The sequence below is a fragment of the Carboxylicivirga longa genome (assembly GCF_050589825.1).
Classification (GTDB): Bacteria; Bacteroidota; Bacteroidia; order Bacteroidales; family Marinilabiliaceae; genus Carboxylicivirga; species Carboxylicivirga longa.
In genome coordinates, this window is record NZ_JBNGOZ010000002.1 from 230686 (window position 1) to 288356 (window position 57671).

Annotated in this window: 45 protein-coding genes (1 of these 45 running past the window's edge); 21 read left to right on the forward strand and 24 right to left on the reverse strand. The window is 44.1% G+C overall.

What is annotated here, in order from left to right; all coding sequences use genetic code 11:
• Positions 1-32: 32 nt before the first annotated feature.
• The 8 genes from ACRD7A_RS02665 to ACRD7A_RS02700 all read right to left on the reverse strand — a co-directional run bounded on the left by ACRD7A_RS02665 (position 33) and on the right by ACRD7A_RS02700 (position 8636).
• Positions 33-1310, reverse strand: coding sequence for a sulfate adenylyltransferase subunit 1 (locus ACRD7A_RS02665; protein WP_430809803.1), 1278 nt, complete (start codon positions 1308-1310; stop codon positions 33-35).
• Positions 1311-1338: 28 nt separating this feature from the next.
• Entirely contained in the window at positions 1339-2244 is a 906-nt protein-coding gene (gene cysD / locus ACRD7A_RS02670) for a sulfate adenylyltransferase subunit CysD (protein WP_430809804.1), read from the reverse strand.
• Between the two features lie 177 nt (positions 2245-2421).
• On the reverse strand, positions 2422-3267 hold the full coding sequence (locus tag ACRD7A_RS02675; protein ID WP_430809805.1) for an enoyl-ACP reductase FabI: 846 nt from the start codon (positions 3265-3267) through the stop codon (positions 2422-2424).
• Between the two features lie 189 nt (positions 3268-3456).
• Complete coding sequence (gene recN / locus ACRD7A_RS02680) at positions 3457-5112, reverse strand: DNA repair protein RecN (RefSeq protein ID WP_430809806.1); 1656 nt, start codon at positions 5110-5112, stop codon at positions 3457-3459.
• A gap of 117 nt (positions 5113-5229) precedes the next feature.
• Positions 5230-6126, reverse strand: coding sequence for a type IX secretion system protein PorD (gene porD / locus ACRD7A_RS02685; RefSeq protein ID WP_430809807.1), 897 nt, complete (start codon positions 6124-6126; stop codon positions 5230-5232).
• Between the two features lie 10 nt (positions 6127-6136).
• A complete protein-coding gene (gene coaBC / locus ACRD7A_RS02690; protein ID WP_430809808.1) occupies positions 6137-7357 on the reverse strand; it encodes a bifunctional phosphopantothenoylcysteine decarboxylase/phosphopantothenate--cysteine ligase CoaBC in 1221 nt (406 codons plus the stop codon).
• Between the two features lie 96 nt (positions 7358-7453).
• The gene (locus ACRD7A_RS02695) at positions 7454-7792 is read right to left on the reverse strand and encodes a DNA-directed RNA polymerase subunit omega (protein ID WP_430809809.1); all 339 of its coding nucleotides are present in this window, start codon (positions 7790-7792) and stop codon (positions 7454-7456) included.
• Between the two features lie 10 nt (positions 7793-7802).
• Entirely contained in the window at positions 7803-8636 is an 834-nt protein-coding gene (locus tag ACRD7A_RS02700; protein ID WP_430809810.1) for an outer membrane protein assembly factor BamD, read from the reverse strand.
• Between the two features lie 362 nt (positions 8637-8998).
• Here ACRD7A_RS02700 and ACRD7A_RS02705 point away from each other — a divergent pair, with 362 nt between their 5' ends.
• Positions 8999-10252, forward strand: coding sequence for an aminotransferase class I/II-fold pyridoxal phosphate-dependent enzyme (locus tag ACRD7A_RS02705; RefSeq protein WP_430809811.1), 1254 nt, complete (start codon positions 8999-9001; stop codon positions 10250-10252).
• An 82-nt stretch (positions 10253-10334) separates the two neighbouring features.
• Here the strand turns inward: ACRD7A_RS02705 and ACRD7A_RS02710 are convergent, their stop codons facing one another.
• From ACRD7A_RS02710 to ACRD7A_RS02740, 7 genes are all read right to left on the reverse strand, one after another.
• A complete protein-coding gene (locus ACRD7A_RS02710; protein ID WP_430809812.1) occupies positions 10335-11192 on the reverse strand; it encodes a hypothetical protein in 858 nt (285 codons plus the stop codon).
• Positions 11179-11796 (reverse strand): cytochrome b/b6 domain-containing protein, encoded by a 618-nt coding sequence (locus tag ACRD7A_RS02715; protein ID WP_430809813.1) that lies wholly within the window; start codon positions 11794-11796, stop codon positions 11179-11181. Before ACRD7A_RS02715 ends, ACRD7A_RS02710 begins: the two co-directional genes overlap by 14 nt.
• Before the next feature lies 1 nt (position 11797).
• A complete protein-coding gene (locus ACRD7A_RS02720) occupies positions 11798-12739 on the reverse strand; it encodes a hypothetical protein (RefSeq protein ID WP_430809814.1) in 942 nt (313 codons plus the stop codon).
• Positions 12740-12825: 86 nt separating this feature from the next.
• Positions 12826-13239, reverse strand: coding sequence for a c-type cytochrome (locus ACRD7A_RS02725; RefSeq protein ID WP_430809815.1), 414 nt, complete (start codon positions 13237-13239; stop codon positions 12826-12828).
• A 26-nt stretch (positions 13240-13265) separates the two neighbouring features.
• Entirely contained in the window at positions 13266-14141 is an 876-nt protein-coding gene (locus tag ACRD7A_RS02730) for a DUF5777 family beta-barrel protein (protein WP_430809816.1), read from the reverse strand.
• Positions 14142-14153: 12 nt separating this feature from the next.
• Positions 14154-14534 carry a hypothetical protein gene (locus ACRD7A_RS02735; protein ID WP_430809817.1) on the reverse strand — a complete coding sequence of 127 codons (381 nt, stop codon included), beginning with the start codon at positions 14532-14534 and terminating at the stop codon, positions 14154-14156.
• Between the two features lie 68 nt (positions 14535-14602).
• Entirely contained in the window at positions 14603-15718 is a 1116-nt protein-coding gene (locus ACRD7A_RS02740) for a collagen-like triple helix repeat-containing protein (RefSeq protein WP_430809818.1), read from the reverse strand.
• 329 nt (positions 15719-16047) lie between these two features.
• Here ACRD7A_RS02740 and ACRD7A_RS02745 point away from each other — a divergent pair, with 329 nt between their 5' ends.
• Entirely contained in the window at positions 16048-16743 is a 696-nt protein-coding gene (locus ACRD7A_RS02745; protein ID WP_430809819.1) for a Crp/Fnr family transcriptional regulator, read from the forward strand.
• A 56-nt stretch (positions 16744-16799) separates the two neighbouring features.
• Here ACRD7A_RS02745 and ACRD7A_RS02750 read toward each other — a convergent pair whose 3' ends face one another.
• Together ACRD7A_RS02750 and ACRD7A_RS02755 are read right to left on the reverse strand one after the other, a co-directional pair.
• Positions 16800-19169: a DUF5686 family protein gene (locus ACRD7A_RS02750; RefSeq protein ID WP_430809820.1), complete on the reverse strand. Its 2370-nt coding sequence runs from the start codon at positions 19167-19169 to the stop codon at positions 16800-16802.
• Between the two features lie 114 nt (positions 19170-19283).
• A complete protein-coding gene (locus tag ACRD7A_RS02755; protein WP_430809821.1) occupies positions 19284-20165 on the reverse strand; it encodes a pseudouridine synthase in 882 nt (293 codons plus the stop codon).
• A 272-nt stretch (positions 20166-20437) separates the two neighbouring features.
• Between ACRD7A_RS02755 and glmM the strand changes: the two genes are divergently transcribed.
• From glmM to ACRD7A_RS02815, 12 genes are all read left to right on the forward strand, one after another.
• On the forward strand, positions 20438-21817 hold the full coding sequence (glmM, locus tag ACRD7A_RS02760; RefSeq protein WP_430809822.1) for a phosphoglucosamine mutase: 1380 nt from the start codon (positions 20438-20440) through the stop codon (positions 21815-21817).
• Positions 21818-21933: 116 nt separating this feature from the next.
• Positions 21934-23238: an efflux RND transporter periplasmic adaptor subunit gene (locus ACRD7A_RS02765; RefSeq protein WP_430809823.1), complete on the forward strand. Its 1305-nt coding sequence runs from the start codon at positions 21934-21936 to the stop codon at positions 23236-23238.
• 9 nt (positions 23239-23247) lie between these two features.
• A complete protein-coding gene (locus ACRD7A_RS02770; protein ID WP_430809824.1) occupies positions 23248-24624 on the forward strand; it encodes an ABC transporter permease in 1377 nt (458 codons plus the stop codon).
• Positions 24625-24627: 3 nt separating this feature from the next.
• Positions 24628-26127, forward strand: coding sequence for a TolC family protein (locus ACRD7A_RS02775; RefSeq protein WP_430809825.1), 1500 nt, complete (start codon positions 24628-24630; stop codon positions 26125-26127).
• A 3-nt stretch (positions 26128-26130) separates the two neighbouring features.
• Positions 26131-27381, forward strand: a complete 1251-nt coding sequence (locus ACRD7A_RS02780) for an efflux RND transporter periplasmic adaptor subunit (RefSeq protein ID WP_430809826.1) — start codon at positions 26131-26133, stop codon at positions 27379-27381.
• A 176-nt stretch (positions 27382-27557) separates the two neighbouring features.
• Positions 27558-29474 (forward strand): molecular chaperone DnaK, encoded by a 1917-nt coding sequence (gene dnaK / locus ACRD7A_RS02785; protein ID WP_430809827.1) that lies wholly within the window; start codon positions 27558-27560, stop codon positions 29472-29474.
• Between the two features lie 127 nt (positions 29475-29601).
• Complete coding sequence (locus tag ACRD7A_RS02790; RefSeq protein ID WP_430809828.1) at positions 29602-30459, forward strand: toxin-antitoxin system YwqK family antitoxin; 858 nt, start codon at positions 29602-29604, stop codon at positions 30457-30459.
• A gap of 2 nt (positions 30460-30461) precedes the next feature.
• Positions 30462-32075, forward strand: a complete 1614-nt coding sequence (locus ACRD7A_RS02795) for a S8 family serine peptidase (protein ID WP_430809829.1) — start codon at positions 30462-30464, stop codon at positions 32073-32075.
• 1 nt (position 32076) lies between these two features.
• Positions 32077-33459 carry an exodeoxyribonuclease VII large subunit gene (gene xseA, locus ACRD7A_RS02800; protein WP_430809830.1) on the forward strand — a complete coding sequence of 461 codons (1383 nt, stop codon included), beginning with the start codon at positions 32077-32079 and terminating at the stop codon, positions 33457-33459.
• Positions 33460-33529: 70 nt separating this feature from the next.
• Positions 33530-35779 carry a tetratricopeptide repeat-containing sensor histidine kinase gene (locus ACRD7A_RS02805; RefSeq protein WP_430809831.1) on the forward strand — a complete coding sequence of 750 codons (2250 nt, stop codon included), beginning with the start codon at positions 33530-33532 and terminating at the stop codon, positions 35777-35779.
• Positions 35780-35781: 2 nt separating this feature from the next.
• Positions 35782-35982, forward strand: coding sequence for an exodeoxyribonuclease VII small subunit (gene xseB, locus ACRD7A_RS02810; protein ID WP_430809832.1), 201 nt, complete (start codon positions 35782-35784; stop codon positions 35980-35982).
• Positions 35983-36115: 133 nt separating this feature from the next.
• Positions 36116-37156: a GMP reductase gene (locus ACRD7A_RS02815; RefSeq protein ID WP_430809833.1), complete on the forward strand. Its 1041-nt coding sequence runs from the start codon at positions 36116-36118 to the stop codon at positions 37154-37156.
• A 162-nt stretch (positions 37157-37318) separates the two neighbouring features.
• Here ACRD7A_RS02815 and ACRD7A_RS02820 read toward each other — a convergent pair whose 3' ends face one another.
• Positions 37319-38437, reverse strand: a complete 1119-nt coding sequence (locus ACRD7A_RS02820; RefSeq protein WP_430809834.1) for an acyltransferase — start codon at positions 38435-38437, stop codon at positions 37319-37321.
• Between the two features lie 293 nt (positions 38438-38730).
• On the opposite strand from ACRD7A_RS02820, the gene ACRD7A_RS02825 reads away from it, so the two are divergent.
• Together ACRD7A_RS02825 and ACRD7A_RS02830 are read left to right on the forward strand one after the other, a co-directional pair.
• Positions 38731-39309 (forward strand): glutamine amidotransferase-related protein, encoded by a 579-nt coding sequence (locus tag ACRD7A_RS02825; RefSeq protein WP_430809835.1) that lies wholly within the window; start codon positions 38731-38733, stop codon positions 39307-39309.
• Positions 39310-39408: 99 nt separating this feature from the next.
• Positions 39409-41556: an ATP-grasp domain-containing protein gene (locus ACRD7A_RS02830; protein ID WP_430809836.1), complete on the forward strand. Its 2148-nt coding sequence runs from the start codon at positions 39409-39411 to the stop codon at positions 41554-41556.
• A gap of 64 nt (positions 41557-41620) precedes the next feature.
• Here the strand turns inward: ACRD7A_RS02830 and ACRD7A_RS02835 are convergent, their stop codons facing one another.
• Positions 41621-42493: an MliC family protein gene (locus ACRD7A_RS02835; RefSeq protein WP_430809837.1), complete on the reverse strand. Its 873-nt coding sequence runs from the start codon at positions 42491-42493 to the stop codon at positions 41621-41623.
• A 253-nt stretch (positions 42494-42746) separates the two neighbouring features.
• On the opposite strand from ACRD7A_RS02835, the gene ACRD7A_RS02840 reads away from it, so the two are divergent.
• Positions 42747-44093: a T9SS type A sorting domain-containing protein gene (locus ACRD7A_RS02840; protein WP_430809838.1), complete on the forward strand. Its 1347-nt coding sequence runs from the start codon at positions 42747-42749 to the stop codon at positions 44091-44093.
• Between the two features lie 112 nt (positions 44094-44205).
• Here the strand turns inward: ACRD7A_RS02840 and ACRD7A_RS02845 are convergent, their stop codons facing one another.
• Entirely contained in the window at positions 44206-45147 is a 942-nt protein-coding gene (locus tag ACRD7A_RS02845; RefSeq protein WP_430809839.1) for a mechanosensitive ion channel family protein, read from the reverse strand.
• A gap of 135 nt (positions 45148-45282) precedes the next feature.
• On the opposite strand from ACRD7A_RS02845, the gene mnmH reads away from it, so the two are divergent.
• The 4 genes from mnmH to ACRD7A_RS02865 all read left to right on the forward strand — a co-directional run bounded on the left by mnmH (position 45283) and on the right by ACRD7A_RS02865 (position 51908).
• A complete protein-coding gene (gene mnmH, locus ACRD7A_RS02850) occupies positions 45283-46314 on the forward strand; it encodes a tRNA 2-selenouridine(34) synthase MnmH (RefSeq protein WP_430809840.1) in 1032 nt (343 codons plus the stop codon).
• Complete coding sequence (gene selD / locus ACRD7A_RS02855; RefSeq protein WP_430809841.1) at positions 46307-47338, forward strand: selenide, water dikinase SelD; 1032 nt, start codon at positions 46307-46309, stop codon at positions 47336-47338. The genes mnmH and selD overlap by 8 nt, the downstream gene beginning before the upstream one ends.
• Before the next feature lie 246 nt (positions 47339-47584).
• The gene (locus ACRD7A_RS02860; protein ID WP_430809842.1) at positions 47585-49429 is read left to right on the forward strand and encodes a sulfatase-like hydrolase/transferase; all 1845 of its coding nucleotides are present in this window, start codon (positions 47585-47587) and stop codon (positions 49427-49429) included.
• Positions 49430-49475: 46 nt separating this feature from the next.
• Positions 49476-51908 (forward strand): ABC transporter substrate-binding protein, encoded by a 2433-nt coding sequence (locus tag ACRD7A_RS02865; RefSeq protein ID WP_430809843.1) that lies wholly within the window; start codon positions 49476-49478, stop codon positions 51906-51908.
• A gap of 91 nt (positions 51909-51999) precedes the next feature.
• On the opposite strand, the gene trkA is transcribed toward ACRD7A_RS02865, so the two are convergent.
• The 4 genes from trkA to ACRD7A_RS02885 all read right to left on the reverse strand — a co-directional run.
• A complete protein-coding gene (trkA, locus tag ACRD7A_RS02870; RefSeq protein ID WP_430809844.1) occupies positions 52000-53340 on the reverse strand; it encodes a Trk system potassium transporter TrkA in 1341 nt (446 codons plus the stop codon).
• 96 nt (positions 53341-53436) lie between these two features.
• Positions 53437-55515 carry a ComEC/Rec2 family competence protein gene (locus tag ACRD7A_RS02875; protein WP_430809845.1) on the reverse strand — a complete coding sequence of 693 codons (2079 nt, stop codon included), beginning with the start codon at positions 55513-55515 and terminating at the stop codon, positions 53437-53439.
• A gap of 85 nt (positions 55516-55600) precedes the next feature.
• Positions 55601-56614, reverse strand: coding sequence for a sugar transferase (locus ACRD7A_RS02880; RefSeq protein ID WP_430809846.1), 1014 nt, complete (start codon positions 56612-56614; stop codon positions 55601-55603).
• Between the two features lie 96 nt (positions 56615-56710).
• Positions 56711-57671, reverse strand: partial view of a class I adenylate-forming enzyme family protein gene (locus ACRD7A_RS02885; protein WP_430809847.1) — the 3' portion only. 503 nt of this gene lie beyond the right edge of the window; only the last 961 of its 1464 coding nucleotides appear in the window; its start codon lies beyond the right edge, outside the window; the stop codon is at positions 56711-56713.

Genomic DNA, 57671 nt, shown 5'->3' on the forward strand with positions numbered 1-57671 from the left:
ATTCATCGGAAGTTATCCGGCGAATTCAATTTTTAGATAATCATACCGGCAGCTACCGTTTCATTGGTTGCCTCATCCACAAGGATTAAACTACCTGTAATGCGGTTACGGCTGTATGAATCGAAGAACAATGGCTTGGTAGAGCGAATTTTAATGCGTGCAATATCGTTCATGCCCACTTCTTTATCCTCTTCATTCTTCTCAAGTGTATTAATATTCATCTTATACTGAATATCGGTTACCATACAGCGTGCATCGGCCGATGTGTGTTTGATCACATACTTACCCCGAGGCATTAATTTACGATCGTTGAACCAACATACCATAGCCTCAATATCCTGACTGTTTTTCGGCTCGGCACCGTTATTCTTTTTCACCAACATATCGCCACGGCTAATGTCAATATCATCCTCCAGGGTAATGGATACCGACTGCGGTGCAAAGCCTTCTTCGAGGGACTCTTCCATCATGTCAATGGTCTTAACTTTAGACGAAAAGCCACTGGGTAAAACGCTCACCTCATCGCCCAACTTAATAACACCACTGGCTATGCGACCCGCATAACCACGGTAATCAGGCCACTCGGCCGACTGAGGACGAATAACATATTGTACCGGGAAACGGAAATCATCATGGTTAACATCGCTGCTGATGTGTATATTTTCCAAGAGGTACATGAGGGTGGGACCATCATACCAATCCATACTACCTGATCGCTCCACTACATTATCACCTTTCAGGGCACTAATGGGTACAAAACGGATATCCTTAACCGATAACTTGGAGGCTACGGCATCAATATCACTCTTAATCTTATCAAAAACCTCCTGTTTATAATCTACCAAATCCATCTTGTTGATGCAGAAGATTACGTGGGGTATCTGCAACAAAGAAGCGATGTAAGCATGACGCAGCGTCTGTTCTAACACGCCATGGCGGGCATCCACCAATATCAATGCCACATTGGCCGTACTGGCACCTGTAACCATGTTACGTGTGTACTGTATGTGACCCGGTGTGTCGGCGATAATAAACTTACGCTTCGGCGTTGCAAAATAACGATAGGCCACATCAATGGTGATTCCCTGCTCACGCTCCGATCGCAAACCATCGGTCAGTAGGGCGAGATTCACCTCCTCATGGCCCGAACGCTCACTCACGCGCTCAATGGCTTCCATCTGATCTTCAAAGATGGCTTTACTATCGTATAGCAAGCGACCAATTAAAGTACTTTTACCATCATCCACGCTACCGGCAGTGGTGAAGCGCAAAAGCTCCATATCGAGATATCCTGATTCTTTTCCGGACATATTATTGATTTTTCAGATTTAACAAAGTTTAGAAATAACCTTCACGCTTACGATCTTCCATGGCCGATTCAGAACGTTTATCATCGGCGCGCCCACCTCGCTCAGTAGTGCGTGTAGAGGCCACCTCGTGGATAATATCCTCCAGGCTATTGGCCGTTGAAAGCGTAAGGCCGGTGCAGGTCACATCTCCAATGGTACGACAACGCACATCTTTGGTCTCCACCACTTCATTGTCTTTCAGCTGCATAAAAGGCAACTTTGCCAGCCACACGCCATCACGGTTAAACACTTCGCGCTTATGCGTAAAATAAAGGCTGGGTAACTCAATCTTTTCCATGTAGATGTATTGCCACACATCCATCTCGGTCCAGTTACTGATAGGGAACACGCGGAAGTGCTCACCCATATTCTTACGCCCGTTGAAGATATTCCACAACTCAGGACGCTGATTTTTTGGATCCCACTGACCAAATTCATCACGGTGAGAGAAGAAACGCTCTTTAGCACGCGCTTTTTCTTCGTCGCGACGACCGCCGCCCATGGCCGCATCGAACTTATTACCTTCTATGGCATCCAGCAAGGTGGTAGTCTGCAATTTATTACGACTGGCATTCACGCCTCTTTCCTCCACTACTCGCCCCTGATCGATCGAGTCCTGCACCAATGCTACTATGCATTTCGTACCTGTCTCTTCCATCAGGCGATCGCGATATTCCAATGCCTCGGGGAAATTATGCCCCGTATCGATGTGCATCAAAGGGAAAGGCACCTTGGCGGGCCAAAAAGCCTTACGGGCCAAATGAAACATGACGATAGAGTCCTTTCCTCCGGAGAATAACATCACAGGATTTTCAAATTGAGCCGCTACCTCACGAATAACATAGATAGACTCTGCTTCTAATTCCTTAAGGTGATTTATTCGGTATTGATCCATGATTAGTTGATTAGTCCTACAATTTAACTCGGCAGCAACAAAACATCTGCCATTTTTTTGATAAAAACACCGCCAAATTTAGCGATTAATAAAAGACTTTAAAAATTTTAAGGGCGATGCTTTTTCTCAAACCCCGCCCCTATAAAAAAGGGTGCTTAGCGCACCCCTTAGAATCTCTTAGTATTTGGTATCTAAATCACCAATTTCAAAACTCTTATTGTATTGTGTCATGGCCCTGAGACTCATGCCCACGTTGGAGAAACCACCATCGTGATACAGGTTTTGCATGGTTACCTTCTTGGTAAGATCCGAGAACATGGTAATACAATAATCGGCACAATCGGCCGCATCAGCATTACCCAGTGGCGACATACGGTCTGAGAAGTCAATTAAACCATCGATTCCTTTCACGCCGCTACCTGCTGTTGTTACAGTAGGTGACTGCGAAATGGTATTAACACGCACCTTGCGCTCGCGTCCGTAGATGTAACCGAAGCTACGACCAATGGATTCAAGCAAGGCTTTGGCATCGGCCATATCGTTGTAGCCATAAAATACACGTTGTGCTGCTACGTAGCTTAATCCCAGCATAGATCCCCATTCGTTAACGGCATCCATTTTAAAGGCTACCTGTAACATTTTGTGGAATGAAATGGCCGAAATATCTAAGGTTTTATTTAGATAGTTATAGTCTAAATCGTGATAAACCCTCTTTTTGCGAACGTTTAATGACATACCAATGGAGTGTAGTACGAAATCTACTTTTCCACCAAGCACCTCCATCGACTTCTCAAAAACATTCTCAAGGTCTGCTACATTGGTAGCATCAGCAGGAATAATTTCCGCCTCACATTTCTTACCCAACTCAACCACTTCACCCATACGACAGGCTACAGGGGTGTTGGATAAGGTAAAACGTGCTCCTTCTTCGTAGGCTCTTTCAGCCACCTTCCATGCGATAGACATGTCGTTAAGGGCACCAAAAATAATCCCTCTTTTTCCTTTTAAAAGATCAAATCCCATATCAATTTAATTTTGAGCGCACAAATATACTGCATAAGTTGCACAACACAAGTTTCAACGTTAATATTCTGTCCTTAACTTCATAAATCAAGTTAACACCCCACTTCAACGAGCTAAAGGACAAAAAGTTTTAAATATTCATCATTATCAAACCTGCCCACTGACAGTGTGCAAGTTATGAATACCATATCAGTTATTCAACAGGGTACGGGCGTTGGCCATGGCAGCCTCCGATAAACTTGAACCACTTAACATTTTAGCTACCTCCACCACACGGTCTTCGTGCGAGAGCTTTCGTATGTTAGAAATGGTTTTATCGGCACTGTCGGTTTTAAACACTTTAAAATGATGATCACCTTTAACGGTAATTTGGGGCAAATGCGTGATACTAATAACCTGCATACCAACACTCATATCACTCATAATGCTTCCCATCTGATCGGCCACCTCCCCGGAAACACCCGTATCAATTTCATCAAAAATAATAGTAGGCAAGCCCTTGGATGTTGAGAGCAGTGATTTTATGGAGAGCATCACCCGCGATATTTCTCCGCCGGATGCCACCTTATTAATTGGTGCCGGCTGTCCGCCTTTATTACCGGCAAACAGAAATTCAATCACGTCTTTACCATCGGCCATGTAATCGGCACTTACAGTATGATGAATCACAAAATTGGCATGTGGAATTCCCAGGACACGCAATTGCTGTTCAATGCCCTCCTTTACTTTTGCAAACACTTTTTGGCGGGATGCTGTAAGGGCATCACAAAGCTTATCAAGCACCTTACGCTGTTTTTCCAGTTGCTCCTGACGGGCCTTTAGGTCTTCATCAAAGAAATTTACTTTCTCAATCTTGTGCTGCAAATCCTCCTTTATACTCAACAACTCCTCAATGCTATCTACACGATGTTTCTGCTGTAAACCATATATCAAGTCGAGCCGTTGCTGCGTTTGCTGCGTTTGTTCAGGATTAAAATCCATATCCTCCGAACGCGCCTCCAGATCATCTGCCACATCTTTCAGATCAATACGGGCCGACTCAATCCGCTGCATCAAGGCTTCTCCGTCGGGCAGGTAATTGCTGATGCGTGACAATTTAGTAATCGAATCAGCCAACAGATCAAGCACCGGCGACGGCTCATTGCTGATATTATTCACCACCTCAACAAGATTGGTTTTGATCTCTTCGGCATGAACCAACTGCTCCAGCTGCTGCTCCAGTTCTGCTTGTTCACCCGACTTTAGCTTGGCTTTGTCAAGCTGCTCAAACTGAAACTGCATATAGTCCAAATCGGCTCGTTGCCGCTCGTTTTCCTCCACCATCTTATCAATGGCACGTTGAAGATCTTTATAATTACTGTATTGCTTACGATAATCGACCAGCAAGTCCTGACTAGCAGCCAGGGTATCTACCACCATCATCTGGAATCCACTGTCATCTAACAACAGGTTTTGATGCTGCGAATGCACATCGACGAGCTGATCACTGATGCTCTTCAAAAAACTAAGGTTAACAGGAGTGTCATTCACAAAGGCACGTGACTTTCCTGAAGGTAGCAACTCACGGCGTATAATGGTGAGCTCCTCGTAATCGAGGTCGTAATCCTTGAACAACTCAACCAAACCATGATGACCAAGGTAAAACTCTGCTTCCACCACACATTTCTGCTCTTTATTCAGCAAGGCATTCACATCGCTGCGCTGACCCAACACCAATGAAAGGGCACCCAGCAATACCGATTTACCCGCCCCCGTTTCACCGGTGATTACAGTTAAACCATTGTCAAATTGCACCTCAACCTTATCAATTAATGCATAGTTAGAAATAGATAATGACTTAAGCATGAATAGTCTATTAGTTATATTATAAAAAAGATAAGTAGTTAGGCTTGAGCAGTAGTTTCAACATCCACAGCAGAGCCACTTGCTAAAACGAATCGGATTTTTAATAAGTATATCGGCTTATTTTGAAGACAATATCTTTTCGTATTTTTTATTGTTACCCGGATCCACCTCTTGCAGCAACTCCACTACCCTTCCTTTTTCCATGGAAAAAGATTCTGAAAAGATATTGACTAACTCATCGGATTTAGCCGTGAAGAATACTTGTGCAAAAAATGAACCGGGACGTTGCCGGTGCACTTTGCGCGTTAACTCCAGCGACTTGACAATTTCAGCCCGAGCCTCTTCGGGCTTATCACTCATCCGATCGAGCCCCTTACGATGATACTCATACATACACTGTCGCAAAGGACGATGATACTCATTAAGTATATTTTCAACCAGCCAATAGCGATTACGTTGTCCCTCAAAGGATTTCCAACCTGTCTCTCGCGCGCCTTGTGCACGGTTAACGATCCGCTCGGCCTCCTGAAAATAAGGCGTTCCCCCGTTATTTTGAAAAGAATCGTAATCCAGTCCCAGCACAATATTAGCATAATAGGCCAAGACCGCCACCAGGTTGGATTCAAAATTATTAGGATTATAAATCAAAGGCTGAAACTCGACGTACTTAAAATGAAAATCCTGGTCCTGATGATTGAGCAACACCGTATAGTAATTGGAGTCATACACGGGTCTGCGCGCCTGTATCTGAAAAGAACCCTTGAACTCATCAATAGAAATCATCTCAGATATATTGATCATGATATTACAATCAATACGCTCCTCGGGTGCAAACTTATCGTTGGTCCATTTTTGGTTATTCATAAATTCCATAATGGCTGTCTGCATGGTTTCAAACACCTTTTTATTAGTGCTTTGAACTTGTGGCGAAACCACTTGAACGCGACACTGGAACTCTTGTGCCACTAAATTAACCCCCAACAATAGGCATAGTACAACAATTACATATCTCATAGCTTAATAGTTACAACAGCCCTTTATCAGATAAATAGCTTACTAATTTATCAACAATATCGCGAGCCACCTCGGTTTTAGTTTTTAACGGATATTCTTGTTGCTTATTATCTTTATCGATAATGCTTATTTTATTGGTGTCGCCATTAAAGCCGGCTCCTGTATCTTCAAGGCTGTTAAGAACAATAAAATCCAGGTTCTTTTTACCAAGCTTTTTCGTGGCATTGGCCAAAGCATCCTGTGTTTCCAAAGCAAAACCCACTACGATCTGCTCAGCTTTTTTTGCCTTACCTAAGGCCGCCGCAATATCCTCGGTTGGCGAGAGCTGTATGCTCATATTATCAGAAGTACGCTTTATTTTCTCATTGGCCTTAACAGTGGGCGTGTAATCAGCAACTGCAGCAGACATAATCGCCACATCAGCCCCCTTAAAGTGCTGCTTAGCCACCGTACTCATTTCTTGCGCTGATATAACATCGATGCGCTCAATACCAGGGTGTGATACCTGCAGCTGCGAAGGACCACTGATAAGCGTTACCCGGGCACCTCTTTGAGCCAGTTCTTCAGCAAGCGCATAACCCATTTTCCCGGAAGAATGATTACCAATAAAACGAACCGGATCGATCTTTTCATGTGTTGGTCCCGCTGTTACCAACACTTTTTTACCGGCCAGGTCAGTCGTATTTTTCCCTTCGAAATATGTTTTCAGGGCCGCCACTATCTCTTCAGGCTCCGCCATGCGACCCTTGCCCACCAGACCACTGGCAAGCTCCCCCGCATTGGGCTCGATTAAATGATTGCCATAGGATTGAAGTGTAGCCATATTTTTTTGGGTAGAAGGATGCTGATACATATCCAGATCCATCGTTGGTGCCACAAACACAGGACATCGTGCCGACAAATAAGTTGTAATCAATAGATTATCAGCAATTCCATTCGCCATCTTTCCCATAGTATTGGCAGTCGCAGGTGCCACAATCATGGCGTCGGCCCACAAGCCACTATCCACATGACTGTTCCAATCACCATTTTCGGGATTAAAAAAATCCACCAAAATGGGGCGTTTGGATAGCGTAGCCATCGTTAAAGGTGTGATGAACTGCTTTGCCAGACGCGTCATAATAACCTGCACTTCAGCCCCCTCTTTTACCAAGAGTCGTGTCAATGCCGCACATTTATAGGCAGCAATACCTCCTGATATTCCTAAAATAAACTTCTTACCTTTTAGCATACTCCAAAACTAAAAAAAGATAAAAGAGAACACGTAAGCCTCCTTTACCTTTTATATTTTTAATATCGTCAATTACCCGAAATAATCAAAAGCGGCTTACTCCTCTGCTTCTTCACGATCGGGATTACGATGATACACATTACCTTCCAAAAACTCCTGGGTAGCAATACAAACAGGCTTTGGCAGACGCTCGTAGAAACGTGAGATCTCAATCTGCTCACGGTTTTCAAAAACCTCTTCCAAATTATCAGTGTAAGAAGCAAACTCCTGCAATTTCTTATTCAGCTCTTCTTTCATTTCAGTGCTGATTTGGTTGGCTCGCTTACCAAGTACTACGATTGATTCGTAGATGTTACCGGTGGGCTCGGATAATTCGTTTTTATCCCATGTTACGGTTGATGCCGGTGCATTTGATTTTTTGTAGTCGATTGACATATTATAAAATTTAATTTACTGCAACTTCCTTGTTATAACTCTTGAGCATTTGATCGGTATCTTCAAAGATACGATCCGCTTTTTTACGGTACTTACCCTCTGGAAATTCATTTACAAATGAGTAATATTCATCCATGGTATCTCGCACGCGCTCCTCTTTCTTTTCCTCCACACTATTGACTGCCTGAATATATTTCGACTCCAGAATTAAAAAGGACAACTCCTCGCGATACTTGGTGTCCGGAAAGTCTTTCAGGCTATTTTGGGCTGCAATTACTGCCGACTGATAATTGTTACCGAGGTAATCGCCTAAATTGTAATATAGTTTTGCACTTAGGTATGACTTAAACACAAGCTTATCGCGCAATTCATCCATCAAACGAGTAGCCTCATCAACACGAGCACTATTGGGATACATGTTAATGAATAACTGAAACTCTTGAATAGCATCTTCAGTAGGCGTTTGATCGAGGCGCGGCTTAGGTGACTGCATGTAATAACAATATGCACTCATGTACTGACACTCCTCGGCATAATCACCCGCCGGAAAATCTTTAACATACTGACGAAAATAATGCCCTGATGTTAAATAATCATTAAGACCATACAGACAACTTGCGTAAACATAGTTCACTTCCTCGGCCTTATCAGTACCCCGATAAATAGTTACCAACTGCCCCAATAGAGTGGCAGCCCGCGTATAATCTTCCTTCTCATAATACTTTATCGCCTCCTCATACCAAAGCTCATAATCCTGACTCTTAAGCAGTTTCTGATATTTACTACAGCCGGTACCCACAAGCCCTAAAAAGGTACAAATGATCACTAAGTATTTCAATTTCATAGATTTGAAATTCATGAGGTTCTATTGTTTAGATATTACACTGCCGAAAAAGACAACAGTTTTTACAACGTGCAAAGATAATCTTTCGTATTAAACCACGCAACATCGCCACCGATATATTCAACAAGCACAAGAGTTTGCACCCATTAACAAGCACTTACTCTCAATCATCATCTTTTAGCATCATAAAAGACACAAAACAACCCACTAACCCCATAAGCCTCATTAACAGTGTGATATGTCCATTGCGACCTCAAGCCACAAGCGCCATTTGTTGACCTGATTCTTTTTTAAGATTGTTTCCTTCAAAAACATAAGTAAAAACATTACATTTGCAGCGAAAATTTTAAAAATTCAGTATAGTGGATATTTTCGATAAAATAAAAGTACACATGGGCCCGCTTGGGCAATATGGTAAGGAAGCACACGGTTATTTTATGTTTCCAAAATTGGAAGGCGAAATAAGCCCAAAGATGAAATTCCGTGGTAAAGAAGTACTAACATGGAGTTTAAATAACTATTTAGGCTTAGCTAATCATCCTGCCGTGCGTAAAGCCGATGCTGATGCAGCAGCTGAATATGGTATGGCCTACCCAATGGGAGCACGCATGATGTCGGGCCAAACCAGCAAGCACGAAGAACTGGAAGCTAAACTTGCTGAATTTGTAGGTAAAGAAGATTCTTACCTGCTCAACTACGGCTATCAGGGAATGGTGTCGATTATTGATACACTGGTAGGGCGTAACGATGTTATAGTATACGACTCGGAGTCGCATGCCTGCATCATGGACGGTGTATTCCTGCACAAAGCCAAAGGTGGTAAAAGCTTTGTTTTTGCCCACAACGAAATGGATAAGTGCGAAAAAATGCTTCAGTTTGCTACCAAGCGTGTTGAAGAAACTGGTGGTGGCATCCTATTAATTACAGAAGGTGTGTTCGGTATGGCCGGCGACCTGGGTGATTTGAAAGGCATTGTTAAGCTAAAAGAAAAATATAACTTCCGCATCTTAGTAGACGATGCACACGGATTTGGTACTATGGGTAAGACAGGTGCCGGTGTAGCTGAGCACTTCGACGTAGTTGACCAGATTGATGTACACTTCAGTACCTTTGCTAAATCAATGGCCGGCATTGGTGGTTTTGTGGCCGGTACCGAGGAAGTAGTCAACTACCTTCGCTACAACCTACGTTCACAAATTTTTGCCAAGTCATTACCAATGCCAATGGTAATTGGAGCACTTAAACGCCTTGAAATGCTGCGTGATGAACCAGAGCACAAAGCTAACCTATGGAAAGTAGTTGACAAGTTACAGTCTGGACTGAAAGATGTAGGATTTAACCTGGGTGACACAGCATCGCCGGTTACACCTGTGTTCCTGGAAGGTAACGTGGCAGAAGCTACTCAGCTGACCATGGATCTGCGCGAGAATTACAACATCTTCTGTTCCATTGTGGTTTACCCCGTAATCCCAAAAGATCAGATTATGCTGCGTATAATCCCTACTGCCTCACATACTATGGAAGATGTAGAATATACCATTAAAGCCTTCCGTGAAGTACAGGAAAAACTGAAAGAGGGTAAATATAAGAGCGATAAGATTGCTAGCGTAATCTAAAACGCAAAGCATCAATTAACAAGAAAGAGGGTAGTCTGATCAGGCTACCCTCTTCTGTTGGAAGTCATCCTGTCTCCTGTCCTTAATATTTTACGCGCAACAACAACGCTACTAATAGCACCAGCAAACTGATGTACTTTAACTCCATCCACCGATCAAAAACCAGATCTAAATCCACCAACTTTTTCTCCTGAAGTACTCCCGGTTGATCACTGCTTATTTTCACTTTCCATCCTTTAAGACGATACTCATCATTCGCTGCCATGCGCACATCCTCATAATCACTTACCGTTTTAAAAAACCGAATCACTTGCTCTTCTGTATTTTTCGACGTCACTTCCTCGTCAGCCAACAGCTTAATAGCAAAAGGTAACCTGTAATAACTACCGTAGGCATCATCGGCCTCAAACAGCGCCCGCTCACTGCCAATGCGCATATTTAGGCTGTAATAATCGCGTTGCGATGCCACGGTAGAATAGGAAAAACCCAACAAAGCAATAAGCATTAGCAGACGTGTCCATCTGTGCTTAATCTGTACAATATTTCGTGCGAAGTAAATACCTCCAATAAAATACACGATAACCAGCAATAAAAAAAATGGTGTCATCAACAGCTCCTGAACTACGCTATTTGTTACACCTGAGGGCCATATAAATACAGTCAGTGCACCCAACCCCAGGATACCCGAAAGGGTAGTGACAAAATAACCCCGGGCCATCCAATTTAATAATGGCGAACGATAGACAAATCCAACGATAAGGCCGATTGCAACCATTAAAATCAGCAAATACAAATTATTGGGCCACGACAAGCGCGCCAGTCCCACTGCCCCAAAAAATGGATTTAAAACATAACCTAGTACTAAAATACAAAGGGCTACTATAATTCCTTGCCCCATCGCTCGCAAACCTGAACCTTGCTCCATATCAATGTCTTTCATGATATCCATTTATAATACTCTTAAAATTTGAAGTTGGGGTGCTGCCAATCGTAGCAAAATAAATATGAATAACTAAAAATAAACTTGACAAAAAACCGACTGCAGAATGCAAAAGAGCGGTTAATAGAGTTCCTCCGATGCCAAAGAAATTATCAATAATAATCTCGGGAAACATAAGCGGAAAACCTGTTAGGATCAACATTGGATATAAAACAAACAAAACAGCCACATAAGTCGTCTGCTGCAAAGGGTTAAACTTCGACTCAGCAGTAACCGGAAACGGGCTACCTTCCCCTTTAAAGATACCAAATAAATAATACTGCATTTGCCTGATGAGACGACCACACAGTCCCTTTACTTCAATTTTATAATGTCGCTTATTATCACTTAACACAAAGCCAACAAGAAAAAACAAATAAGCTAATGTTATACCAACACCCGATATATTATGACTCAATACGGCCCAGTCAAAGGGTAAAAAGGAATACTTAAGATCGGCATATTGCATACTAATGCCGGATATTAACAGCACCAGGAAAAACAGGGCGTTAAAACCATGCCATATTCGAACCCATAATGGATATAAATACATTTTATCACTCATACTACTTATTTTTAGAGAATATCATGCGTAACACAGCATGCACCAACAAGCCCACCAATAACATTCCAAACAAAATAACACTGATCGTATTTAAAGTTTTATTACGATTAGCACCGATAATATACCCCTCATTGAGCACCACCGCATTGAAAAATCCGGACTTCGCCCTGCTTTCCTTAGCACGATGTGCATAGAGTGACTCCATAAGCACAGAGTTAGCACTATGGCAATCCACGCAATTACGTAAGGCCTGCTCCTTAGGTAGAATATTATGAGAAATCAATAAATCAGCATCCACCTTAGTATGACAATCGATGCAGCGTACCTTATTGAAGTGTTGCTCACGATTGGGCAACCATGCATGCGTGGCGGCTATATCAACCGGATCATCATGGCTTAACAGGCCATATTTGAATTTATTGTCATGACAACTTGTACACATTTTATTACTGAGCGTCACCACTTCAACAATGGGCTTATCCTGCCGAAGCGCCAACTCATACCCATGCGGGTCGTGACACATCCAGCAATTAAAGCGTTCGTCGCTGGATTTATAATGCACACTCTCCTGAAAAGCCGATTCAATACCTTCGAAGTTAAAATGGGCATAGGTCTCGTCTCCACCATGACAATCCATACACTGATACTTCTCCTCGAGTCGCAATTCTCCCGAATGAGGAAAAGTCTGATAGTCCATCGAATGACAATCAATACAGGCAAACATTTTATGAACAGAGGACTTCATCTTTACACTATCGATATAATGAAAAGGATTAAGCGGCTTTCGATCAACCTGATCGGTCCACTCATTATGGTACTCATAAAATACCTGTCCATGACATTGTAAACACTGACTATTATCAGCTCCATCTGTAGCCCGGGCATGAACGATAAGAACACTAAGGAGCAATAAGCAGACAAGGCTTTTTGTTAATTTCACCATCGTATTGACCTTTTAATAAACAAAAAAACTGTCAGCACAAAGCCTTATAAAGTTTATGCAGACAGTTTATAACAATAATGAACTTCTTATTTTTTAAGTGTGCGAATGTAAGTTACGATAGCCCAACGGTCTTCTTCATCCGGAATCTTCTTCTCGAAATTGGGCATTTCGTCGCGCCCTACAAAGGACTGATAATAGATGACACCATCTTTTTGCGCCTGAAAAGTGGCCGACGAAAAGTCACCCAGGTCGGCATCAATACTGCGGGCTTTCGGACCATCTCCTTTACCCAGGTTACCATGGCACGATTTACAATGACGAGAATAATTCATCTTTCCCACTTTAAGCATATCCGCATCATCGGCGGCCTGAGGATTCTTCATACTTTGGTACTCGGCCGGAATGTCCCAAGGTTTCTTTTCTGGTATAAACGACATTAAAACAAAACTTAACGCAAGACAAACAGCACTTGCCACGAAAGACATCTTTACTTTTTTCATGTTATCTATTTTTATCAATTATTCCATTAAAAATTCCATAATCGCGTGATATTAAATCCAAATCGGATACTTTCACTGTCAAATTCACTAAGATTATACATGTATAGTTCCTGCGGCAAAATTCCCATGCCATTGGTCAGAAAAATTTGGAAGGCATGAGTACTTGTTGACACCTCGTAACCAATGGAAAAATGAGGTTTTGGGTGATCGGTGAATGATGTATATTGGGCAATACTTTCAATTTTAAGCGGAACACCAAGCTCAACCGTCAATGAAGATTGCGGACTAAATTTAATACGCCCGCCAAAACCCAAACCAATCTTATCATTATCCAACAAGCTGTCAACCGCATTATAGTGCGTAAAATTAACGCTTGCCTGCACTGATAACCAATCATTGATCTTTCGCCCAACAATGGCTTCAGAAAAGTAGGATAAACGATCGGAGAATTCATAATCCAGTCCGAAAACAGCTTCTTCACGCCCATCAATGGCAGCATTGGCATACAGGGTTAAGCTTACCGGCATTGTATTCTCGCGTGTTTGCTCAAAAGGCGTATACTTCACCTGAAAATCCTGATATTTCTTTTGACTATTGGTACCAAAACCCACCAGTAAATCGTCCAAAATTGAATAGTTAAAGCCAATTCGTATATTGGCTCCGGGTGCCATCACACCAAACACATCACTAATACCATTTTCAACAGTACCGAAACGGTGGCTGATCACCATTTCCAAGGTGTTTTTGTATTGTGTAACACTGGTCTGATGATTTATCAGGGTACCCGACTCCCAGGGCGATCGAACGGGCTTATCCACTTTTTTCTCGGTCGTCGTTTCCTGCGCACTAACAAGGTGACCGGAAAGCAACACCAAAACAATCAGATATATAACATTTTTCATTGTAATCGTTTTTTAGTTATCCTCGCCTCCTTGCTCAATCCACGTTATGATCAGCTGCTTCTGATTACCCGAGTAGGTGTAATTGGAATGTATACCGCCAGAGCCCGGTGTGCTTACTATTTTACTGTTATTGGCATCTTCTAAATCCAACAAGTTGTTATTAATCAGTGATTGATAAGCCTCACCTTCCTGCAAGCTAAACAAGCCACTCCCATTATGACAATTTGTACAGCTCTGCGCAGCCCAGATGGGCTCTACTTCCTCTGAAAAACTAATGGGTACCTCAGGATCAACAGGCTCACCTTCATCTGGTTTGATAAATTTATAATCGCAACCAGCCATGAATACAGCTAACAGTAATACGGCCGTGAATATTATTTGAAATGCTTTCATATTGCCTATTTAGCGGGTTAAACAAAAACTCAGGTGGCTATGCAGCCATAGCCCCTTGAGTGTTTTTATTAATTGGTTCCTAAATAAGTCTTAGCCGCCATAATTAAATCCTGCGTATACTCGCTGTTGTGAATTCCGTAACTATGATCATTCTTAATCAATGCGAAATTCCAGTAGGCTGCCAATTGCTGATGGGTCCATGTACCGGCAAGCAAATGTCCTTCCTCATCAATCATAGGAATCGTCAGCAAATCCTCTTTTAAATCCTCAAGCAATACTTTATTAGCGGCCATTATACCCGGCAGGTCGATGTTTGCATCGCGTCCGCTGTGGCATTCGTCGCAAGATGTGAATACAGGATCACCCCCTTCGGTGGCAGCCATTTTCATAGAATGGCCTCCCACGTATTCTCCGTAATTACCCGTCAGAGAATTGAACGACATGTGGCAACTCTTACAGCTGTGATGTCCTTTGGTTCCGGATGGTACTGTTGGGTCGTTAAGACCAACATAACCTCCAACACCGCCGAAAATTGCACCTTGCGCACCATAATGAGGTCCCCAATGAGAAGCGGTACGTTCATCAATTGTCATCGTACCCTCCTTTGTTGGATCAGGCTGCCCATCGCCACGATGACGCGGTTGGTGGCACTTAATACAGGTATTGCTCATACCCTCCGGATCGCTGTATTGGTTGGTAGCATCAACCATAAGGCCTGTAAAAACACTATTTTCATTCAAAAACAAATCAACCTCATCGGTATAATGCATGGCATAATCTTCACGCGTGTAACTCGTGTGAACCTGATGACAAGTGTAGCACGACATGGCTGCAGCTTCGGGGTGCAAGCCACCATGATTAGTTCCTTGCTCCACAGCTTGCATAAAACCATTATGCGAATGACACATGGAGCATGAGCCTCCGGCATAGTTGGCATAGCCAACATGTTCCATACCGCCAGTAAAGTGCACAGAATGCTCAAATTGAGCCGTTTTAATGGCCAATTCGCTATCATTGGTGTGGCAACTAATACAACCTGCAGTACCATCAATACCATTAGTACCATCAGCACCATTGGTGCCGTCAGCTCCCGGAGGTCCTTGAGGCCCTTCTTTCGTACAACTTGTAAATACGGCTCCCAAAGCCATAACTGTCAGTAATAAGATTTGCTTCAACTTTTTCATAATATATCGACTTAATGAAGGATATGAGTCATTACTTTTTAACAATTTTAAACAAATCCCCTGAATGTTATGCAATGTAAGTTCTACAGACTCAGATTGATATAAATCAATAGATCAAGACCATAACACTACCTACCAATTAGTTACAAGTGCATTTCTGAATTAATAAACGTCTCGCTATTTAGAATTAATCCAACTCAACATAAATACATCCTATTGATTTACTGATCTTTAATCGTTTTCGTTTAAAATAGTTAACGGATAACATTTGCATCAATAAAAAAAAATCTATACATTCATATCTACTAATTCACCATTCTAGTTCCTAAATGACTAATAGCATAATTGACATAACCGGCTGTGAAAAATGTCACGTCAAGTTCAGTGGTTTCGATGCCTTAAATGAAAGTGAACTGTATAATTTTAAGCAATCACATTGTAAGGTGGTATATCAGCAGGGCGAAACCATTATTAAGGAAGGTACACGATGTGCCAATATAATATGCATTAAAAAGGGATATGCTAAGCTTTTTATTAAAGGTCTTGAAAATAAGAATATTGTTATTAAAGTTTTAAAAGAGGGTGATTTTATTGTTAGTCCAGGCCTTTTTACCGATAATCTCAATCATTTTTCGGTAAGCGCGCTTACCAACCTTAGCACTTGCATGATTAGTATTGAGGCTTTTACGAGGGCCTTCAGAAACAATAACCGTTTTGCTGAAAATGTTCTTAAACTAAATCATGAAATAACCAATGAACTCTATAATCAATTAATCAACCTATCGCACAAAAAAATGACCGGCCGTGTAGCCAGCACCATCATTTACCTATCTCAAATATATAATTCGAAAGGCTTTCATACTACGCTTAGCAGACAGGATTTAGCGGATTTATCCAGCGTATCAAAAGAAAGCCTAATCAGGGTTTTGAAGGATTTTAAGGAAAACGGCATTATCACAATCGCAGGCAATCATATTAAAATAAATTCATTCGCAACCCTTAGTAATATCAGCCGCATTGGTTAGCACCAAAATAACCTAACCTGCTTCCTATCCCATATCAATAAGAAACACCCGCGTCGCTAAAAAGAAAACTCAAGCCCCAGCTTAATAGCCCAATTATCCATCCCATCGGGCAAGCGATAAGGTCCATATCGGTAATGCACTGAAAGCCCATACTGAAATACAAAGTTTGAAAACAGATTTTTAAGGTACAGACCCGACTCATAATACCCCTTATTCAGGGAAGTAACCCCATCGGGTGCTTCACCAAAGGCCACGTTGGTACTAACAACAATCTCGGGCTTAATACGCCGGTTAGTATTCAAACCCATCGGAAAGCCATGCGAGAAATAAAGTGCTGCAAACCGATCAGCACCAAACTCATTTAAGCGCATGGTACCAAATGTATAAGGCACCCTTACGGTAAACGACTTATAACTTCCCAATGAGCTATAAAGTAAGGTACTGGGGTAATCCCCATTCATCAACCCACCTTCAACCCGCAGCACGGTGTACATGGCATTGGGGTAATTGAATTGTTTATGAGCACGGGCTTCGTAACGCCGATATTCATAACTTTCAGCAGCCTCCCACTTTCCGGAAGCCGCATTCAGCCAGATGATCGGCCAGTTGGTTCCATTGGACATTTTACCAAAGGCCGTACGGGCAAAAGTTTCTCTCTGCGCCCACTTAAGCTTTACCGCCAGTTCATCCATTGTAAAATCCGCTGCCACATCACCCGCTTCGGCAAAACGATAAGGCATTTGCGGTGCTATATCAAAATGAGTAAAGTAAAGACCTCCTTTCCAATACTTGAGAAAACGAAACTCAGCACCACTGCGCCATCCCTTACTCAGATCCATGGTCTCAGTAAGGAAACGACTAAAACGCTCGCTCGACATTGCCTTCACCCCATCCAAAAAGGCGTATGAACCCGTAGCATGTACATCATCCTGATAGCTCACAAAAAAACGATTTTCCTTATTCTCAAAGGGCGTAAGCGATAAGCTAAGACCATACTTCTCGTCCTTATCGCCAAAACCGTAGGTAAAATATCCGCCGGTGGAAAAATAAGGCGACACCTCGGGGCTGGTATAGAGGCCCAACCCCAACTTAAAGCCCTCAAAATTATTATAATCAATCAGCTTGGATAGATTCAGCTGTAATTTACCAATTGGCAGATACCCCTTGATCATGGACACCTGCGTTTTTATCAGCGCATCCAGGTGATTTCGGCGACCGATACTGTCTAGGAATTGATAGGTTAACGAATCGCGCGCCGTGAGGGGTGAATATCGGAAACGTTCCAGATCCGGAGCATCCCGATCGCCCGAAAGATCTTCGAGCACAATATTATCAAACTCACTCGGCGAAAAGCTGGCCTGTGTATTAATGGCTGTTACATAACTCTTTCCCTTACCTACAATAGGAAAAGGAAGACGCCGTGCAAGCCCGAGCCCTCCAAGCTGAAGGCTACTCTCCAGCTGCTTGGGAAACCATTTGCCATTGTTGGCAGGCTGATATTTTTGCCGAATAAACAGACGCATTCCATTTTCGGTACCGGTAGTAGTCGCAGACACCGTCTTGATAGCCATTGTGCGCCCGTCAATATGAAAAGCACCTGTTAAGCCTCTGAAATTGCGATCTCTTTGGGGACGATAAGTGATGTAAAACACTGTATCCCCCTGCTCGCTGTACGTCTCCTGCAATATAAACTGATAGGCTCCCAAACCTGCCCGTGAGGCCGGGTTAAGATACGAATAACCCAAGAGCTTAATTGTCGGGTCGTAAAACGAAAAAGGTTGTAGCATAGCGGGAAAAGACGCCAGCAGGGGATCTTTCAAACCGCTCACTCGTCCCGAGATTACTCTCTCCTTACCCACCCCCTTTTTCAGGTGTTTCTTTTCTGATACAGACTCAAACAAAAATAAATAACTGTCGTTTTGAATGCCCAGAGAATCCTTTAATTCAGCACGCTCCTCTTCGTTGAGTACTGCAGGCCACTCAAAATCAAGGGTCATCTTATGGTACAGGATACAGCTGAAAGGCGCGTAATTATCGGGATTATGCAGATCCTTTTTCTCCACCACACCGCGCATAATAGCCAATGCGGGATTTTCTGAAGGCAGTACATCGACAGCTGCCAGACTGTATTTTTGAGGTTTCAGATAAATTACACCATCAGGCTGCAATTCATCTATGGGAAGTACAAGAGGCGCATAACCAAGGCAGCTGAGCTTGAGTTCTTGCACATTTCGCCAGGTTCGTATTTCAAAGCGCCCATCGATATCAGTAACAGTGCCGGCACCATCACCATACACAATATTCACAAAGGCGATCGGACTTTCCGTTTGTGCGTCTTCCACGCGCCCCCTAAGGTACTGCTCCTGCCCCCAAGTGATTAAATGGACATAGAAAAACACGAATAAGATCAGATAACGATGCATCATGGACAAGACAACTCAGTTTGGTTTAATTCCCGAATTTACAAAAAACAGAATTGTAAATAAAAAAATATCCCTTGCTCTCTTCACGAAAACAAGGGACGATATCATGCAAATATTTTATTTTAACATACCGGCCTTTAGGCGGGTAATTTCTTTTGCAGTGAGGTAACGCCACTTACCACGCGGTATACGCTGCTTAGTTAATCCGGCAAAGTAAACACGATCAAGCTTCATTACCTTATAACCCAAGTGTTCGAACATGCGGCGCACAATACGATTACGTCCAGAATGAATTTCTATGCCCACCTGAGTTTTGTCTTCTTTCTCCACAAAACTGATGGCATCCGCGTGAATAGGCCCGTCATCAAGCGTAATACCGGCCGCCAATTGATCGAGATGACTGGCAAATACAGGCTTATCGGTAAATACGTGATAAATCTTTTTGGCATTGTACTTGGGATGGGTCAGCATTTTTGTCAGATCACCATCATTGGTAAGAAGCAATAATCCAGTGGTTTGCTTATCCAATCGCCCAACAGGATAAATACGCTGCTCACAGGCATCTTCCACCAAGTCCATTACCGTAAGCTTGGCGTGCTTATCTTCCACCGTTGTTACGTACCCTTTGGGTTTATTAAGAAGTACATAAATTTTTTCCTCAGGATTCAGCCTGTTACCCTTATAGCGAACGTCGTCTTTAGGGCTAACACTCACCCCTAACTGGGTAATCACCTTACCATTAACAGTTATCTCCCCTTTAGCGATCAGCTCATCAGCATCGCGACGACTACAGATACCCGCATTGGCAATGTATTTATTCAAGCGCATTGTCTCCTTAACTACAGGCTCATCCTCTTTTTTTTGTCGAACCGGCTTGCCTTCCGATCGTCCTGTACCAGTAAAACCGCCCTTCTTTATATGAGGCTTTTTATCACGACGCTCTTCGCGACTGCCTTCAAAGCGTTTTCCGGGGCCTCTCCTATTTTGTTCTTTCTTCATTCTGTTTCTTCACATTGTTCACACACAAGATATTGCATGCGACTTCAATTAAAAATGCAAAGTTGATAAAAAAGCAATTAATAACAGCAGTTTAAGGAGAAAATAAATCCAATAAGCTCCATAAACTATGAACAAATGGAATAAAATTACTTCGAAAGCATTTGAAAGACCATTATAATCAATTCGGCACTTTATAAAATGATTCGTAAGAGCACTTGGCTTTTAAAAAAATAACTAGCAAATTTGCATACTTATACAAAAGCACTTGATTTATGACACTGATTAAATCCATATCAGGAATTAGAGGCACAATAGGCGGTAGATCCGGCGATGGCCTCTCTCCACTAGATGTTGTTAAATTTACATCGGCCTATGGTCAATGGGCCAAGCAACGCCATAATGGCAAACTAAAAGTTGTAGTAGGACGCGACGCTCGCATCTCCGGAGAAATGGTTAAGAACCTGGTAATAGGCAGTCTTCAGGGATTGGGCATTGACGTGATTAACATTGGCCTGGCCACGACTCCTACCACTGAACTGGCGGTAACCGAAGAGAAGGCACAAGGCGGTATTATACTAACAGCCAGCCACAACCCAAAGCAATGGAACGCCCTAAAGCTTTTGAATGAGAATGGCGAATTTCTGACGGCAGCCGATGGTGCTGAGGTACTAAAGATAGCCGAAGATGAGAGTTTTGAATTTGCGCAGGTCGATGACTTAGGCCAGGTATGTGAGAAGGATAATTACACCGATTACCATGTTCAGCACGTCCTGGATTTGAAAATGGTGGATGTTGAAGCCATTAAAAAAGCCAAGTTTACAGTCGCCATCGACTGTGTGAACAGCGTAGGAGGCGTAGCACTACCTCCACTACTAAAAGCCCTGGGAGTAAATGTTATTGAACTATACTGTACACCCAATGGTCAGTTCCCGCACAATCCGGAGCCCCTACCCGAAAACCTCACTGAAATTTCAGCCCTTATAAAGGATAAAAAAGCAGATCTCGGATTTGTGGTTGACCCCGATGTGGATCGTTTGGCCATCGTTAACGAAGACGGCACTATGTTTGGCGAAGAATACACTTTGGTGGCCGTTGCCGACTACCTTTTATCAAAGCAGGTAGGCAATACGGTTTCTAACCTGTCCTCGTCGCGCGCCCTGGCCGATGTAACACGCAGCTATGGCGGGCAATATGAACCGGCTGCCGTGGGCGAAGTAAACGTAGTGGCCAAAATGAAAGCAAGCAATGCCATTATTGGCGGCGAAGGCAATGGCGGTGTCATCTACCCCGAGAGTCACTATGGCCGCGATGCCCTGGTGGGTATCGGACTATTCCTGACTCACCTTGCCAAATCAGGCATGAAATGTTCCGAACTGAGAGCTAAATATCCTGCCTACTATATTTCAAAAAATAAAATTGAGTTAACACCCGAAATTGATGTGGATGGCATTCTCAAAAGTATTGAAGAAAAATACAAACAGGAAGAAATCAACACCATCGATGGTTTAAAAATTGATTTTCCTGATAAATGGGTTCAACTGCGTAAATCAAATACTGAACCCATCATTCGCATTTATGCAGAAGGGAAAAGCACAGAAGCCGCTGAGCAGCTGGCAGAAACCATTATCAGCGACATAAAATCTTTAATATAATTTTAGATGTTAACATATTTTAACGTCACGCCCGTATAAAAGCGGGCTTTTTTATGCTCAAAAGTCTAATGTTTTAACTAAAATCGTAGTTGCTATAATCCGCAGTAAATAAACTTATGAAGAAAAAAAACATCATCATCCTTCTTGCCGCGATAATAACAGTGCTTGCCATTGCGCTGATACCGGGCAACAGCGATACAGACAACTACCTTTACACCAAGGTGCAAAAAGGCGATTTCATTGCTCAGGTCTACAGTACCGGTCAGCTGCAAACAGAGAATTCGGAACTGATTGTTCTGCCCAAAGAGATGTCGAGCCGTAACATTGACCTATACGAAATAAAAGTATCCAGCATTGTTGAAGAAGGCACTGTGGTAGATTCGGGTGGTTATGTGGCTACGCTTGACCATGCTGCCGTGGAGGAATTACGCACCAAGGCCGAAGACGAACTGGAGACCGCATTAAATGCTTATGAAGATGCCAAGATAGACACTAACCTAAATCTGAGTACGCTGCGCGATGAACTACTGAATGCCGATGTGGATCTGGAAGAGAAGAAACTGATTCTGGAACAGTCTATTTATGAGTCACCCGCAGTAAAACGACAGGCCAGCCTCAATGTGGAGCGCGCCCAACGCGATTTGGAGCAGAAAAAACGCAACTATAAGCTGAAACAGAAACAGGATGAATTCAAAGTCTTTCGTGCCTGGGAAAATGTAAAACGAAGACAGGACAAGGTGGATGACATTGAGAAATTGTTTAACGTACTGGATGTAAAAGCTCCCAAGCCGGGAATGGTTATATACAGCTACGACCGCTTTGGCAAAAAAATAAAAGCAGGTTCCAGCATTATTAGATGGAGGCCTCAGATAGCTGAACTACCCGACCTTAGCACGATGCTCTCCAAAACCTTTATCAACGAAATTGATATCTCCAGGATAAAAGTGGGCCAAAGGGCACAGATAGGCATTGACGCCTTTCCCGAGAAAAGCTTTCAGGGCGTGGTAACCAGTGTGGCCAACATCGGTCAGGTAATTCCCAACGGTGATGCCAAGGTATTTGAAGTTTCCATCAAAATTGAAGGCACTGATCCGGATTTGCGGCCGGCCATGACCACGAGTAACATCATTCAAACAGCGCAGCTCACCAATGTGCTTTATGCACCCCTGGAATGCATCTTCAGCAACGACACCCTGAGCTATGTTTTTATAAAAGAAGGCAACGACTACCGAAAACAAATTATACAGCCTGGCATCAGTAACGAAAATCAGATTCAGTTGCTCAATGGCGTGATGGAGGATGAGATATTGCTAATGAACCAACCCGTTGATGCCGATAAAAAACCCTTTGAAGGCATGGCTATTTATGAGCGTATAAAAAATGCCGAAACAGATACACTGAACACTGAATCAAACAACTAAATTCATACGATGAGAAAATCTCCCCATCAGCTTTATCGGCGTTACTCGCACAATGTGCTGATCGCCTTTGAAGCCATCCTCTCTAATAAAGTAAAGTCCTTCCTAACGGCACTGGGCATTATGTTTGGTGTGGCAGCCGTAATTAGTATGCTCGCCATTGGTAAAGGAGCGCAACAAGAGGTGCTTGAACAAATTAAACTAGTGGGTGTCAACAATATAATAATAACACCCAACGACCAATCTATTGAGGCCAATGGACAAACCGGTGAGGACAGCGATCAGAAAAAGAAATTTTCACGCGGTCTGCATCAGATGGATGCCCGCGCCATATTGGAAAATATCCCCACGGTAAAAACCGTTAGCCCGGTGGTTTCGCTCAGCTACCATGCCATTAAGGAAGGTAAGAGCTACCCGGTGACGCTGGAAGGAGTATCCACCGATTATTTTAGCATGCTTAATATTACCCTCGACAAGGGTAAACATTTTAGTCACCAGCACAGCGACAAAGGCCTGCCGGTATGTATTATTGGTGATAATATCCGCCGACGTTTTTTTAATCAGCGTAATCCCGTAGGGCAATACATCAAGTGCGGACAGGTATGGCTACAGGTGATTGGCACCATTGCTAAGCGCGACTTTACCACATCTGCTTCAGACGAGATGGGTATCAGCAGCAGCGATAACACCATCATCATTCCCATTAAAACCATGCTCATGCGTTTTAAAGACCGAGGCACCATCAATCCTGAATTAATGGATAATATGGCCGGAGGAGGTGCCCGGTTTTTCATGGGTGGTAACCCCGACGAGGAAGGAAACCAGCCATCGGGTAAAACACAGAATCAGCTCGACAAAATCATTGTACAAGTGGAAGATACTGAGCATCTATCAGCCACTGCCGATGTGATCAAACGCCTGATACTGCGCCGCCATGCCAACATCTACGATTTTGAGGTAACCGTGCCGGAACTACTCCTTAAACAGCAACAAAAAACGAACGAAATATTTAATATTGTGCTGGGAGCTATCGCCGGTATCTCCCTAATTGTTGGAGGAATCGGCATTATGAATATCATGCTGGCCTCGGTATGGGAACGGATACGCGAAATTGGCACGCGACAAGCCATTGGTGCATCGCGCAAAGATATCATTGTACAGTTTCTGGCCGAGTCCATCCTCATCAGTATATCGGGCGGCCTTATTGGCATTTGCCTGGGGGTGTTGCTGGCACACCTGATACACCTGATGGCTGACATTAAAACCATTGTTTCCTTCTTCTCTGTTATTGTGGCCTTTGGCGTATCGGCCACCGTGGGCATCATCTTTGGCTATATACCTGCCAAAAGCGCTGCCACGCAAGATCCTGTTGAATCCTTAAGACATTAAACTATGCGATATATTATCTATCTATTACTGCTAATAAACTGCCTTAGTGGCAAAGCACAAACAACACCTGACCTCTCGCAGCAATCCATGCAGCTAACGCTCAACGAAGCCATACAAATGGCCAAGCTGCAGTCGCTGTCCAGCTTCCGCCACAAAAACATGTACCTGGCAAGCTACTGGGATTTTCGAAGCTTTAAGGCTTCACAATTACCCGGACTGCGACTCAACGCAAAACCCATAGACTATAGTCACTCCTTATCCCTCGAGTATATTTCCGACGGATCATACCGCTATGTGGGTCGCGAAACACTATCATCGTCACTGGGATTGGCCATCCAACAAAACGTTACTTTTACAGGTGGTGAACTGAGCGTAACCTCGGACCTAACAAGGCTTCAACAAAAACGCGATGGCAAAAACTCAATCGAATATAACTCGGTTCCGGTCAGCATACGCCTCACACAACCCCTTAATGGCTATAATAAATTTAAGTGGCAGTCTAAGTTAAAGCCGCTGGAATTTGAACAGGCAAAAAAGCTATTTCTATCCGAAATGGAAGCCTTGTCAAAACATACGGTACAAATCTTTTTTGAAGCTGTGGCTGCCCAAATTGACCTTAAAATAGCATCTACCAACCTGGCTAATGCCGACACGCTATATAATATTGGGCGTGGCCGTTTTGAAATAGGAACCGTAACGCAGGATGAACTGCTTGACCTGGAGCTAACCTATCTGAATGCCAAAATGTCTAAAACAATGGCGGAGGTGACCTTAAAACAGTCACGCAACAAGCTGAACTCATTTCTGGGTTTCGACAAAGATCTTATCATCATGCCCCTTATACCGGATGAAATACCCGGGCTGAAAGTAAATGCTGACCGTGCGCTGGAAATGGCCAAAGAAAACAATCCTGAAATACTGGCGCTGGAGGCTCAACTTATTGAGGCTAACCGGAAGGTGGCATTTACCCGATCAACCAGTGGCTTAAGTGCTGCCTTAAGTGCCAATATCGGCATCAATAAACAGTCCGATGAAATGAATAAGCTATACCGACCGCCCTTCAACGATGATCGGGGTTTAGGCATCAGCCTGAATGCTCCCATCATTGACTGGGGTACCCGTCGCGGACAAATTCAGATGGCCAAATCAAACAGACAGGTGACTGAGGCAGTGGTAAAGCAGGAACTCATCGACTTTGAACAGGATGTAATCATGGACATTCTGCAGTTCAACCTACAGGAAGAGCAAGTGATGATATCGGCCAAGGCCGACACGGTAGCACAACTAGGATACAACGTTACCAAACAGCGCTTTATGATTGATAAAGTAGATGTAATCAAGCTGAATGCGGCCCGTAACTCGCTGGATAATGCAAGACGAAAATACATCATTGCCCTTTCGGATTTCTGGCGCGGATATTACGCCATACGGGAGATTACCCTCTTCGATTTTGAGCGCAACGAATCCCTGATTAAATCACTCGATTATCTTCTTGAAAACTAAGCGATGAACAAGAAAAAAATAGCACTAACAGCAGGTGTTGCCATTATCATCATCGTAATGATTTGGCGCCCCTGGACCAAGCTGGGAAATACCCATAAAGTGGTATCGGTAAAAAGTGGCGCCCTTGAGGCCGTGGTGGAAGTAACCGGGGAGCTTAAAGCAGAGAAAGCCGTGGACATACAGGTGCCCGAGGTTAGCTTTAACGAAGAGGTGGACATCTGGGCCATGAAAATTATGAGCATTGTAGAGGAAGGCAAAATCGTAAAGAAAGGCGAGGAAGTGGCCAAGCTGGAACCCACCGAAGTAGAAGAAAATCTGAAGCAGGTCAACGACAGACTAAAAGAACTCTACACCTTACTGGAAGATGCCAAAATAGATTCGAGCCTGACACTGGCTGCCCAGCGCGAGACGATACAAAAAGAAAAAGACCGGGTGCTGGACACCGAAATAAAAGTAGAACAATCAACCTTTGAGTCCAAAGCCGTGCAGCGACAAACGCAGATACAGCTTGAAAAAGCCAAACGCGCGCTTGCCAAGGCACAACGCGATTTAATTACGCAGCGACAATTGCACAAAACAAAGATCATACGTAACCAAAACAAAGTGGAGCGTTTTGAGCGGCGCAAAGGACTGCTGGAAGAACTGCGTAGCCAATTATCCATTAAATCACCCGCTGACGGTATGATCATTTATGGGCGTGGTTACAATGGTCGTAAGGTAAAAGTTGGCTCACGGGTGGGACGCTGGATGCCCATGATTGCAACCCTGCCCGATTTATCAACCATGATATCAGAAATGTATGTGAAGGAGATTGACATTGCTAAGATTGAACTAGGTCAAACGGTCAATATCACCATCGATGCTTTTCCTAAAAAAATATTTAAGGGCAGCATCTTTAGCATTGCCAATATTGGGCAGTCAATGCCGGGCGAATTTCAGAACGGATTTAAGGTACAAGTACGCATCAATGACTATAAAGAGGACTTATTACCCAACATGACCACGTCGAACACCATCATCACCCAACGCATTGAAAATACACTTTTTGTGGAGAAAAGTGCGGTGCTTGGCAATGATACATTACGCTACGTCATTGTTAAAGAGGGCCTACATTTACTTAAGAAAGAGGTGGAAACAGGACTGGAGAACGAGTCATTCTTCGAAATAAAAAGAGGTCTTGCGGAACATACAAAAGTACTGATTGAAAGTCCGGATAATTTAGCCGAGCTGGAAATTGAACGCTTGCCTTCCTAGCCCATGGTGTCATCTTGTCAATCTGTCACAATTCCTGACAGAGCGTTCTTAGTTTTGGATGTCTTCCTGTCAATTTTGCGTAAAAAACAGCACTTTTTCTTTTGGCACACCAATTGAAGAATAGCTCATCGTGATTTTGAAATTATTTATAAGAACAACAAGATAATTATATAACAATGGGAAAAATTATTGGTATCGACTTAGGAACAACCAACTCATGTGTTTCTGTAATGGAAGGAAACGAGCCGGTTGTGATTCCAAACAGCGAAGGAAAAAGAACAACACCATCAATTGTAGCATTTGTTGAAGGTGGCGAACGCAAAGTAGGTGACCCGGCCAAGCGTCAGGCAATCACCAACCCGCATAAAACTATTTATTCTATCAAACGCTTTATGGGATCTATGTACGACGAGATTCCAAATGAAGTAAAACGCGTGCCATATGAGGTGGTGAAAGGCGATAATAACACACCGCGTGTTAAAATCGACGACCGCCTGTATTCACCGCAGGAAATTTCAGCCATGACGCTTCAGAAAATGAAGAAGACCGCGGAAGACTACCTGGGACAGGAAGTAAGTGAGGCCGTTATTACCGTACCTGCTTACTTTAACGATGCACAGCGTCAGGCCACTAAGGAAGCCGGTGAGATCGCTGGTCTGAAAGTGAGCCGTATCATCAACGAGCCAACAGCAGCCTCGCTTGCCTACGGTTTGGATAAGATGGACAAAGACATGAAGGTAGCCGTGTTTGACTTAGGGGGTGGTACCTTTGATATCTCAGTTCTTGAGCTGGGTGATGGTGTATTCGAAGTAAAGTCAACCAATGGTGATACTCACTTGGGTGGTGATGACTTTGATGATGTAATCATCAACTGGCTGGCCGATGAGTTTATGAAAGATGAAAACATCGACCTACGCAAAGATCCAATGGCATTACAGCGCCTGAAAGATGCTGCTGAGAAAGCCAAGATCGAGCTATCATCATCAACAAGCACCGAGATCAACCTACCTTATATTATGCCGGTTGACGGTATTCCAAAGCACTTGGTACGCACCTTGTCGCGCGCTCAGTTTGAGCAGCTGGCTGACAAGCTGATTCAACGTACCCTTGAGCCTTGTAAGGCTGCGCTTAAAGACGCAGATATGAGCCCATCGGACATCGACGAAGTGATTTTGGTAGGTGGATCAACACGTATTCCTGCCATCCAGGAAATCGTTAAGAATTTCTTTGGAAAGGCTCCTTCAAAGGGTGTTAACCCTGACGAAGTGGTAGCAGTGGGTGCAGCCATTCAGGGTGGTGTTCTAACCGGTGAGGTGAAAGATGTATTACTATTGGATGTAACGCCTTTATCATTGGGTATTGAAACCATGGGTAGTGTGATGACCAAGCTGATTGAAGCCAACACCACTATCCCAACCAAGAAGTCGGAGACCTTTACCACAGCGGTGGATAACCAGCCATCGGTAGAGATTCACGTGCTGCAGGGTGAGCGTTCTATGGCCAAGGATAACAAAACCATTGGTCGCTTCCACCTCGATGGTATTCCACCGGCACCACGTGCAACACCTCAAATCGAAGTTACTTTCGATATTGATGCCAACGGTATCCTGCACGTTACAGCCAAGGATAAAGCAACCGGTAAAGAGCAGAGCATCCGCATCGAGGCTTCTTCAGGCTTGTCTGATGACGAAATCAAGCGCATGAAAGACGAAGCCGAGGCCAATGCTGACGCAGACAAGCAAGCGAAAGAAAAAATCGATAAGCTGAACGGTGCTGACAGCTTGATTTTCCAAACTGAAAAGCAACTGAAAGAGTTTGGTGACAAATTGCCAGCCGACAAAAAGCAGCCTATCGAGGCAGCCCTTGAAAAGCTGAAGGAAGCGCACAAAGCACAGGACATCGCAGCTATCGACGCGGCAACTACCGAGTTGAACACTGTATTCCAGGCTGCCTCGCAAGAGATGTACAACGCCAGCCAACAGGCAGGTGGCCAGCCCGGACCGGATGCAGGTGCACAACCAGGACCAGACGCAGGTGCCCAGGGTGGTAAAGATGATGAGGTAACTGATGTTGACTTTGAAGAAGTAAAGTAACATCAGTTAAACATAAATGATTCCTAAAAAGTCTCCGTTTTACGGGGACTTTTTTTGTATTTTTGTTTTGTATCGAATTTTATACCATTGGCAGCGTAACCCTGTTAATTCTTAAAATTATTTTATAATGATGAGCTTGAAGCTATTTCTTCTACCCGTATTATTTGTTCTCGCCAGCCTAACAGTTTCGGCACAAACCGATGTTTTTGGCAACCGCATACCCACACGTAAGACCACGGTAAAACCCATTCCGGCGCACTATAACCAAACGGATGCTGAGGGTTTGAAACAAGGCCCATGGGAAAAACGCTATACCGATGGATCTCCCTTATACAAAGCTACTTTTAAAAACAACAAACCGGTGGGTAAATACACCCGCTACTACCCCAATGGCAAAAAAAGCCTGGAAATTATTTATGATGAAAATGGCGAATACGGCGATGCCCGTTTGTTTGATCAGGATGGCAAACTTAATTCAAGTGGAAGGTACCGGGGCAAGCAAAAAATAGAGACCTGGACCTACTATGGCGAGAAAGAGATAATACTGGCCACCGAAGAATTTGTAGATGGCCGACCCCATGGACAATATAAAGTATTTTACCCCGGTGGTGCAGTTGCTGAAATAATTCACTGGCGCAATGGTAAAAAGGATGGAGAATGGCTGAAATTCTTCGAAGATGGAGCGCCTTTGCTGAAAGCCCGCTATCAGGCCGATCAATTACAAGGTAAATACCTATACTACTACAAAAACGGGCAGCTCGAGATAGATGCTAACTACATTGATAACAAAGAAGATGGCAATTGGACTTTTTACCTGGCCGATGGCAAGGTTAACTACGTGCTGAAATACAACAAAGGTACACTACTGAACCCCGAAGTGCTGGAGGAACGACGTGCTAAGGAAGAAGCAGAATTTCAGAAACAGAAAGATAAATTAAAAGACCCGGAAAAGATGCAGAATAACCCGGAGATGTATATGCGATAGCCATGATAAAACAAGCAGTAGCCATACTATTCTTTTGTGTATGTCTTGCCGACGCAAGCGCACAAGAGGGCTACTTTGTTTCCTTTAGCGATAAAAACAATACGCCATACAGTCTTGATCGTCCAGAGGAATTCTTATCAGCACGCGCCATTGAGCGGCGTCAAAGGCAAAATATAAGCCTTATTGAGAGCGACCTACCGGTTAACCCCCATTATATCGACAGTCTGAAACAAGCCGGCATTGATGTGCGCCATACGACAAAGTGGCTCAATGGTGCCATTCTTTTCTGTGCCAATACAGCACTGATGGACACCTTAACACGCATATCATTTATCGCATCGGTAGAAAAAACAAAACCTTCAAATGAATTGCCATCATCCCGGCACAAATTTGAAACGAGCTACCCATCGCTCAAAAAAACAAGCAGCTCATTTTATGGGGCATCGCACAGGCAGCTAGGTACAGTCAACGGCCACCATCTGCACGAAAAAGGCTACCGCGGTGAGGGCATGCAAATAGCCGTGATTGATGCGGGCTTTTTCAAAGCAGATAACCTACCCCTATTCAGTCACTTATGGCAAAATGGGCAAATATTAGGCAGTAAGGACTTTGTTGATCCCCTATCAAATATTTTTACTACGCACAGCCATGGCATGCATGTGCTATCCATTATGGCCGGCAACCAGGATGGGATATACCGTGGTGCTTCTCCGGATGCATCCTATTGGCTTCTGCGCACCGAAGATGCAGCATCGGAACATCCCATAGAGGCCGATTACTGGATATGTGCCGCAGAGTTTGCCGATAGTGCAGGAGCCGATGTGGTGAATACCTCACTGGGCTACTACGAATTTGACCCACCATCATCCAGTTATGCCTACACCCACATGGATGGATCTACCCGCATTTCGCAAGCCTGCGATATAGCATCATCCAAAGGCATGCTGATGGTAACAAGTGCCGGTAACGAAGGAGCCAGCAGCTGGCATTACATTGGAGCGCCGGCCGATGCTCGTTACGGGATAGCTGTAGGCGCCATTACGGCAGACAGCACGCGAGCTAGCTTTTCATCCTTTGGCCCCTCCTACGACGGACGCATCAAACCCGATGTTAGCGCCTTGGGCGATTCTGTGGCGGTGCAAGGCACACGTGGCTCCATCAGCTATGGTAACGGCACCTCTTTTGCAGCACCTATCATCAGCGGACTGGCTGCCTGCTTATGGCAGGCAATGCCCCATAAAAACGCAGCCGAGATACGTCAGCTTATTATTGAAAGCGCACACCAGGCCAATGCTCCAAACAATGCACTGGGTTATGGGATACCTAATTTCAGAATCGCCCTTTTCACTGACATAAAGCAAAAAATACAGTCGCCAGCCCGGTGGAAAGTGGCTGTTAATCCCTTTGGATCACAGCTAAAACTAATAGGCACAGGCAAACAGCCCGTCAGTATTGCTATCTATGATATTTTAGGCAATCTGATGTATTATAAAGACCATCCAATGCAGGAAGAGATTATAATCAACGAAGTGGCCCATATGGCCAATGGCATATACCTGGTTATCATCGAAAACAGCGCCATCAAACAACATATTAAAGTGATAAAAAACCGCTAGCATGTCGCAAGAGCACCTTAGTTTATACCAGTTAAATTGCCAAATTAAAGAGCAGCTTAAAGATGCCTTCCCGTACACCTATTGGGTGGTTGCCGAAATTAGCGAAATACGCACGGTACGTAGCGGACATTGCTATATCGAACTCATTGAAAAAGACGAAACATCGGATCAGGTAAAAGCCAAGGCAAGAGCCACCATATGGGCTTATACATTTCGCCTGTTGAAGCCATACTTTGAAACAACCACAAGACAGACTCTCAGTGCCGGGTTAAAGGTACTACTAAAAGTAAGCGTCGAGTTTCAAGAGATATATGGCTACAGCTTAAATGTAAAAGACATTGATCCTACCTACACCCTGGGTGACATTGCACGACGCAAAATGGAGGTGATACGTCAACTTGAACAAGACGGCGTACTGTCCATGAACAAGGAAACGGAGCTGGCCGAAGTACCCCAGAAACTCGCCATCATATCCTCGCCCACAGCTGCCGGATACGAAGACTTTATCAAACAGCTGGATCAAAATAGTGAAGGATTTAAAATATACCATAAGCTATTCCCGGCCATTATGCAGGGCAACGAGGCGGAGGCTTCCATTATAGAAGCCCTGGATAAGGTTTATGAGTACGAGCACCTGTTTGATGCCGTTGTAATCATACGCGGTGGTGGATCCACAGCAGACCTGATATGCTTCGACAGCTACCTGATTGCACTTAACATTGCACAATTTCCCCTACCTGTACTGACGGGCATTGGTCACGAGCGCGATGAGTCGGTGGCCGATATGGTGGCACATACACGACTGAAAACACCCACCGCTGTTGCCGAGTTTGTCATTGAACGCATCAGCCATTTCAATGACTACCTGCACGATCTGAAGGACCAATTTGTAGCAGAGACAAGGGAGCTTCTCAGCCATGAGGGACATCGACTGGAGATGGCAGCTCAAAATTTTCAGCCCGCTGTTAAGGCGGTACTTAAACAGAAGCAGCAGCTACACATTGATGTAGCTCATCGTCTGAACTTTAGTATCAAAAATTATTTCGATAAGCAACGCTCATCCTTTGCCCATTTGAAGGAATCCATTCACTACCTAAGCAACAAACAGCTGCGCAGCCACCTAAAGACCCAAAATTTTTATGTAACCCGTTTAAAACTTGAGCTGAGTGCTTATTTTAAGAATCAAGAACAGCAGCTGCAACTATCAGAGCGAACAATGCAACTCAGTGACCCTCAGAGAATTCTTAAGCGCGGATACTCCATCGCCTATAGTAATAATAAATTAGTGAAACATATAAAAAACCTTAATGTGGGTGATGAGCTACTGACACAAACGGCTAATGGAAAAATAGTAAGCCGGATAGAAAAATTATCAGCCAAATAATAACGTTTTCTGGCACGCTTTTTCTATTTTGTACTCAGTTTCACCGACGCTAAGCACTCAAAACGTTCAAATGATAACCAAACCCAGCATTCAAAACGTGAGGTACAAGGTATGGCTTGTCCTATTAGCCCTTGGCATGCTCCCCACTCTGATGGCCCAAATAAGTACCTCACCTCAACAACACCTTGCCTATCGGCTACTGGCACAGGCCGACTCAGCCACTACTGAAGACTGTATCATCCTTTGTTCCAAAGCAGTGGAAGCACTTAATGATAATAACAACAGGCTACTTCATTTCAACATTTATAAAAAAGCCGGCATTACACTTTATGATCAAGAGCAACATGAGTTGGCACAATCGCACTTACTAAAAGCACTTAAATACGCAGACGTTATTAATGACAAAAAAGAACTGGGCAGCCTCTATGAATATCTGGGTTGGACAGAAAGCAAGGCAACTGATCACGAGAAGGCTATAACCTATTTTCTGCAGGCAGAACGTGTTTTTAAAAGCAGCGGTGAACTCAATAAACTGGGTAGCGTATATAACGGTCTGGGTGCCATGTATTGGTATTTGCGCAATTACACCATGGCACTTGAGTACTTTGAGCGTGTTGTGAGTAGCGGCGAAAAAACGGACAATACCGTTTTACTGTGCAAAGGACTTACCAATAAAGGTGTAGTGCTGCATACCCTGGCACAATACAACGAGGCGCTCATTTGTTTGGAACGTGCCCTGGAGTTAAGCCAGCTGGATAATAACACCCGCAGCCGTGCCATTTTGCTTAATAATATTGGTAATATTTACGGAGTACTCAATAAACCTAAGGCAGCCATACAAAAATACAATGATGCCCTGAAGATTTATGCCACCTTGGCCGATCAAAATGGCATTAGCAGCTGCTACAACAACTTGGGCGAAGCCTACCTGAAACAGGGCAATATTCTACAGGCCATCGAAAACTATCACACCTCACTAAGCATCTTCAAAGAGCAAGGCGACAGTGCCAGCATGGCTGTTTCCTATGTAAATATTGGCCGGGCACACCAGAAGGGACAACAATACAGCAAAGCCATCTCCTATTTCAAGAAAGCCATTAAGCTGATGCTCAGTTTTGACGATCCTTCGCTGAAAGCTGAAACCTACCTCCACCTGGGACAAACACTGATGGTAAATAATTTATATGACTCAGCACTTGACTATCTTAACAAAGCGGAGGCGCTAGCATTGTCACTCGATGAAAAAGCCTTACTGGCTGATTGTTACAACAGCCTATCGGAGTGGTACAAGATGAATAACGATTACCGTGAAGCACTGAATTACAAAACCCAATATGCCGAAATAAAAACGGCAATTACTGATGAACAGGCTCTGCTAAGCAGTGCTCGTATGGAAGCCGCCTACAAACTGCCAAGTAAAGAAGAGCAAATAAGCATGCTGGCACAGGATAACATTAATAAAACAGAACGGCTTCAGCTGGCACTGCACAACCGCAGCATTTATTTCATCATCATGGGCGTACTACTGAGTCTGTTATTCTTGCTCTTCCTGAGTTATAGAAGTCGTCAGAGAGCTGAGCGCAAGCTGAAACAGGCAAATATGGATCTGCAACAGCTGAATGCCACCAAAGACAAATTTTTCTCCATCATAGCTCATGACCTGAAAAGTCCCTTTAGCTCGCTGATGGGCTTTGCCGAGATGCTGATGCTCAACGCCGAATCGAAAAACACCAAGGCCGTTATTGAATACTCCCAAATCATACATAACTCCACCAAGCGCTTGCTGGGGCTCGTGGAAAACCTGCTTCAGTGGTCGCGCACACAGCTGGGCACCACCGAATACAGACCTACCCAACTCGATATCTCCATACAAACCCACAATATTGTATCGCTGCTGCGCCTTAATGCCGAGGAGAAAGATATCGTAATCAGTCCTAGAATAGAACGTAACCTGGTGGCCTGGGCCGACGAGAATCTCTATAACACTGTCTTGCGCAACCTTATCAGCAATGCCATAAAGTTTTCGCGGATAGGTAGCGTTATTTATGTAACGGCAGGTATTAAAAATAACATGATTGAAATATCCGTAGCCGATTCGGGCGTGGGCATCAGGCAGGAAAATCTGGAAAAACTATTTATGGCGGATGCAACTTTTAGTACTAAAGGCACACTAAATGAAAAAGGTACAGGACTGGGTCTTGTCCTCTGCAAGGAGTTTGTTGAAATAAACAAAGGCGAAATATGGGCTGAGAGTGAGTTGGAAAAAGGCAGTACATTTTATTTTACCTTACCTTTGCTACACGAGCATAAAAACAAATAGACATGACCAAGAAAAAACTAACTTATAACGAAGCCGTTAACGAAATTGAAGATATACTCCAGCAGATAGAGAATGAAGAACTGGATGTGGATGATTTATCCACAAAGGTAAAGCGCGTTAGTGTACTGATTAAATCCTGCAAAGATAAATTAACCAAAACAGAGGAGGAAGTAGAAAAAATTCTGAAGGATATTGACGCCTAAAAGAAGAGCTTTAAAAAGCCACTTTCAATTTAAAAATGAGACTCAATAATCTTGCCTTTTTGCGCCAGCCCCATTGTGCATTTATTAATAATTATCTTGTATCTTTGGCTGTAATCAAAAAAGCATTTGAGAAATGAGAGTAGAATACGACATTAAGTTGGGATTCAAAGACGTCATGTTCAGGCCGAAAAGATCGACCCTGAAAAGTCGCTCACAAGTGAAGCTACAGCGCAATTTTAAGTTTTTGCACACAAGCATTGAATGGACAGGTGTACCCATAATGGCCGCCAATATGGATACGGTAGGCACCTTTGAAATGGCGCTTAAGCTGGCCGAAAAAGAGCTGTTCACCGCCATTCATAAGCACTACACACTGGAAGAATGGAATACTTTCTTAGCCTCGGCTCCTGCCGGCATCGAAAACTACATTGCCGTGAGTACCGGTACGGGAGAACAAGACCTTGATAAGGTAGCGCAGATATTTAAAACCAACCCTCATCTTAAATTTATCTGTATTGATGTGGCCAACGGCTACTCGGAGCATTTTGTTGCCTTTGTTAAAAAAGCCCGCTCCCTGTTTCCCGATAAGGTTATTATGGCCGGCAACGTGGTAACAGGCGAAATGGTAGAAGAGCTCTTGCTGGCCGGTGCCGATATTATTAAGGTAGGCATAGGACCGGGATCGGTTTGTACTACACGCGTAAAAACAGGGGTAGGCTACCCACAGCTATCTGCCATTATTGAATGTGCCGATGCTGCTCACGGACTGGGCGGTCAGATTATTAGTGATGGCGGTTGCGCCGTGCCCGGTGATGTATCCAAGGCCTTTGGTGCCGGTGCCGACTTTGTGATGCTGGGTGGTATGTTGGCCGGTCATGATGAAAGCGGCGGTAACGTAGTGGAAAAAGATGGTAAACAATACAAGCAGTTTTATGGTATGAGCTCGGCAACAGCCATGGACAAACATGCCGGTGGCGTTGCCGAATACCGTGCCAGCGAAGGCAAAACGGTGGAAGTAGCCTACCGCGGCCCCGTAGAAAACACCCTTCAGGATATTCTGGGTGGCGTACGAAGCACCTGCACCTATGTGGGCGCTGCGCAGCTTAAAGAATTATCAAAAAGAACTACCTTTATTCGTGTAGCCGAACAGGAAAACCGCGTTTATACGAAATAGCAAGAAATCAATAAAAGGGTATATAATAAGCGCCTGCTTCGAATCACGAGGCAGGCGCTTTATTTATTGAGGACTCCAACTTTCCCAGAGTTTTAAACTTTTGTAAAGCGCATGGCGCAGGACGTTAAGATTTTGAAATCCGCACTTCTTCATTAACTACTTCTATCCTACCATGTATTTAGAGTAAGGCATGTACGACAGAATCCTGACTACTCCATAGGATGCGATAGAGATCAATACGGCCACAACTAACTGTTCTACGCCCGGATGCAGCATCAATACGTCTTTTAGCAAGGCACTTAACCACAAGCATAAAATATAATGCACCAGAAATATACCGTAACTTTTAATGGATAGGTGGGCAAACACTTTCCGCATCGTTTCAGGAATGTGTAGTTTTTGCACCATTATAAAAACACCTGTGGTCATCATCACCACATTGGGAGCCAAATAACTGATATTGAATTCTATTAACTTCCAATCTTCAACACCGTGGCTGGCCAGCTTATGCAAAAAAGCATTTTGATCGGCAATAAAACCCACATAAGTTAAACCTGCACCAGCCGCATAAAGCAACAATCCCATGCCTATGGAATAAATGGTGTTCAAACGATTGTAATGATGCAAGAAGTAACCCAGTATGATATACCCCAGATAACCTCCAAAATAATAAAGCATACCAAAACTATTCCAGTCGCACTCGCCATGGATCTGAGGGAAAACCAGGCGCAAATAAGGAAAAAACAAGGTAGCAACCCAGGCTGCTAAATAAAATAACAAAGCCTTTTTTGAAGCGGTTTTCAGCCAGGGCGAAATGACAGGCATAAACAGGTAGAGGCCCAATATGATGTAGATGAACCAGAAATGCACATTACTACCGGTAAAATTCAACGGTATCATCAGCAGGTTATATAAATACACATTCATTCCCCCATCGGTTAAAGCATTAGTAGGGCCACCAAAAGCTAACTTATTGGGTACCGGTAGAAACACATAAATAATCGACCAAAATAAGAACGGGATCACCACCCTTACAAAACGACGTTTAAAAAATGTTTGATTATCTGTTTTAATTGGTAACAATAAAATAGATGACATGATAATGAATAAGGGAACGGAAGCACGCAGAAGGACAGCATATAATGAGTTTGCTGTGCGAAATGTTAAGGTGCTTGCTTCATAAAGATAAGCATCCCCGGCATGAACCATAATCACCATAAAAGTGGCCAGTACACGTAAGACATCGAGGTAAGCGATGCGTTTGTTTTTTGTTTCTTGCATTCGTTAAATAATTAAAGATATACTTCTGCTACGATCATAAATCCGAATCAGTTGCAGTCAGCGGTAGGGTTTGATATTGGAAGGTCAAAACTAGCAAAATTATATTTAACACTCAGTTAAATACTTATCATCGGCATACGAGTGCGCGGGCATAGTTGGCCTGTAAATAATCATCATCGGGTGCAAAAAGAACTCCCCCACAGCTCGCATCTTATGGTTTTTTGACGTATTTTTCATACGCAATATTTTGCAGTATTTACAACTTATGTTATACCTATTATGCAATTAGTAAAATGCTGTTAATCATCGACAACCAAAGTGCGTTTATCAAAAAATTTAAGCGCCAGTTTCTTGCCGAGCAGGACTTTGACTATATCTTTTTTGATCATAACCAACCCATCACTTTATCGGCCAAAACAAAAATTAAGGGCATTATTTTATCAGGTGGTAAGGGTAACCCCTACGAACCACTCAACCTTACAAGTAATTATGTGGCCTTAATGAATTTTGATGTGCCCATTTTAGGCTTTTGCCTGGGACACGAAATACTCGCCGTAAGCTACTGTGGGCGAATAAAAAAGCTGCCGGAATACCATGGCAAAAAGGAACTGATCAGTATCAGTAAGCCTGAGGATCCCATATTTCAGGGATTGAATAAAACGGAAGTATCATTAGTTAAACGTCATGCTTTCCATGTATCGGAGATACCTGCGTCCTTTGAGAGCCTGGCCCAGTCCGACACATGCAGGAACGAAATCATCAGGCACAAATCAAAACCTATCTATGGCTTTCAATCGCACCCTGAAGTTTCAGGCGAAGACGGACTGCTTATGGTGAAGAATTTTCTAAAAATATGTAAGATCGAAGTATGAAACATACCCTGCAAATTTGATTATCCATATTGAATCGCAAGCGGAAGATCAGATCTACCAGGGAGTTCCATCAAATCGTTGAAAAATAAAATTAAACAAATGAAAATAGCATTAATATACAACAAAGATATTAGCGGGGTGATCAACACCTTTGGCATGCAGAATAAGGAGTTTTATAATGAAAAGACTGTCAAAAAAGTAGCCGACAGCCTGGAACAGGCCGGACACAACGTGGCAGTGCTGGATGGCAACAAGCAAATTATTGAACGACTGGAAAATTTTATGCCCCGTGTGAATGAAGGCGAGCAAATGGGAATGGTGTTTAATATGGCTTACGGTATACAGGGCGAATCGCGCTACACTCACATCCCCAGCATGCTTGAGATGCTGGGTCTGCCTTACGTGGGCTCATCACCTTCGGGTCATGCCCTGGCACTCGATAAGGTGCTAACCAAAGTAATTTGGAAAAATAACAACCTGCCCACACCGGACTTTTGGGTTTTTAACAGTCACAGCGAAGATTTATCGTCGGTAAAATACCCTGTGATCGTAAAGCCCAAGATGGAAAGCGTTTCTTTCGGACTAAAGGTAGTGTACAATGAAGAGGATCTGAAAGAAGCCATTCACTTCATCGTTACAGAATTTGAGCAGCAAGCGCTGGTGGAACAATTTATACGCGGCCGTGAATTTTGTGTAGGCCTCATTGGTAACTCACCGGTGGAGGCATTCCCGGTGCTGGAAATTGACCTGGAGGGCGATCCGGATGCCATACAAACGGTAGATGATAAAAAGCATCAGCCCAAGCGTAAGGTATGCCCTGCTCACCTACCCGAGGAGCTGGCTGAAAAAATGCAGAAATTGAGCATCGATGCCTTTAAAGCACTCAACCTACGCGACTTTGCCCGGGTAGATATCCGCTTGGACGTAGAAGGTAATATTTACTTACTGGAAATCAATTCTATGGCCAGCCTTGGCGAGTCGGGCTCCTACCCCACAGCGGCACGCGTGGCTGGTTATAACTTCGAAAGCCTGGTAAATAAGATGCTGGATGTGGCCTCGGTACGCTATTTTACCAACTCATTAATACCCAACCACTCAAAGGCGAATACCAAAGCCAACCAAACGGCGCGCCTACGTACATTTATTAAAACAAGGCAACAACGTACCGAGCGCCTGCTTCAAAAGCTGGTTGACACAGATACTCACGTACGCAATGTGGAAGGTGTTAACTATTGCAGTGGGCTGATAAGTTCTGAGCTGAGCCAACTGGGCTTCACACAGGAAATATACCCCCAATTGGAAGTGGGTAACATCCTGTATTTCTCCAACGCCTTTGGGCAGGCCGTAGATTATCTGATTGTGCAGCCGATGGACAACCGTATTAAGCTGGCCCAGCACGAGAATTACCATGAGCAGGAGCAATACCTCGAGGGTACCGGCGTGTGGGAAAATAAAGGCGGCATCGCCATTCTTATCAGTGCTTTGCAAGCCCTTAAATTCTCACGCCACTTAAAAAAACTGAACATCGGCATCCTGCTGGTCACCGATAATGCCATCGACGGACGTTACTCCAAGGCTATCATACAGCAGAAAGCAGCTCATGCACAGTCCGTCATTTCCCTTAGCGGCTCTTCTAAAAACGGTGGTCTTATCCTGTCGCGCTCCGGATCGGCCATGTATCGTCTGGAGATGAAGATGCTGAAAAAAAACGACCCGGAAAATGTATCCCTAACTGCCATGAACTTTAATAAAACACTGGCGGCTATTGCGGATATATCGCAGAATGATAAAAATAACATAATTGCACCCTACGATATTCAGTTTAAGAGCAATATTTTTAAGAAATACGCTTATGGAACGGCCGGCATCAGTGTTCGTTATAACACCCCGGAAATACTTGATGAAATTGAAAAGAAACTAACGCGAATTGTATCGCTTCAGAAACGCAGTAAAATCTATCAGGTAAAGTTAGAAGGCGGTGTAAAACGCCCGGCTCTGGCAACATCCGATAAAACCAAACAATTGTACAACGACATCAGTCATCTGGCCAAACAAATTGATGTGCGCATCAGCAAGGAGCACCGTTGGAGCTCGGCCGATATTTGTCACATTAATAAGGAAATGCCCATTATTGACGGTCTGGGCCCCGTGGGTGAATACCTGCCGTCTGACAACGAACGCATCATACGGCACAGCCTTATTGAGAGGGCATTGTTAGTGGCCCTATTGCTTAAGGATAAAAAGTAATTCCATGCCGGACGAGCTAAAATACAAAACAATTTAAAGCTCGTCCGGATTTAATCATAGTTGGCTATAAATCCTCATAGTTGGCAATTACAAGTTTGCGCATGGCCTCCCCTTCCTCCAGGCGATAGGTAATCTGACGCGTGCCACCAGTGGGCAGTGCATTAGCATCATCCGGCAGATAAACAGGAAAACGTCGCTTCAACACATTCTCTTCCACAACAAACTCATCGTGCCCCATGTAACCTTCGGCTGCAGGATGATCGACGATGGGCGCCACATAAACCTGACTCATAGATCGAAGATTATTCACCGAAAAAGCCAATAGCTCACCATAGCTACCACTGCCATCTGATTGTGTGATGATCAATAATTCGGGTGAGTTATCACTATTCAGATCCGCCAGCAAGGCATCGATCACCCGATAACCCATGATATCAAACGATTCGTTATAATCCCTTGCCGCTAAGCCTTGCGTACGTACCACCAGCCGATGATGATAGTCCGCTTTTGTAGCCTCAAGATGAAATTCGATGTCCTCCTTGTGAAGTGACTGTTTAAAACTGACTGCACCACCTTTCTGCTCAACACGTTGACCTTTTAGAATGATATCCTCATCCTTCAAAAACATAAAACTGTCACCCTTAATCCAAAATGAATAGCCATCATCAGCGACATAGCGTTCGCCACTAGCTGTTTTAACGCGCTTCATGAGGTAAACCTCGCCATTGGTTTCCTCTTTTATAAGCACTTCATCGCTTCCTTTCCTAGTGAATTGAAATCGTCGACTCCCATCCCAAGTGGCATAATGCTGCTCTGAAGCATTACTATCGGTATTGTCCGTTGCAGCAGGCGCTTGCTGCTGCTTTTTACGATTTCCATTATAACCACAGGCACTCATCAAAACACTCATGGCCAACACAACTATTTTTATCATCATTTTTAAATTATTTTTTGATTTGTTACGCGAGAGCAGCCCGGGAGAAAGGCTCTACCGTAAAAATACGATTTTCTCAATTAATTTAGAATTTCCTTCTTCATTGGCACAAGATAGAAAAACTTCTATACAAGGGCATTATACAATTTTCAGTAGAAACTGAATTAAAATAACGCCCAAGGCACGAAAAAAAACACAACTTTTACTCACGCTCCCCCGTAAAGAACCCCATCATTTTTTTTAAAAACATATATACATGAAAAGAATTTTACCTTTGTTATTTTTATTAGCCTGTGTTGGCTTACAAGCAGCAGATCATGATCTGAAAATATCGCGATGGTTCCTACCACAGTCGGAAGGTCTGCTAAATGCCACCGAAAAAGTACGCTTTGAGATTGCGAACCTGGGAAGCGTTGATGCTGTAGGATTTAAGGTAGCCTACTCGCTGGATGGCGGTCAAACCTTTGTTGAAGAAGACTTTGCCACCACGGTACCGGCCGGTGAAAGCCGCGTGCATACTTTTGCTACACTGGGCGATTTCTCCACTGATGGAGCCACCTACGATGTCATCGGAAAAATTATTTACACCCCGGATCCGGAGACAAGCAATAACACCATTACGGTAGCCATAAAAAACAAAGTAGCTGGTGATGTGTGCGACGAGCCCATCGAACTGAACCTGACAGCCGGCATATCCTATACCGAAATGCGCGACATCAGCGTTTACGACAATGACTACGGCTATTCATCTAACTTTAGCGCTCCCAACTACTTGCAGGACCGGGATGTTATTTATGCTTTCCAGACAACGGAGCAGTACTCCTACCTGGATGTGGAGCTGGTTTCCAATTACATTGGTAATTTTGCACCAAAACCGGCCGTGCACGTTATCACAGCTTGCCCCAATGGTACATTTTCTACTGTGGGATACGGCACCGGCACCCACGATGTTTCAGTAAGCGATGCCTACCTGTATGCGGTGAAAACCTATTACATTGTGGTATCCAAATGGAACACCTATAACTTCACCTATGATCTGGACGTACGTCTATATCACCAAACCGATTTTAAGTCCTTTGGCTTTGCTGGCGTTGATGCAGAAGTGGCTATCGACTATACTACACACAGTATCACGGCCACGGTACCTACCGGAACCGATCTGAGCGGCTTAACACCTGAATTCAGCATCCCGGCCTATGGCGAGGTAGTGGCCAACGCAAGCACTTTGGCAAGCGGCACACAGGCCTTTGACTTTAGCACTCCGCAAAGTTTTACGGTACGCAAATCGAGCACACATGAGGTAACGCAAGATTGGACCGTGTCGGTTAGTGAAGCAACACCCACAGGCCTGACTACAAATAATGCTGAAGCCTTTACCATATATCCGAATCCAGTCCGGTCAACACTTAATGTGCAGTTAAGTAATACACTGCAAGCACAAGAAATTAAGTTGCTAAATGCAGCCGGCCGGGTGGTGCACAAGCAGAAATGCTCTGGAGTACAAAATATAAGCATAGCAGTGAACCACCTATCAAAGGGCATTTACTTCGTCAGCCTTGAGGGAACAAACACAAGATCTCTTCAGAAGTTTATCAAACGCTAAAGAACCTAAGCGCCAGAGTGGTCAATAAATAACTTGTGACCTATTAATTCACAAAAGTACTATTCATGCTGGGTAATCAGCCTCCAGACCCGGATCGTAATTCGGGTCTGGCTTATTCCCCTTGGGGAGAATGAATTGTATTCTTTTCCGGCTTAAAACTTATGCGCGTTTGCGGCAGACTAAGCGGATATTTATCGCGAATAAAGGCAATGAGCTGTTCACGCACATACACTCTCAGATCCCAGGCGGTGGGCGAATTTTTGGCACTTACCAGCACCCTTATTTCCATGTAGTTCTCCTTTGAGTCGGTAACCTGAACCACCTTTACCTTGCCATCCCACAGTTCACAATTCTCCAAGATCCGATCCAGCTCGTGGCGCAAAGCATCCACCGGCAGGCTATAGTCGGCATACAGAAAAACTGAGCCTATAATATCAGCATTACTGCGGGTCCAGTTCTGAAACGGCTTTTCTAAAAAATAGGTAGAAGGAAGAACTAAACGACGCTTATCCCATAAACGAATAACAATGTAGGTAAGATTTATTTCCTCAATCCATCCCCACTCATTTTCAACCACTACGGCATCATCAATGCGAAAAGGCTGGGTGATGGCAATTTGAATACCTGCCAAGATCGCACCCACAATTTTCTGTGCCGACAAACCCACAATAATACCCACCACACCGGCCGAGGCAAAAATACCGATCCCAATTTCCCGAATGCTGTCAATAGACATCATAATCGCCGCCATAGCAGTGATGATAATGATAAAAACAATGACCTTCTCCAATAAGTTAATCTGCGTGTGCAGCTTACGCGACTTCAGATTATCTTCGCGCGTGATATCGAATTTGCGCAATAGCATCTTTTTCAACAGACCGATGCTTTCGATAAGCAACCAGGCCACACAGGCAATCATCAACATCTTATTGAGGGGCACCCTTTCGGTAACTCCCCACATAAAATCTGACGCATCGAACTGAAAAAATGCCTGATAAGAAGCAAGAAATATCAATAATAAAACACTAAAGCTTAGGCGGAAAATTTTACTCATAAACGCTTAGTTGAATTGATTTAACCCTTTAATACATCCTTTTGCCGGGTGAAAATTAAAGATAAACAAAACAGACGATGATGCAAAAATGCAGGATGCCGCCCTGCTGTTCAACAATATCACTACCTTTGCATCATGCCACAAGATATAAGCATAAAGTGCTATTTAGACCACTACACTCATCTGCCTCTGATTGATGTACGATCACCGGGCGAATATGAGAAAGGACACATACCCACTGCCATCAACATACCACTGTTCAGCAATGAGGAGCGAGCCCACGTAGGCACAGTGTATAAGCAAGAGTCGCAAGCCGCAGCCATCGACCTAGGATACACTTATGTAAATCCTAAGCTACAATGGTTTATCGATGAAGCCGGACGTGCAGCACCTGATAAAAATATTGTCATCCACTGCTGGCGGGGCGGAATGCGCAGCCATGCATTTGCCCAACACCTTAAAGACAATCGCTTTAAGCAGGTTTATGTGATTGAGAAAGGATACAAAGCCTATCGGCATGAAGCACAAAACAACTTCGACAAAGGACAGTTAGTGATTTTGGGAGGTTATACCGGCAGCGGTAAAACACACATCCTTCACTGCCTGCAGGAGGCCGGCCATCAGGTGCTTGACCTGGAAGGTCTGGCTGCCCATAAAGGCTCTGCCTTTGGCAATATCGGCATGCCGGCACAGCCCACCACCGAACAGTTTGAAAACGACCTATACTGGCAATGGCGACAATTTGACTTTCAACGTCCCATCTGGCTTGAAGATGAAAGTCCCAACATTGGCGATGTAAATATCCCCATGCACCTGTTTCAAAAAATGCGACAGTCGCCCCTTTTATTTATAGAGATAAGCAAAGAGGAACGTGCACGGTTACTGGTGAAAGACTACGTGTTGGGCGACAAGGACAAGCTGGCCAATGCTATACAACGCATTGCCAAACGCTTGGGCTATGACAAGGCACAACAGGCGCTTAGGCTCTTGGATGAGAATAACTACTACGAAGTAGCAATGCTCACGCTGGGCTACTACGATAAATATTATAAGCGCGGCATTGAAAAACGCGAAACCAGCGACATACGGTTTATTACAATGAATAACACCGATGCGAAACAAAATGCACAAGCTTTAATTAAAACTTTAAACGAACAACATGTCTGACGTTAAACTCACACAATACAGTCATGGTGCCGGCTGTGGCTGCAAGATAGCCCCTTCGGTACTCAGTGATATCCTCAAAAGCAATCTAATCCCCATCAAGGATGAAAAACTAATTGTTGGCAATAGCAGTCGCGATGATGCTGCCGTTTATGACCTGGGCGATGGCAGCGCCATCATAAGCACCACCGACTTTTTTATGCCCATTGTTGATGATGCTTTTACCTTTGGAAAAATTGCCGCTGCCAATGCCATTAGCGATGTATATGCCATGGGCGGACAACCCCTGTTGGCCATTGCCATACTGGGCTGGCCTGTTGATAAACTGGCACCAGACGTGGCAGCACAGGTGATGGAAGGCGGACGTCAGGCCTGTAAAGAAGCCGGCATAACGCTGGCCGGTGGTCACAGCATCGATAGCCCCGAACCCATTTTCGGACTGGCCGTTACGGGACGTGTAGAGCTAAAGAAATTAAAACGTAATGATACGGCCACTCAAGGCTGCCAACTCTACTTAACCAAGCCTTTGGGCGTGGGCATCCTTACCACAGCACAAAAAAAAGGCGTATTGCAAGAAGAGCATGCAGCCGTAGCACCGGAGCTCATGAGCAGACTGAACCTTCCGGGTCGGCAACTTGCAGAGATAGAAGGCGTAAAAGCAATGACCGATGTTACCGGCTTCAGCCTGTTGGGTCACCTCAGCGAGGTATGTGAAGGAAGTAATTTATCGGCGCACATCAACTACGATAAAATACCTAAACTACCTATGCTACAGCCTTACATTGACCAGAACTGCATACCGGGCGGCACTCACCGCAACTGGCTCAGCTATGGTGCAGGCGTACACCTGGCTGACGAAGCACATAAAGCTATTCTGTGCGATCCCCAAACCAGCGGAGGACTGCTGATTGCCGTGGAAGAATCAGCCATCGCGGAGGTCGAGAAGATCTTAAATGAAAACAACATCGAAGCGCAATGCTTTGGTTATTTAAGCGAGCAGAAAGACAAATTAATCTACGTTGATTAAAAAACTATCGCCAAAAACAATAAGGATCGCATCTTAATAGCCACCTCACCTGGTAAGATGCGATCCAAAAAATCCTTGTCGGAGATAACCCAAAGGATGTTTTAAAGGACAGTTCTCTACCACAAGACACTTATAAGAACCGTTCCATAGTTTGATCTGAACATCACTCCCTTTTTCTGAACCAAAATGTAGCCGCTAATTGCAGCATAAGGTGTATTTTTATCTTGAACAAAAAACCTCAGTGATATGATGCCTTACGTCTTGGTTCTCTTAGCCATTACCACCTGCTTATTTTCAAGCGAAGCCAGCCTTAAAAAAGACAAGCAACCCAACGTTATTGTAATACTAACCGATGACCAAGGTAGTATTGATATGAATTGCTACGGCGCCAATGATCTGTACACCCCCAACATGGATGCGCTGGCAGAATCAGGTGTGCGCTTTACCCAATTTTATGTAGCGGCACCGGTGTGTTCGCCTTCACGGGCTTCTATGCTTACCGGTCAGAATCCGCACCAGGCAGGCTTGCCCGGTAACGCCTCGTCGCAGGAAGGTCATGCCGGCATGCCGGGTGAACAAATCACCATTGCCGAGCTGATGAAAACGCGCGGCTATCAAACTGCCCATATCGGTAAATGGCACATTGGATACACACCAGCCACCCGACCCCGGGCACAAGGCTTCGACTACACCTTCGGCCACATGGGCGGTTGCATTGACAATTACTCTCACTTCTTTTACTGGAATGGCCCCAACCGCCACGACTTATGGGAAAATGGTGAGGAAGTGTGGCACGACGGCGAATACTTTGGAGATTTAATGGCACAAAAAGCCGATGAATATATTGCCGAGCATAAAAAAGAGCCCTTCTTTATATATTATGCCATTAACATGCCGCACTACCCGCTGCAGCCCAAGCAAAAATGGCGCAAACACTATCAACATCTGGATATGCCCCGCCGCGATTACGCCGCATTTGTTTCCACAATCGACGACTACATCGGTCGCCTGCTGACCACCCTCGACGAGCATGGACTGCGCGATAACACCATTGTGATTTTACAATCGGATCATGGACATAGTAACGAGACTCGCACCTTTGGTGGCGGCGGTAATGCCGGACCGTTCCGCGGATCAAAATTTTCGCTTTTCGAAGGTGGCATACGTGTGCCGGCTATTATCAGTTATCCCAACAAAATCAAAGGGGCACAAACACGCCATCAGATGGCCTTTAATATCGACTGGCTTCCAACCCTTGCCGATTACTGTCAACTTGAAGCATTGCCCGGGCATATTGAAGGCAAAAGCCTGCGCCCCATCATTGAAAAGAACGCTCCTAGCCAACACCAGCAATTCATCTGGAAAAGCGGTGGCAGCTGGGCTATCCGACAAGGAGACTGGAAACTGTTGGGCTATCCCCAGGATCATAGCGGTAAAGGCGAGCTGGATCCGGACAAGGACCTGTTGTTTTTGGTTAACCTGGCAACAGACAGTACAGAAATGACCAACCTGGCGGCTGACTACCCGGATAAGGTGGAAGATCTTCAGGCTGCCTACCTGCAATGGCCCTATGCCTCGCCCGATGATATACCCAAAAAGCGTCAACGCCTTGTGCACAGAGCAATTGATAAACCGGCGACCCTGATCAATGCACCTCACCCCAAACACAGCGCAACGGGGGCTGCATCACTTCTGGATGGCGAAACAGGCACCCGCTTTTACACCGATGGCTATTGGGTCGGCTTTGAAGGAGAGGATGCCATACTGGTCATCGATTTTGAAAAACCGGTTACCTGGAATGAAGTACGTGTTGGTGCCATGCACAACCCCGAATCGTGGATTTTCCTTCCTAAAGCCATTGAAGTAAGCTGGTCCGATGACGGGCAGAGTTTTTCACAACCCATTGTACTACCGGTAAATACACCGACTAAACCGCAAAATCACACCATTAAACGCTTTAGCATTCAGCAGGAGGATATACATGCCCGTTACTTAAAGGTTCACGTTAAAAACATGGGCATCTGCCCGGACTGGCACACCGGAAAAGGCCATAAAGCCTGGCTCTTTATAGACGAGGTAAGTGTTTACTAAAAAAATTGTATATTCAGTCTTTAAAATGTGGAAGATAGGCTGATTGATGAGACATATAATTAAGCTACTGCTATTAATTCAACTTTTTTTTGCCGTACCAACATACGGAGCCACAGCTGCCCTGGATACGGTGGTACTACAACTGAAATGGAAACACCAGTTTCAATTTGCCGGTTTCTATGCTGCCGTTGAAAGGGGATATTATCGCGAGGCAGGTCTGTTTCTTAAATTAATAGAGGGAAATACAGAAGGTAATTATATTGATGAAGTAATATCGGGCCGCGCACACTTTGCCATTGAGTCATCAAATCTATTAATTGCTCGTAACAATGGAACACCTGTGGTAGCCCTGGCGGCTATCTTTCAACACTCGCCCGAAGTAATAATAACCCGAAAAGACAATGATATACGCTATCCGGGCGACCTGAAAGACAAACGCATCACATTTAGCGGAAATAAGTTGGCTGCGCCAAGGGCATTATTAAACAAATTTAATATTCCGGAAGAAAACATCAGCTACAGCTCTGCCTCAGGTCATCTCAACGACCTGATGGAAGACAAAACTGATGCCTTTGCCACATATATCACCAGCTCCCCCTACCTGCTTGAGAAAGCAGGCGTTGAACCAATGATTTTCGATCCCAGAGACTATGGTATTGACCTTTATGGCGATATCCTCTTTACCTCTCAAACCATGGTAGAGCAGCACAATAAAGTCACAAAAAAATTTGTTGATGCCTCCCTAAAAGGATGGATTTATGCCATGAACAATAAACACGAACTCATCGATATCATACTTAACAAATACGATCCGAGTCTTTCTCGTGAGTTACTTGTTTATGAATCAAAGATGATGGAGCAGTTGGTGATGCCCAGGCTTATTGAACCAGGGCATATGAATACCGAGCGCTGGCACGCCATTGCCCGATCCATGATGGAAATAGGCCTGCTAAAACCTCTCTACAGCCTCGATGGCTTTCTGTATGAAGACTATCAGCTGCGTGATGCCCATCGCACTCAAAAAACTCTTTACATACTGCTTGCCATTGTAGTGGCCTCGCTAATAACCATTTTTGTATTTTTCCTATTTAATCAGCGGCTGAAAAAAGCCGTAATGCAACGCACTCTTGAGCTTTCACGCGCCAACGATAATTTAAAAAAGGAAATCAAACACCGCCAACGCACACATGCCCACCTCACACTAAGCGAAGAACGTTTCAAATTACTATTTGAAGACTCACCCATATCACTGTGGGAAGAGGATTTTAGCGTCACCAAGCAAATGATTGACCAATTACAAACAGATGGCATAAGTGATGTAGAACAATACATCCGAACGAACCATGACTTCCTGCGCCGATGTGCCCATAGTGTGCGCATCAACAATATCAACAAGGCCACGGTACAGTATCTGGAAGCTGGCAGCAAAGAACGTATTCTAGAACATGTGGATGACGTACTAAGCGATGAGGCCCTGCAGAATTTTGCCGAAGAATTGATTTGTTTTTATAAAGGGCAATACCTTTACGAGACGGAATCGGAACAATATACCTTTAAGGGGAATAAAATACATGTTTCGGTAACAGTGAAAATACCCAACGGATACGAAAAAAATTGGGACAAGGTAATCGTATCATTAATTGATGTTACCGACCTGAAACGCACCACCAACGACCTGAAGTTTACAGAGATACTTCTGAGACAACAAAACGAAGCTCTTAAAGGTATTAACGAAGAGCTAAAAAAGGCCAAGCTGAAAGCTGAGGAGAGCGACCGCCTGAAAACTGCCTTCCTGTCGAATATGAGCCATGAAATACGCACGCCCATGAATGGTATCGTGGGTTTCACAGACCTGTTGAAACATCAGCCGCTTAATGCAGAGGAACGCAAGCGCTACCTAAATATCATTGAAGAAAACTCACAACAACTACTACGCATTATCTCAGATATCATAGACATCTCTAAAATTGAGGCTGCACAACTAAAAATAGCAAAAAGCGAGGTTAATATTAAGCATCTTTTTGAATCATTACTGGATGTTTTTCAACTCCGCATTGCACGCCTTTCAAAAAATTCTTTGCAGTGTCGCTTCCATATCGATGAGCGCCTTGACATTGAAACACTGACGCTACATACTGATTTGACGCGCCTGCGTCAAATACTAACCAACCTGCTGGAAAATGCCGTAAAATTTACTGAGCATGGAATCGTTGAGTTTGGCCTTTATCCCACAGCCAATGAGCCATCACTTACTTTTTATGTGAAAGATACTGGCGTGGGGATTAAAGAGGCACGCGTGGAACAAATATTCGATCGCTTTTTCAGAGAAGAAGAGCGCTTTGGTGCCAACCTGGGCGGCACAGGCTTGGGCCTCTCCATCGCCAAGAACCTGGTTGAGCTGCTGGGCGGCAAAATAATGGTGGAAAGCCTGCCCGGTGAGGGTGCCAAGTTTTACTTCACGCACCCACATAAATTCTAACACCCACCAGACTTCATATTAGAAAAAAATAGCCCGCTGCGAATTGTAGAATATGCGCCACAGGTTAAACAAAAAAAGATCTCTAGGGTACTTAACTGAACATCTTCTCAATCTTCACAAAGCTGGAGGGCATAGCAAATAACACCACCTTATCGTGAGGCTCAATTACTGTATCACCGCTGGCAATAATCGCCTGCTCGCCTCGTATAACACCACCCACATTAACATCTTTAGGAAGACTTAGCTTGCGCAATGAGCCCTTGGTAATTTTAGAGCCGGGCTGCGCCACCAGCTCCAGCACCTCGGCATCAGTAGCTGTCAGACACTTCACATGCGACACATGCGCCCGCAAGGTATAACGATAGATATGGCTGGCCGATATCAGCTTTTTATTCACCAAGGTGCCAATGCCAATATTCTCAGCCAGATCGATGTAATCAATATTCTCCACCTCGGCCACCGTTTTTTTAACACCCATCTTCTTTGCCAGCTGACACGCCAGTATGTTCACCTCCGAGTTACCCGTTACGGCTACAAAGGCATCCATCTTTTTTATGCCCTCATCCTTTAATAACTCAAGGTTGCGTCCATCACCATTAATCACCAAAGTGTCGGCCAATACATCGGCCAGGCGTGCTGCCTTCTCTTTATCTATTTCTATGAGTTTAATGCTATACTGCCGCTCCAGCTTCTCAGCAACTTTTTTGCCAATACGGCTACCACCCAATATCATCACATTCTTAATGTCAAACTGCTTCTTACCGGCATCTTTCATCACCTGCTTAACAGCCGATTTAGTGGTAATCACATACACCAGGTCATTGTGCTGAAGCGTATCTTTACCCCGCGGAATAATGGTTTCACCACCCCGGTTAATAGCCACAATATTATACTCCTGCTTTTCGTACATCGAGGAAATGTACGCCAGTGTTTTATTAACGATAGGGGCGTTATCACGTACTTTTAAAGCAAACATAACCAGCTTACTACCTGTAAACTCATACATCTGACGCGTACCCACCTGCTTAAGCGAGGCAAAGACCTCCTCCGAAGCCAATTGTTCGGGATAAATCAACTCATCGATACCCAGCTTACCAAAGAACTCTTTGTTTTCCGCCATCAGATATTCGTGGTTGTTCACCCTTGCCACAGTAGTTTTAGCACCCAACTGCTTGGCCAGTATGCACGACAGAATACTCATATCCTGATAGGGAGGCACTGCTACAAATAAATCACATGATTTTACGTTTGCTTCACGCAGGTCTTCAATGGATGAAATACTCCCTACAATGGTCATCAGATCGAAGTGAGAGTCAATTTGTTTTAACTTCTCCTCCTCCTCATCCATCAGGATGACATCATGATTGGCTGAACATAGCATCTTTGCCAAATGGGTTCCTACCTCCCCTGCTCCTGCAATAAATATCCTCATAGCCTAGCGTGTTGTTTGTGTGTTGAGATAAATGACAATAAGACCGCAAATTAATAGATAATAAGGCTAATCCTCAAAATAAAAACGCATAATTAATTACCTGTGTTTTGCCGCTGTCAATAAAAAAGCACCCTCTTCATATACATCGTGCAGATAATCAAGCGTCATAGCCGATTGAGCATACCACTTGCGTTGATACCATTTCCATCCGGTGGGGATAATAATTAGCCTTGTATGTACCGTTTTAAGCACTTCATCCAAACTCATCCGTGGCTGCCCCATCAAAACCAGGTAATCAACCTGCACAGCCTGCTTTGATAATGACCATTGTGCGTTAGCCGGCAGCAGTACCATACTCTTGCCGCCGGGGTTTAATACTGGCGGTGGTTTATTGTTTGTAGCATCAATTATAGAAAAGGAGTAAGTGGCTGGTGCCCCGTATCGAGCCCACACCCCCTTAAAAGCAAACTCAATATCCTTATCGCTGATAATGCCATCGGCGTAAATAATATTCTGCTGCTGAGTAAAGTAATTAACCACACTTTTATCACGTACCTTAGCGATGTAAACCACTTCAGCTGGTTGGTAATAAGCACGCAGGTGAAAACTGAACAAGAAGGCGATGAGCATTATTGTGAGATACTTGAGATAACGCAGAAAACGATAATCGCTGTACAGCAGAAAAAGAATGAGGAAACCATAGAAAAGATACATCTGCCAACGATCGATATACAAATTGGTGAGGGATGAAAAAGGTAGCCGATCCACACTCAGTGCCACGCCCTCGATGTAGGTCAGTAAATCGCCCAACGCAGGTATCATCAGCTTCAGGCAGACATCGCAGAAGGAAAACAAAGAACTCAGCACGGCCAGTATAAGAATAGGCGTTACTACAGGAATTAATAAGAGGTTGGTAAGCATAAAGTATAACGGAAACTCATTAAAGGTATGAATACTTAGCGGCAAAGTACCCACCTGAGCCGCCAGAGAAACTGCCGCGATGGACCACAACCAGCGAAAAGGAGGAAAACGAAAATAGAACCACTTGTTTATTTTTGGATAGAAACTAACGATGGACGCCACGGCACAGTGGCTTAACCAAAAGCCCACATTATAAACCGACAAGGGTTCTATCAGAAGAATAATAAACATGGAGGCGCCCAGCAGATTAAAAATCCCCGTTTTCTGCCTGGAAATACGTCCCACCTCTAATATGGTAAACATAAGCCCGGAACGCAGTACCGACGGGGAAAAGCCGGTTATTAGAGCATAAAACCAAAGACAAAAAATAATGAACAGCGCAACCCAGCCACTATCCTTCGGTATGCCCAAGGCGCCAATTCCTCCAACCAATAAAAGATAGATAATCCCGACGTGCAAACCACTGACGGCCAAGAGATGCATAGCCCCGGCATCGGAGAAGGCACTCTTTTGCTCGTAACTAAGCCGACTTTTATCACCCAGATACAGGGCATTCAGCAGGGCTCCCTGTGCTTCATCCAGTCCTGCCTCAACGTAACGCTTCCGCAGGTAATTCTTTACCCGCTCGCTGATAATTATAGGAGTAGGTAAGGTATCGTCATCATAAAGCTTTGCTTCGCGGGCAACGAAACGAAAGGCAATACGCTGATTCTTCAGGTATTGGCTGTAATCAAAATCGAAAGGACCATCGGGTGGTGTAAAAGGCAGAAAACGACCCGACAAATAAAGTCGCTGACCACTTACAATGTTCAAAGTGTCATGCAACTTGGAAATATAAACAATGCCCTTCATGCCCTGCCGGATGCCGAGCGTATCATTGGCACACTGATGTGCCCGCACCTCGTATTTGTTATTTTTCGCACTGCTGCCTATGCCTGACAGCACCCTTACATCCATGGCACACGCCTCGTTTACCGACACCTGAACAGGTTGCCGCAGTTGAGCGTAAAAAGCCGCCAGGGACACATACATCAGCACGCCCGCAATGCCTGACAGATGCCGATACTTATAAACCGCATGTTTCCGCTGCCAGATAACAATAAAGCAGTAAGCGCCGAAAGTAAGCAGCGAAAGGATCAAGAAATGCGACAGTGACAAATAAGGAGCGATGTAAAATCCCATTAACAGTGCAAGCACCAAACGCATAAAGGGCGACTTCCTAAAGAAGATGGAAAGCTGGGATAACATGTACATCAAGTTAGTACATTAGCCAAAAATACGCAAGTACAACAAAGGCGAAAACAATTACTTATCACCCCTTTAGCGGCATCAGATAATTTTATGCACTCTTAATTTTACCCCTTAAAATATTGCTGACCGCCATGAAAAAATATCGTACATCGGTTAGAAAGGGAGACTTACTTTTCTCGGCCATATAAATGCGTTCGGCTTCAATATTACCCTCACTATCCGGCATGTTAAGCGCCACATAAGGCGGAATACATCCGGGCTTAAACTTTACCCGTTGCTCCTGCACATCACGCGGCAATTCCTTGAAACGAGCAGAACTTAAGGGACGTACGCCTACAATAGCCAGCTCCCCTTTTAATACATTAATGAGCTGTGGCAATTCATCCAACCAGTATTTACGAAAAAATCTCCCCCACCGAACCAGACGAAAGTCATTGGCCGGCTTGCCCGCAGCATTGTAGCCATTGAGCTTAACCACATAATCCTGCAGGTACTCCGAAAAAGGATGCATGGTTCTGAGTTTATACACCTTCACTACTTGCTTATGAAGACCTATGCGCTGCAAACCAATTACCCAGCCATGTTTATCATCACACAGCTGCGCTTCACTGGTTTTCATGGCACAATAATAGAGAAGACCGTTAATAAAACGGTGCTCAATAAGTTCAAAGCCTGCCTGAGCAATACGCCCCAAAGCCTCGGCTCTGGCATACCTGGGTGTATTCGGATACCTTTGGTTGTTTGCAAATCCAGGTTTTCTTGGCATTATAGTATCTGTTTCATCAATCAGGCAGCAGCCAATGTACATCCCTGAGTCGGGCAAACCGCAATTCAGATGATAAAGATATTGCTCACTAGCATCGAGAGGATGCAAATCAATAAGCACCTGCACCTGCTTGGCATGCCACTCAAAAGCGTTATCCGATTCATTGGAAGGTATAATATGCGCATTGCCAGCATAAGGCGAGATATTCTGTGTAATAAACCTACAAACGTCCACTCCTACTTGCTGCAACAGTGCTTCGCAAGGAAATTTGCTTTTCTGTTCAGGCATCGGGGAATGGTCAGTAATGCTTTGCAATAACTCAGTCTGTTTTGTCATACAATCTTGCTTCACTGTAATGATATAAAAATTATATATAACACTGAAAACTAATTGATAACAGGGCTATTTTTCTACATTAACTAACAAAAAAAGCTATTTTTCGACTTTCACCTTTTTACCGGCTGCATTAAAATTCAAGCGTTGAGTAAACTCAAAAATCTGTGGTATCTTATAACTAACCAGCTGTTGTGCACAATGCATTTTTAAAGCAGATTCGGTGACTTTATCATCATCGGGATTAATCACTACGGTGGCCTTGATGGCTTCGCCCAGCACAATATCCTCCTGAGCTGAAATGGTACAATCCACCACTCCATCAAGCCCCACAATCACCGCTTCAATCTCCTTGGGACTCACGCGACGCCCCCCCACTTTGATAATTTCCTTTTTACGAGCCGCATGATAGATAAAACCATCAGCATCTACCCGGGCCAGATCACCTGTGTAAAGCCAACCATCACGTAGGGTGTGCGCAGTTTCTTCCGGATCCTGATAGTAGCCCAGCATTACATTATCACCCTGTGCTATTATTTCGCCCACCTCATCTTCCGCAACAGATTCACCTTGTTCATTCACCACTTTTAATGTCACATCGGGTATCCCTTTTCCCAAAGAGCCCAGCTTATCCTTTAAACGATCCGGTGGAAGATAAGATAAGCGAGCGGTAGCCTCTGTCTGCCCATACATTACATAGAATAAAATGTTTGGCTGATGCTTTTGAAACTCCTCAATAAAAGCCGTATGCAGCTTACCACCCGCCTGTGTCACATAACGCAATGCCGGAAAACTTGAATTTTTAAAGGCATCAGTCTTGCGCAATAGTATCTGAAAATGACTGGGCACCCCCGCAAAACCGGTACATCGATATTTCATTAAATCCTCAATGACAGAGTTGAGTAGTATAAAAGTGTTATTAAGTACAATTGCCCCTCCCACCTTCAGATGCGTGTGCAAGAGCGATAAGCCATAACAGTAAAAAAAAGGCAATACCACCTCCATCACATCTGCACTTGTGAGATGCAGGTAATCGATGATGGATTGTGTATTGGCCATG

Bases quoted from the DNA above. Each gene is read 5' to 3' on its own strand.
- ACRD7A_RS02860 (WP_430809842.1), top strand. From the start codon at position 47,585: ATGATGCCTTACGTCTTGGTTCTCTTAGCCATTACCACCTGCTTATTT.
- ACRD7A_RS02835 (WP_430809837.1), bottom strand. From the start codon at position 42,493: ATGATGATAAAAATAGTTGTGTTGGCCATGAGTGTTTTGATGAGTGCC.
- ACRD7A_RS02820 (WP_430809834.1), bottom strand. From the start codon at position 38,437: ATGCAAGAAACAAAAAACAAACGCATCGCTTACCTCGATGTCTTACGT.
- ACRD7A_RS02825 (WP_430809835.1), top strand. From the start codon at position 38,731: ATGCTGTTAATCATCGACAACCAAAGTGCGTTTATCAAAAAATTTAAG.
- ACRD7A_RS02765 (WP_430809823.1), top strand. From the start codon at position 21,934: ATGAAGAAAAAAAACATCATCATCCTTCTTGCCGCGATAATAACAGTG.
- ACRD7A_RS02710 (WP_430809812.1), bottom strand. From the start codon at position 11,192: ATGAAAGACATTGATATGGAGCAAGGTTCAGGTTTGCGAGCGATGGGG.
- ACRD7A_RS02665 (WP_430809803.1), bottom strand. From the start codon at position 1,310: ATGTCCGGAAAAGAATCAGGATATCTCGATATGGAGCTTTTGCGCTTC.
- porD (WP_430809807.1), bottom strand. From the start codon at position 6,126: ATGAGATATGTAATTGTTGTACTATGCCTATTGTTGGGGGTTAATTTA.
- ACRD7A_RS02720 (WP_430809814.1), bottom strand. From the start codon at position 12,739: ATGGTGAAATTAACAAAAAGCCTTGTCTGCTTATTGCTCCTTAGTGTT.
- ACRD7A_RS02740 (WP_430809818.1), bottom strand. From the start codon at position 15,718: ATGAAAAAGTTGAAGCAAATCTTATTACTGACAGTTATGGCTTTGGGA.
- ACRD7A_RS02815 (WP_430809833.1), top strand. From the start codon at position 36,116: ATGAGAGTAGAATACGACATTAAGTTGGGATTCAAAGACGTCATGTTC.
- ACRD7A_RS02730 (WP_430809816.1), bottom strand. From the start codon at position 14,141: ATGAAAAATGTTATATATCTGATTGTTTTGGTGTTGCTTTCCGGTCAC.
- recN (WP_430809806.1), bottom strand. From the start codon at position 5,112: ATGCTTAAGTCATTATCTATTTCTAACTATGCATTAATTGATAAGGTT.
- ACRD7A_RS02700 (WP_430809810.1), bottom strand. From the start codon at position 8,636: ATGAAATTGAAATACTTAGTGATCATTTGTACCTTTTTAGGGCTTGTG.
- ACRD7A_RS02770 (WP_430809824.1), top strand. From the start codon at position 23,248: ATGAGAAAATCTCCCCATCAGCTTTATCGGCGTTACTCGCACAATGTG.
- glmM (WP_430809822.1), top strand. From the start codon at position 20,438: ATGACACTGATTAAATCCATATCAGGAATTAGAGGCACAATAGGCGGT.
- ACRD7A_RS02840 (WP_430809838.1), top strand. From the start codon at position 42,747: ATGAAAAGAATTTTACCTTTGTTATTTTTATTAGCCTGTGTTGGCTTA.
- mnmH (WP_430809840.1), top strand. From the start codon at position 45,283: ATGCCACAAGATATAAGCATAAAGTGCTATTTAGACCACTACACTCAT.
- ACRD7A_RS02695 (WP_430809809.1), bottom strand. From the start codon at position 7,792: ATGTCAATCGACTACAAAAAATCAAATGCACCGGCATCAACCGTAACA.
- ACRD7A_RS02880 (WP_430809846.1), bottom strand. From the start codon at position 56,614: ATGACAAAACAGACTGAGTTATTGCAAAGCATTACTGACCATTCCCCG.
- ACRD7A_RS02845 (WP_430809839.1), bottom strand. From the start codon at position 45,147: ATGAGTAAAATTTTCCGCCTAAGCTTTAGTGTTTTATTATTGATATTT.
- ACRD7A_RS02790 (WP_430809828.1), top strand. From the start codon at position 29,602: ATGATGAGCTTGAAGCTATTTCTTCTACCCGTATTATTTGTTCTCGCC.
- xseB (WP_430809832.1), top strand. From the start codon at position 35,782: ATGACCAAGAAAAAACTAACTTATAACGAAGCCGTTAACGAAATTGAA.
- ACRD7A_RS02675 (WP_430809805.1), bottom strand. From the start codon at position 3,267: ATGGGATTTGATCTTTTAAAAGGAAAAAGAGGGATTATTTTTGGTGCC.
- cysD (WP_430809804.1), bottom strand. From the start codon at position 2,244: ATGGATCAATACCGAATAAATCACCTTAAGGAATTAGAAGCAGAGTCT.
- ACRD7A_RS02750 (WP_430809820.1), bottom strand. From the start codon at position 19,169: ATGATGCATCGTTATCTGATCTTATTCGTGTTTTTCTATGTCCATTTA.
- ACRD7A_RS02830 (WP_430809836.1), top strand. From the start codon at position 39,409: ATGAAAATAGCATTAATATACAACAAAGATATTAGCGGGGTGATCAAC.
- coaBC (WP_430809808.1), bottom strand. From the start codon at position 7,357: ATGCTAAAAGGTAAGAAGTTTATTTTAGGAATATCAGGAGGTATTGCT.
- trkA (WP_430809844.1), bottom strand. From the start codon at position 53,340: ATGAGGATATTTATTGCAGGAGCAGGGGAGGTAGGAACCCATTTGGCA.
- ACRD7A_RS02805 (WP_430809831.1), top strand. From the start codon at position 33,530: ATGATAACCAAACCCAGCATTCAAAACGTGAGGTACAAGGTATGGCTT.
- ACRD7A_RS02755 (WP_430809821.1), bottom strand. From the start codon at position 20,165: ATGAAGAAAGAACAAAATAGGAGAGGCCCCGGAAAACGCTTTGAAGGC.
- ACRD7A_RS02715 (WP_430809813.1), bottom strand. From the start codon at position 11,796: ATGAGTGATAAAATGTATTTATATCCATTATGGGTTCGAATATGGCAT.
- ACRD7A_RS02865 (WP_430809843.1), top strand. From the start codon at position 49,476: ATGAGACATATAATTAAGCTACTGCTATTAATTCAACTTTTTTTTGCC.
- ACRD7A_RS02745 (WP_430809819.1), top strand. From the start codon at position 16,048: ATGACTAATAGCATAATTGACATAACCGGCTGTGAAAAATGTCACGTC.
- ACRD7A_RS02775 (WP_430809825.1), top strand. From the start codon at position 24,628: ATGCGATATATTATCTATCTATTACTGCTAATAAACTGCCTTAGTGGC.
- ACRD7A_RS02735 (WP_430809817.1), bottom strand. From the start codon at position 14,534: ATGAAAGCATTTCAAATAATATTCACGGCCGTATTACTGTTAGCTGTA.
- ACRD7A_RS02780 (WP_430809826.1), top strand. From the start codon at position 26,131: ATGAACAAGAAAAAAATAGCACTAACAGCAGGTGTTGCCATTATCATC.
- selD (WP_430809841.1), top strand. From the start codon at position 46,307: ATGTCTGACGTTAAACTCACACAATACAGTCATGGTGCCGGCTGTGGC.
- xseA (WP_430809830.1), top strand. From the start codon at position 32,077: ATGTCGCAAGAGCACCTTAGTTTATACCAGTTAAATTGCCAAATTAAA.
- ACRD7A_RS02725 (WP_430809815.1), bottom strand. From the start codon at position 13,239: ATGAAAAAAGTAAAGATGTCTTTCGTGGCAAGTGCTGTTTGTCTTGCG.
- ACRD7A_RS02875 (WP_430809845.1), bottom strand. From the start codon at position 55,515: ATGTACATGTTATCCCAGCTTTCCATCTTCTTTAGGAAGTCGCCCTTT.
- ACRD7A_RS02795 (WP_430809829.1), top strand. From the start codon at position 30,462: ATGATAAAACAAGCAGTAGCCATACTATTCTTTTGTGTATGTCTTGCC.
- dnaK (WP_430809827.1), top strand. From the start codon at position 27,558: ATGGGAAAAATTATTGGTATCGACTTAGGAACAACCAACTCATGTGTT.